The organism is Chryseosolibacter indicum, assembly GCF_018598585.1.
In the GTDB taxonomy this organism is placed as follows: domain Bacteria; phylum Bacteroidota; class Bacteroidia; order Cytophagales; family Cyclobacteriaceae; genus Chryseosolibacter; species Chryseosolibacter indicus.
In genome coordinates this window covers 1-48,228 of record NZ_JAHESD010000048.1, presented here as the reverse complement: position 1 = coordinate 48,228, position 48,228 = coordinate 1, and the positions used below count along the sequence as shown (strand labels likewise).

General features: G+C 40.6%; 38 protein-coding genes and 1 pseudogene. 32 read left to right on the top strand and 7 right to left on the bottom strand.

The window, feature by feature from the left end:
- Positions 1-85: 85 nt before the first annotated feature.
- The 6 genes and pseudogenes from KK060_RS17905 to KK060_RS17880 form a co-directional block, all read left to right on the top strand.
- Positions 86-682, top strand: a pseudogene (locus KK060_RS17905) (RagB/SusD family nutrient uptake outer membrane protein); the annotation flags it as partial.
- A 42-nt stretch (positions 683-724) separates the two neighbouring features.
- Complete coding sequence (locus KK060_RS17900; protein ID WP_254155148.1) at positions 725-1,540, top strand: DUF3823 domain-containing protein; 816 nt, start codon at positions 725-727, stop codon at positions 1,538-1,540.
- Positions 1,541-1,706: 166 nt separating this feature from the next.
- Positions 1,707-3,914, top strand: a complete 2,208-nt coding sequence (locus tag KK060_RS17895) for a hypothetical protein (protein WP_254155147.1) — start codon at positions 1,707-1,709, stop codon at positions 3,912-3,914.
- 31 nt (positions 3,915-3,945) lie between these two features.
- On the top strand, positions 3,946-6,021 hold the full coding sequence (locus KK060_RS17890; protein ID WP_254155146.1) for a beta-L-arabinofuranosidase domain-containing protein: 2,076 nt from the start codon (positions 3,946-3,948) through the stop codon (positions 6,019-6,021).
- A 137-nt stretch (positions 6,022-6,158) separates the two neighbouring features.
- The gene (locus KK060_RS17885; RefSeq protein ID WP_254155145.1) at positions 6,159-8,441 is read left to right on the top strand and encodes a GH92 family glycosyl hydrolase; all 2,283 of its coding nucleotides are present in this window, start codon (positions 6,159-6,161) and stop codon (positions 8,439-8,441) included.
- Positions 8,442-8,465: 24 nt separating this feature from the next.
- Positions 8,466-9,902: a glycoside hydrolase family 125 protein gene (locus tag KK060_RS17880; RefSeq protein WP_254155144.1), complete on the top strand. Its 1,437-nt coding sequence runs from the start codon at positions 8,466-8,468 to the stop codon at positions 9,900-9,902.
- 17 nt (positions 9,903-9,919) lie between these two features.
- Here KK060_RS17880 and KK060_RS17875 read toward each other — a convergent pair whose 3' ends face one another.
- Both KK060_RS17875 and KK060_RS17870 read right to left on the bottom strand, forming a co-directional pair.
- The gene (locus tag KK060_RS17875; protein ID WP_254155143.1) at positions 9,920-12,451 is read right to left on the bottom strand and encodes a Kelch repeat-containing protein; all 2,532 of its coding nucleotides are present in this window, start codon (positions 12,449-12,451) and stop codon (positions 9,920-9,922) included.
- Between the two features lie 317 nt (positions 12,452-12,768).
- Positions 12,769-13,329, bottom strand: a complete 561-nt coding sequence (locus KK060_RS17870) for a hypothetical protein (protein ID WP_254155142.1) — start codon at positions 13,327-13,329, stop codon at positions 12,769-12,771.
- Between the two features lie 339 nt (positions 13,330-13,668).
- On the opposite strand from KK060_RS17870, the gene KK060_RS17865 reads away from it, so the two are divergent.
- The 8 genes from KK060_RS17865 (at position 13,669) to KK060_RS17835 (ending at position 20,847) form a co-directional block, all read left to right on the top strand.
- On the top strand, positions 13,669-14,010 hold the full coding sequence (locus KK060_RS17865; RefSeq protein ID WP_254155141.1) for a hypothetical protein: 342 nt from the start codon (positions 13,669-13,671) through the stop codon (positions 14,008-14,010).
- 376 nt (positions 14,011-14,386) lie between these two features.
- Positions 14,387-14,515, top strand: a complete 129-nt coding sequence (locus KK060_RS25095) for a hypothetical protein (RefSeq protein ID WP_302180114.1) — start codon at positions 14,387-14,389, stop codon at positions 14,513-14,515.
- Positions 14,516-14,945: 430 nt separating this feature from the next.
- A complete protein-coding gene (locus KK060_RS17860; protein ID WP_254155140.1) occupies positions 14,946-15,578 on the top strand; it encodes a hypothetical protein in 633 nt (210 codons plus the stop codon).
- Positions 15,579-15,679: 101 nt separating this feature from the next.
- Positions 15,680-16,402, top strand: coding sequence for a hypothetical protein (locus KK060_RS17855; RefSeq protein ID WP_254155139.1), 723 nt, complete (start codon positions 15,680-15,682; stop codon positions 16,400-16,402).
- Between the two features lie 166 nt (positions 16,403-16,568).
- Positions 16,569-16,715: a hypothetical protein gene (locus KK060_RS17850; RefSeq protein ID WP_254155138.1), complete on the top strand. Its 147-nt coding sequence runs from the start codon at positions 16,569-16,571 to the stop codon at positions 16,713-16,715.
- A 369-nt stretch (positions 16,716-17,084) separates the two neighbouring features.
- Positions 17,085-19,382 (top strand): ABC transporter permease, encoded by a 2,298-nt coding sequence (locus KK060_RS17845; RefSeq protein WP_254155137.1) that lies wholly within the window; start codon positions 17,085-17,087, stop codon positions 19,380-19,382.
- A gap of 48 nt (positions 19,383-19,430) precedes the next feature.
- Positions 19,431-19,997 (top strand): Crp/Fnr family transcriptional regulator, encoded by a 567-nt coding sequence (locus KK060_RS17840; protein WP_254155136.1) that lies wholly within the window; start codon positions 19,431-19,433, stop codon positions 19,995-19,997.
- Positions 19,998-20,076: 79 nt separating this feature from the next.
- On the top strand, positions 20,077-20,847 hold the full coding sequence (locus tag KK060_RS17835) for an SDR family oxidoreductase (protein WP_254155135.1): 771 nt from the start codon (positions 20,077-20,079) through the stop codon (positions 20,845-20,847).
- Between the two features lie 168 nt (positions 20,848-21,015).
- Here the strand turns inward: KK060_RS17835 and KK060_RS17830 are convergent, their stop codons facing one another.
- The 3 genes from KK060_RS17830 to KK060_RS17820 all read right to left on the bottom strand — a co-directional run bounded on the left by KK060_RS17830 (position 21,016) and on the right by KK060_RS17820 (position 22,336).
- Entirely contained in the window at positions 21,016-21,420 is a 405-nt protein-coding gene (locus KK060_RS17830) for a hypothetical protein (protein WP_254155134.1), read from the bottom strand.
- A 145-nt stretch (positions 21,421-21,565) separates the two neighbouring features.
- On the bottom strand, positions 21,566-22,060 hold the full coding sequence (locus tag KK060_RS17825; RefSeq protein ID WP_254155133.1) for a DinB family protein: 495 nt from the start codon (positions 22,058-22,060) through the stop codon (positions 21,566-21,568).
- 27 nt (positions 22,061-22,087) lie between these two features.
- On the bottom strand, positions 22,088-22,336 hold the full coding sequence (locus KK060_RS17820; RefSeq protein WP_254155132.1) for a DUF1059 domain-containing protein: 249 nt from the start codon (positions 22,334-22,336) through the stop codon (positions 22,088-22,090).
- A gap of 257 nt (positions 22,337-22,593) precedes the next feature.
- On the opposite strand from KK060_RS17820, the gene KK060_RS17815 reads away from it, so the two are divergent.
- The 17 genes from KK060_RS17815 to KK060_RS17735 all read left to right on the top strand — a co-directional run bounded on the left by KK060_RS17815 (position 22,594) and on the right by KK060_RS17735 (position 44,431).
- The gene (locus KK060_RS17815) at positions 22,594-23,439 is read left to right on the top strand and encodes an energy transducer TonB (RefSeq protein WP_254155131.1); all 846 of its coding nucleotides are present in this window, start codon (positions 22,594-22,596) and stop codon (positions 23,437-23,439) included.
- 267 nt (positions 23,440-23,706) lie between these two features.
- On the top strand, positions 23,707-24,282 hold the full coding sequence (locus KK060_RS17810) for a Crp/Fnr family transcriptional regulator (protein ID WP_254155130.1): 576 nt from the start codon (positions 23,707-23,709) through the stop codon (positions 24,280-24,282).
- Between the two features lie 79 nt (positions 24,283-24,361).
- Positions 24,362-25,336, top strand: a complete 975-nt coding sequence (locus tag KK060_RS17805; protein ID WP_254155129.1) for a quinone oxidoreductase family protein — start codon at positions 24,362-24,364, stop codon at positions 25,334-25,336.
- Between the two features lie 248 nt (positions 25,337-25,584).
- Positions 25,585-26,445 (top strand): helix-turn-helix domain-containing protein, encoded by an 861-nt coding sequence (locus tag KK060_RS17800; protein ID WP_254155128.1) that lies wholly within the window; start codon positions 25,585-25,587, stop codon positions 26,443-26,445.
- 76 nt (positions 26,446-26,521) lie between these two features.
- Entirely contained in the window at positions 26,522-27,049 is a 528-nt protein-coding gene (locus tag KK060_RS17795) for a YbhB/YbcL family Raf kinase inhibitor-like protein (RefSeq protein WP_254155127.1), read from the top strand.
- A gap of 89 nt (positions 27,050-27,138) precedes the next feature.
- Positions 27,139-27,948 (top strand): SDR family NAD(P)-dependent oxidoreductase, encoded by an 810-nt coding sequence (locus KK060_RS17790; RefSeq protein ID WP_254155126.1) that lies wholly within the window; start codon positions 27,139-27,141, stop codon positions 27,946-27,948.
- Between the two features lie 374 nt (positions 27,949-28,322).
- A complete protein-coding gene (locus tag KK060_RS17785) occupies positions 28,323-31,238 on the top strand; it encodes a golvesin C-terminal-like domain-containing protein (RefSeq protein WP_254155125.1) in 2,916 nt (971 codons plus the stop codon).
- Between the two features lie 180 nt (positions 31,239-31,418).
- The gene (locus KK060_RS17780) at positions 31,419-32,018 is read left to right on the top strand and encodes an RNA polymerase sigma factor (RefSeq protein ID WP_254155124.1); all 600 of its coding nucleotides are present in this window, start codon (positions 31,419-31,421) and stop codon (positions 32,016-32,018) included.
- 120 nt (positions 32,019-32,138) lie between these two features.
- Positions 32,139-33,236, top strand: coding sequence for a FecR family protein (locus KK060_RS17775; protein WP_254155123.1), 1,098 nt, complete (start codon positions 32,139-32,141; stop codon positions 33,234-33,236).
- A gap of 187 nt (positions 33,237-33,423) precedes the next feature.
- Positions 33,424-36,747, top strand: a complete 3,324-nt coding sequence (locus KK060_RS17770) for a TonB-dependent receptor (RefSeq protein WP_254155122.1) — start codon at positions 33,424-33,426, stop codon at positions 36,745-36,747.
- A 13-nt stretch (positions 36,748-36,760) separates the two neighbouring features.
- Positions 36,761-38,230, top strand: a complete 1,470-nt coding sequence (locus KK060_RS17765; protein WP_254155121.1) for a RagB/SusD family nutrient uptake outer membrane protein — start codon at positions 36,761-36,763, stop codon at positions 38,228-38,230.
- A 90-nt stretch (positions 38,231-38,320) separates the two neighbouring features.
- On the top strand, positions 38,321-40,324 hold the full coding sequence (locus tag KK060_RS17760) for an FAD-dependent oxidoreductase (RefSeq protein ID WP_254155120.1): 2,004 nt from the start codon (positions 38,321-38,323) through the stop codon (positions 40,322-40,324).
- Between the two features lie 486 nt (positions 40,325-40,810).
- Complete coding sequence (locus KK060_RS17755) at positions 40,811-41,257, top strand: SRPBCC family protein (RefSeq protein ID WP_254155119.1); 447 nt, start codon at positions 40,811-40,813, stop codon at positions 41,255-41,257.
- Between the two features lie 310 nt (positions 41,258-41,567).
- The gene (locus KK060_RS17750; RefSeq protein ID WP_254155118.1) at positions 41,568-42,827 is read left to right on the top strand and encodes an MFS transporter; all 1,260 of its coding nucleotides are present in this window, start codon (positions 41,568-41,570) and stop codon (positions 42,825-42,827) included.
- A gap of 140 nt (positions 42,828-42,967) precedes the next feature.
- The gene (locus KK060_RS17745) at positions 42,968-43,441 is read left to right on the top strand and encodes a nuclear transport factor 2 family protein (RefSeq protein ID WP_254155117.1); all 474 of its coding nucleotides are present in this window, start codon (positions 42,968-42,970) and stop codon (positions 43,439-43,441) included.
- A gap of 55 nt (positions 43,442-43,496) precedes the next feature.
- Complete coding sequence (locus KK060_RS17740; RefSeq protein ID WP_254155116.1) at positions 43,497-43,787, top strand: YciI family protein; 291 nt, start codon at positions 43,497-43,499, stop codon at positions 43,785-43,787.
- Positions 43,788-43,879: 92 nt separating this feature from the next.
- Positions 43,880-44,431 (top strand): cysteine hydrolase family protein, encoded by a 552-nt coding sequence (locus tag KK060_RS17735; protein ID WP_254155115.1) that lies wholly within the window; start codon positions 43,880-43,882, stop codon positions 44,429-44,431.
- Positions 44,432-44,500: 69 nt separating this feature from the next.
- On the opposite strand, the gene KK060_RS17730 is transcribed toward KK060_RS17735, so the two are convergent.
- Together KK060_RS17730 and KK060_RS17725 are read right to left on the bottom strand one after the other, a co-directional pair.
- Positions 44,501-45,376: a nucleotidyltransferase domain-containing protein gene (locus KK060_RS17730; protein ID WP_254155114.1), complete on the bottom strand. Its 876-nt coding sequence runs from the start codon at positions 45,374-45,376 to the stop codon at positions 44,501-44,503.
- Positions 45,377-45,509: 133 nt separating this feature from the next.
- The gene (locus KK060_RS17725; RefSeq protein ID WP_254155113.1) at positions 45,510-47,876 is read right to left on the bottom strand and encodes an ABC transporter permease; all 2,367 of its coding nucleotides are present in this window, start codon (positions 47,874-47,876) and stop codon (positions 45,510-45,512) included.
- A gap of 172 nt (positions 47,877-48,048) precedes the next feature.
- On the opposite strand from KK060_RS17725, the gene KK060_RS17720 reads away from it, so the two are divergent.
- A complete protein-coding gene (locus KK060_RS17720; RefSeq protein WP_254155112.1) occupies positions 48,049-48,225 on the top strand; it encodes a hypothetical protein in 177 nt (58 codons plus the stop codon).
- Positions 48,226-48,228: the final 3 nt, after the last annotated feature.

Sequence of the window (48,228 nt, the reverse complement as noted above, 5' to 3'; positions counted from 1 at the left end):
GAAAAAGAGACAGACCTATAACGGCGGAAAAATGACCGCCGCGTGAGAGAATGGTCCGTTTTATGATAATCCAGAAAGTACGCTTACTGGATTGTATGGCCGAAAATGGCTCAATCCTAATCCGTCTTTTCAGGCAGGAGAAGGCAGGTCAGACCAGCCTTTTATTTTAATGCGTTACGCAGAGGTCTTACTGAATGCAGCAGAAGCTGCTGTAGAACTTGCCATGGCAGGAGAAACATCTCCTGATGGAATGGATCTGATGCAAGTTGCATCGGAAGCAGTAAATGCTATCCGCGAAAGGGCTGGAGCAACACTACTCGCAGGTAATCTTTCACCCGATGTAGAAGGTCGCAACACCATCAGGAAAGAACGCCGTAAGGAGCTTGCGTTGGAACATAAGACGAAGTGGGATTTACGCAGATGGAGAGTACAACACTATGATGGACGTGATGGCTTCTGGGGTGAAACGAGAAACAAAGATATGTTTAGTAGCAGTTCCCGTTATCGCTTTAGGGGGTTGTACCCGTTCTTTTCTACACAAGCAGGAAAGTATTTCTTCGATGCCCGTTTCCAATGGGTAAGCTTGAAGACTTTCGAATACAACGCAATAGATTATTACTTTGAAATCCCTACTGAAGAAGTTTCGAAGAGTGCTGTAATAGACCAGCAACCGAATAGATAATAAAGAATGACTGCTTATTAATTACTAAAGAATTTCAAAAAGATGAAGAAGTTATCATCATATATATTAATGTTAGCACTGTTTGCTTTCAGTTCTTGCAGTCTGTTCGAAATGGACAATTATGAGGAACCAAAAGAGACGCTGCAGGGCGAAGTTGTGGATGTAGAAACTGGTGAACCAGTGCTCACGGACCAGGGAAGTGAAGGCATCAGGGTACGTCTTATTGAAGACAGTTGGAAGGGTAATGTCACGCCCAATCCTGATTTCTTTTGTAGACCTGACGGAACGTTTCAGCATACCAAATTATTTAAGGGTAACTATAACATTCGTGTTGATGGACCTTTCATTCCAATCGTTCGTGAAGATGGCCGAGGAGTTCCGCTTGCAGATGAATCACAGAATGTCGATATCCATGGAGTAACAAAGGTGCGTTTTGAAGTGCAACCTTTCCTTAAGGTAGAGTGGGTTGACGAACCTCAGGTAATCAACGGTAAGGTTAGGGCCAAGGTACGCGTAACACGTGCCGTATCGGAAGATGTGTTTCGCGAGAAGATCGAACCGATGGGCAACTATGACAATAGCTTTCTTAACGTAACAGATATTCAATTGTTTGTTAGTTATTCTTCTACAGTAGGATACCGCGCACGTGACGAGCGTTGGTCAAGTCAGATTAACTACGACGGTTCTGCATTTAATGCTCTGTTAGGAGAGACTATCACCATCGAATCTAACGGAACAATTCCTCCTGGAAGAGCTGTCTTTGTAAGGGCGGCGGCACGTATCAATTACGATACGCCACGTGGCAGCGGAATTAGAAGATGGAATTACAATGAGCCATTGCAATTATTGATACCATAACATTGGGTTGGGTTAGTAGTCACCTCTTTATGGGGGTGGCTTTAACCCTACCATTATTTTGTGCTCTTGCTTTAAAGCAGATCGGATCTTCACTTTCTAACTTGATCTCTGCGTAACGGAGAGAATAATCTTCTTTCCTTTTTTTCATTTAATACAATTAATGTCAATGCAAAGAACAATCATACTTTATCTTCTGCTGGGGCTTACGCTGAATAGTTATTGTCAGTCGCAGCAAAAGGATAAAAAATCATTAAGCACTTCGCGAGAAAAAACAACTTTTCAAACTGCTAATCCATGGAAGCCGGTAACGGATACAAGGGCAGACGTAGCTATTGTTTACAGTGTAAAGGAGCATCATGAGAAGGGAAACCTCACTTTTGAGCAGCGTGTTCAAAGCTGGCGAGACAGGGGGTATACCACGCACTTTATGACGGGTATTGCATGGGGTGAATATCAGGATTATTTCACCGGCAAGTGGGATGGAAAGTGGCATCTTGATGAAGGCCAGGTAACGCAGAAGGGTGACACGATATGGCATGGTCGTATGGTGCCATACATTGTCCCTTCAAAGAATTTCATTGCCTACATGAAAGAGAAGGTTATCAAGCGGGTAATTGATACGGGAATTGATGCAATCTATTTGGAAGAACCTGAGTTCTGGGCGAGGTCCGGCTACAGTGAAGCATTCAAAAGAGAATGGAAAGAATATTACGGCTTTGATTGGAGACCTCAGCATGAATCACCAGAAAACACGTATTTGTCCAACAAGTTAAAGTATCACCTGTACTATCGTGCGCTCAATGAAGTCTTTACTTTCGCGAAGGAGTATGGTAAAAGCAAAGGAATGAACATTCGTTGTTATGTTCCTACGCATTCACTTGTCAATTATTCACAATGGATGATTGTCAGTCCGGAAGCAAGTCTAGCTTCATTACCTTGTGTTGATGGTTACATTGCACAGGTATGGACAGGTACTTCACGCGAACCGAACTATTTCAACGGACAAAGAAAGGAACGCGTGTTTGAGACGGCATTTCTTGAGTATGGCTCAATGGAGTCTATGACGGCACCTACTGGCAGGAAGATGTTCTTCCTAACAGATCCTATTGAAGACTGGCCTCGTGATTGGGCTGACTATAAGAAAAATTATCAAGCCACATTCACCGCACAACTTCTTTATCCCATGATTGCTGATTATGAAGTGATGCCATGGCCTGACCGAATTTATGAAGGACTTTACCGCACGAGTGCCAACAGCGACAAGAAGGAACGCATTCCACGTTTCTACTCGACTCAGATGCAGGTCATGATCAATACACTCAACAACATGCCTTTGTCTGAGAATAAAGTTAGCGGCTCTCAAGGCATTGGTGTATTAATGGCCAACTCATTAATGTTCCAGCGCTTTCCTACGCACAACGGTTATGAAGATCCGCAGTTGTCTAATTTTTACGGACAAGCACTTCCATTCCTGAAGCGTGGCGTTCCTGTTAAAACAGTTCATATTGAAAATGTATCATACAAGAAAACCTGGAATGATTTAAAGATTCTGGTAATGTCTTATTCCAATATGAAACCTTCGGATAAAGAATCACATGATCACATTGCTGAGTGGGTTAAGAATGGTGGCGTACTTGTGTATTGTGGCAGAGATGATGATGCATTTCAAAGCGTCCAGGAATGGTGGAACACAGGGGGCAATACGTTCAAAGCACCGTCAGAACACTTGTTTTCGAAGCTAGGATTGAAAGCACCTTTTAATGCCGGTGAATATACTTATGGTAAAGGAAAAGTCTACATCATACGCAACGATCCAAAAGAGTTTGTGCTGAAGGAGGGAAGTGATGTTGAGTTTGTAAACACGGTTAAGAAGTTGTATGATTCAAAATCTAACAGCACTACGTTAACGTTTAAAAATCATTTTGCACTTACGCGTGGTCCTTACGAAATCATTTCTGTTGTAGATGAAAATGAAGATCAAACTCCTTACATCATCAAAGGTAAGCTCATTGATTTGTTTGATCCTGAAATTCCTGTACTTAATGAAAGACAGGTAAAGCCAGGAGAGCAGGCCTTCTTATATAACATCGGTAATGTAAAGAATCCAAAAACACCACAGGTTCTGGCGACTGCTGCAAGAGTTTACGATGAAAAGGTAACAAAGAATGCATATTCATTTGTAGCAAAGAGTCCGTTGAACACAACTAATGTTATGCGAGTACTTCTCCCTAAAAAGCCTCAGCAATGTGATGCGTATGATCATAAGGGGAATAAGCTAAACGAAGCTGTTTGGAAATGGGATGAAGAAAGTAAGACTGGGCTGTTACGCTTCGAAAATAATCCGGAAGGAGTGAAGGTGGAATTGACTTGGTAGTGTAATCTTGCAGGGGAACAAAAAAACTGCTATGAGTAAACCGAATATAAAAGAGCTTACGCTTCTGGTGGTCATATATAGTCTTTTTATATCCTGTTCGTCAAATGAAAAACAGGAAAAGGACTCCTGGGGCCATCCGGAGATTGTGTGTGTTGATCGGCCTGTTATCAAAGCAAACAATAAATTCTATATCGGTAACAGAGCGCCTCTAACGCCTCTTAATTTTATAAAGTTACCTGTGGGTAGTATCAAACCAGAGGGTTGGATATTAAAATTCCTCGAGTTACAACGCGATGGACTTACAGGACACCTGCCCGAGATTAGTGCGTGGCTGGAAAAAGATAACAACGCCTGGCTCACCAATGGTGGTGATCATGGATGGGAGGAGGTACCCTACTGGCTTAAAGGCTATGCGAGCCTTGGATACTTACTACGTGACGAAAAATTAATTAGTGAAGCACAGACATGGTTTGAAGGAGTTTTCAGAAGTCAGCGGAAAGATGGCTATTTCGGACCGGAGAACTTGAGAAACGGAAATCACGAATTGTGGGGTCATATGATTATGTTGTTCTGCCTTCAATCATATTACGAGTATAGCAAGGATGAACGCGTAATTGATTTAATGACGAAGTTTTTCAAATGGGAAATGACTGTGCCTGATGAAAAATTCCTTGAAGACTACTGGGAGAACAGCAGGGGCGGCGACAACCTTTACAGTGTTTACTGGTTATATAATATCACCGGTGACGCTTTTCTTCTTGACCTCGCTCACAAAATACACCGGAATACTGCCAACTGGATGCAGGACTCGTCCTTACCCAATTGGCATAATGTTAACATCGCGCAATCCTATCGTGAACCTGCAACGTATTACGTTCAAACAGGTGACTCATTACATCTTGATGCTACCTATAACAACTTCAATTTGATTCGCCGCACTTTTGGTCAGGTGCCTGGTGGCATGTTTGGTGGAGATGAAAACAGCAGGATGGGTTACATTGATCCACGACAAGGAATTGAAACCTGCGGCATGGTAGAAGAGATGGCCTCCAATGAAATGCTACTTCGTATAACAGGAGATCCCTTCTGGGCTGATCAATGTGAGAACGTTGCATTCAATACCTATCCCGCGGCGTTTACTGCTGACTTCAAAGCTTTGCGTTATATCACAGCTCCTAATCATGTCGTCAGCGATAGCAAAAACCATAAGCCGGGCATTGACAATGGTGGTCCCTTCCTGATGATGAACCCATTCAGTAGCCGTTGTTGCCAGCACAATCACGCCCAGGGCTGGCCTTACTATGCAGAAAACTTATTTGTAGCTACGCCAGACAATGGCTTGGCTTCCGTACTTTTTAACAGTTGCGCTGTAACGGCCAAAGTCGGTGATGGCACCGAAGTTACTGTTAAGGAAGAAACGCATTATCCTTTTGAAGAACAGGTTCGCTATGAGATTAACACGCCTAAGGAGGTAAACTTTCCGCTCTATATACGTATTCCGCAATGGTGCAGGAAGGCTAACATTCAGATCAATGGCAAAGTCTCAAACGTTAAGCTTGAGCCAGGCAAATATGTAAGAATATCTCGTAACTGGAAAAACAGCGACAAGATCGTTTTGGATGTGCCAATGGAAGTTCAACTGAAAAAGTGGGAGGTCAACAAAAACAGTGTGAGTGTTAACTATGGGCCGCTTACCTTCTCTTTGAAAATAGCTGAAAACTATGTTAAAGTCGATAGCCGTGCTTCGGCTATTTGGGATTCAAAATGGCAGAAGGAGGCCGATGCCGAAAAGTGGCCATCGTTTGAAATTTATCCTGGCTCGCCCTGGAACTATGGACTTGTGTTAGATGATGATGATCGTAAGCAGATGTTTGAAGTTAACCGGAAAGCATGGCCAGAAGATAATTACCCTTTTGCAGCAGCGTCTGTGCCGTTGGAGATAAGAACCTTAGGCAAGAAGATACCGCAATGGAAGATTGACCAGTTTGGTCTCTGTGCTGTGCTACCACAAAGTCCGGTAGTTATTCGCGAACAAAAGGAAGAGATCACACTAATACCCATGGGGGCCGCAAGATTGAGGATATCCGCTTTCCCGGTAGTTAAATGAAGACAACCAATGAACAGATCAGGAAAATTGATAATCTTTTTTACAGAATTTACTTTTTACATCACTACGCTGTAGTGGTAAATGCTCATAAACAAGTATTAAAATCAAATTAATCGAATATAAAACAGAGAATGAAGATGATTAGGAAAATTGGATTATTAGTCGCGCTTTTCTTATGGTGTTTTATCCTGGAATTGGATGCACAGGTTTCTGATCCTGTCAGCTATGTAAGCACATTGGTCGGAACGAATTCCAAGTACGAACTTTCAACAGGAAACACTTATCCTGCTACTGCATTGCCCTGGGGAATGAATTTCTGGTCTCCTCAAACCGGGAGGATGGGCGATGGCTGGATGTATACCTACACGGCAGACAAGATCAGGGGATTTAAGCAAACGCATCAGCCAAGCCCATGGATGAACGACTACGGGCAATTCTCTCTTATGCCTATTACCGGAAGGGTTGTGTTTAATGAGAACGACAGGGCAAGCTGGTTTTCGCATAAAGCGGAAGTAGCCAAACCACATTACTATCGTGTTTATTTAGCTGACCATGATATAACAACGGAAATCGCACCAACTGAAAGGGCAGCGATGTTTAGGTTTACCTTTCCCGACAGTAAAAACTCCTACATCATTACCGATGCGTTTGACAGGGGATCTTTTATAAAAATTATTCCTGAAGAGAAAAAGATTGTTGGTTACACAACACGCAATAGCGGAGGCGTACCCAACAATTTCAAGAACTACTTTGTTATCGTTTTTGATAAGGCGTTTACTTTTCATGCCGTTGTTAAGGATGGTGTAGTATCAGAAGGACAAAAGGAATTCAATGGAAATCACGCCGGGGCCATCATCGGTTTCGCAACATCAAATAATGAAAAAGTACATGCGCGTGTAGCATCATCTTTTATCAGCGAAGAGCAGGCCCTTATCAATCTGAAAGAGTTGGGTAACGATGATTTCGATCAGGTAATGAACAAAGGCAAGCAGCGTTGGAATGAAGTGTTAGGAAAGATAAAAGTAGAGGATAACAATATCGACAACCTCAGAACATTCTACTCTTCATTTTATCGTTCAATCTTATTCCCTAGAAATTTTTCTGAAATAGATGGCAATGGTAAAGTAGTTCATTATAGTCCGTATAATGGCAAAGTACTTCCTGGCTACATGTTTACGGATACCGGATTCTGGGATACTTTCCGGAGCCTTTTCCCATTCCTGAATTTCTTATTCCCTGCTGAAAATACCAAGATGCAGGAAGGTCTTGTGAATGCTTATAAAGAAAGTGGTTTCCTGCCTGAATGGGCTAGTCCTGGCCATCGCGATATTATGGTAGGAAACAACTCAGCATCGGTTGTTGCTGATGCGTACCTGAAAGGTTTACGTGGATATGACATTGAAGCATTGTGGGAAGCACTTAAACATGGCGCTAACGCGGTGCACCCTACGGTTTCTGCATCGGGTAGAAGAGGTTATGAGTACTACAACAAGTATGGTTACATTCCAAATGATGTTGATGTTGATCAGAATGTAGCACGTTCATTGGAATATGCTTATGACGATTGGACTATCTACAGATTAGGAAAGGCACTTAACAAGCCGGAAAGTGAAATCGAAGTATATGCTAAGAGAGCATTGAATTACAAGAATCTTTATAACGCGAAGCGCAAGCTCATGGCAGGCCGTGCAACCAATGGTTCTTTCTCTGACGGGTTCAATCCTACTGATTGGGGTCGCGACTTTACCGAGGGTAACAGCTGGCACTACTCATGGTCTGTATTCCATGATCCTCAGGGATTGATTGACCTCATGGGTGGCAAAAAAGAATTTGTTAACATGCTTGATTCTGTATTCATCATTCCCGGATCAAGGGGAATGGAAAGCCGCTCTATGATTCACGAAATGCGTGAAATGCAGGTAATGGATATGGGCCAGTACGCACATGGCAATCAGCCTATCCAGCACATGGTTTACATGTATAACTATGCCGGTGAACCATGGAAGGCACAGTACTGGGCACGCGAGATCATGGATAAACTTTACGCTCCAACCCCTGATGGTTATTGTGGTGATGAAGACAACGGGCAAACTTCTGCATGGTACGTGTTCTCTGCTCTGGGATTCTATCCGCTATGTCCTAGTAGCAATGAATATATCATGGGGTCTCCTTTATTTAAGTCAGTAAAAATTCAACTGCAAAACGGAAAAGAGATCGAGATAAAAGCCGATAATAATTCGAAGGAAAATCGCTATGTTGCTGACGTAACGTTAAATGGAAAGAAGTATACTAAGAATTACTTCACCCACGAAGATCTGATGAAAGGCGCTAAAATTAATTTTAAGATGAGCCAGGCTCCCAATAAAAGCCGTGGAACAGATAAAAGCGACTTTCCTTATTCTTTCTCAAATGCAAAATAAAAAGCAGTACAAACACAGCAGCATATGACCAAGAGAAGAGACTTTATCAAGAAAGGAACAATTGCCATGGCCGGACTTTCTTTTGCAGGAACAAATGCTACCTGGGGAAGCATTTTACCGCAGGATAAGTTTGCCACTAAAAGGCCTCCTGTAGGGGAAAGAAATTTTACTGCTGAGGCAGTAGAAAAAACAATTACAGCAACCAAGGCGAAGATAAAAGATGCAAAGCTTGCCTGGATGTTCGAGAATTGTTTCCCTAATACACTTGATACTACCGTTGATGCCGGAACTAAAAATGGCAAGCCGGATACTTTTGTTATTACAGGCGATATACATGCCATGTGGTTGCGCGATTCAACAGCGCAGGTTTGGCCCTATCTTCCGCTGGCAACTAAAGATGAAAAGCTAAAAACACTATTAGCTGGCGTTATTCACAGGCAATCACAATGTGTATTACTTGATCCGTATGCCAATGCATTTAACAAAGAGCTCACCCCTGGTGAATGGATGAGCGACAAAACGGATATGAAGCCGGGCTTGCACGAGCGTAAGTGGGAGATCGACTCGCTTTGCTACACCGTTCGACTTGCTTATCACTATTGGAAAACAACTGGTGATGTATCTGTGTTTGATGCCGATTGGAAAAAGGCAGTTGCTGCCATTGTAGATACATTCAAGGCTCAGCAGCGCAAAAACGGTTTAGGGCCTTATAAGTTTGAGCGTGAAACTACACGCCAGTTAGATACACTTTCTAATGATGGGTGGGGTCAGCCACTGAAGCCTGTTGGTTTAATCAACTCTTCGTTCCGCCCTTCTGATGATGCTACAACATACGGATTCTTGATTCCTTCAAACTTGTTTGCTGTTACATCATTAAAGCAGTTGGCAGAGATCAGCAAGAGTGTTACAAAAGATGAAGCTTTTGCTAAATCATGTTTAGCATTGGCGGATGAGGTTGATGGCGCTGTTAAAAAATATGGCGTAGTAAATCATCCGAAATACGGAAAGGTATATGCCTTCGAAGTAGATGGTTTTGGCAACGCTACTTATATGGATGATGCCAACGTGCCAAGTCTATTGGGTTTGCCATACCTTGGCTGTGTTGAAAAGAACGACACCATCTACCAGAACACACGCAAGCTGATCTGGAGTACGGATAACCCGTATTTCTTCCAGGGCAAAGCAGCGGAGGGCATCGGTGGCCCGCATATCGGGTACGATATGATTTGGCCTATGAGTATTATTATGCGTGCCATGACCAGCACAGATGACAAAGAAATTGCGTGGTGTATTAAAACATTACGCAATACCGATGGCGAAACTGGTTTTATGCACGAGAGCTTTCATAAGGATGATCCTTCAAAGTTTACCCGCAAATGGTTTGCCTGGGCCAACACCTTATTTGGCGAGCTAATCCTGAAGCTGGTCAATGAAGGTAAAACACAGCTACTCGTTGGGTAGTCTGTTTTGTGAGTTACTTAACTTAAAGTTTTATAAGCATGGGGATAATCAGTCCCCATTGCTTTTTTATACTCAATAATAAAAGCCTGATACCTGATTCGCGCCTCATCATTCATTCTTAGTTTTTGCATGGCTTTTACCTGATAGGTAAGCGCTGCATCATTTAGCGGATCAATGTTAAATAAAGCATCTGCCAGGGCAAGGGTGGTTGGATAAAGCTCTTCTGTAAAACTTTTCTCCATCTCCAACAGTAACACAGGTTCCAGCTTCTTTTCTGTTTCTTCTTTTAAGGTATCGAATAATGGATGGTCGAAGAGTTGCAGGAATTTGCCACGTGATAATATCTCTACCAGCTCGTCCCTGTTCCTTTCCGTTTCGTGACTGAATATTAATTGCATGCATCGGGTGTAGTCGCAGTAGGAGGCTTCAGTTTGCTCTATCTTGAAACTACCTTTGTCATAAATTAACTCTATTCCATCAAGCTCGCTCAATACTTTGCGCAGGTGGTTAATTGTAACACCCCTTGAATTCTTTACTTTATCCGCAGGCCTGTCGGGCCATAAAATATTACTGAGCCGTTGCGAGCCAATGCCATCGTCTATCGTACTGTATTGCAGGATAAGACAAAACATCTGCTTGAGCTGTGCACTGAACATGTAGGTGATATCACGATTTTTTCTGTCGCGTACGGTAAAATCACCAAAAAGATAAATGGCGTTTGCCCGGGTTACAGGTTCTGGTTTAGTTGTTGTCTCAACTTTAATGTCTGCAAGTGGTTCTGTTTCCGGATGCACTTCTTCGGCATCAATTTGTTTTTTGGACTTTGATTTTTTATAGAGGAAATAGCCAACTGCAGATACAAGTAAAATAGAAATTGCTACTATTGCCAACGCATACTTATTTTTCTCACGTGAATAACTCGCTAGTTCTTTGGCTGTAAGCGGTGGGAAGGACAGCGAATATACTTTTAGGTCTGAAGAAATATCATCTTCAAACTCCTGCACTACCGCATACAAATTGTTAAGTGTGCTATCGTAATACAGATTGGCGTTGGTTGTAATCTTATCAGAATGAATAGGAATAGAATCGCCCAGCACCTGGTACGAACCATCTTTCAAAGAAAATTGGTATAATTTAAGAAGGGACTCAGAGAAGTGTTCGGGATAACACAGCGTATAAAAGGAAGAATCGTTGAGGATAACCATACCTCTAACAGGCACCATGTTGTCTTGCTTCCAGGGTATTTCCCAAAGCTTCGAAATGCGTTTTGTATTTAAATCTACCTTGTATAAGTCGTAATAATATTTTCTGCCTACGGTGTGCTCTCCAGATTCATTACCCATACCCCCGAAGATGTATATGGAATTGGTCTCTTTCAGATATCCCACAGAAGAGAAATAACGCGGCGAAAGGAAATCGCCAGAGAAACCTCTCAGGGTATCCCATTGCTTTTTTACTAAGTCATAAGTAAAGAAATCTTTGCTATAACGCATGCGTCCAAAACCACCAAATAAAGTGAACTGATTAGTGGATGGATCGAAATAAGAACCATGATGGTGCAACGGACTTCGCAGTTGATCGGCATTCTCGGCAGTCCATTGATACGTGTTCAGGTCAAGACTTGCTACGGTGGGCCCGTCATAATTTTCACGGTAAACTTCATAGGCATACAGCTTATCGCGTTGGGTGTCCATAAAATTCGTCCCCAACGTTAATTGAACCGGGCATTCCTCTTCAAATATTTTGATGTCTGTAGCCCCTGATCTGACGTTGTAAATGCGCAACGAGTCACGGTTGTAATAATAGATCTCTTTTCTTTCAGCGTTGTAGTTGGCTCCGGCTACTGATTGTGACCTGAATGTAATCTTGTGCCTCCAATGGTAAGCATCGTTTACAAGCCAATCTGGATTAGCAATTTTACCGAATACATCACCATTCACATCATGCACCACGCCACCCTTACTTTCATTTAAGGGGAAATAGTATTTCTCCTGGCCGCCGATCGCAAGGTCCTTTATCGCAAAGGAGGGCACATCAATAATATGCTCGCTTCTACCGAAAAGAACAACAGGCTTGTAGACATCCGAGAGCTCGTTGCCCGCGGCGCTGAATGTGCGGTTGTGTATGGTAAGGTATATAGAATCACTATTGAGATCGAATGAGATCTTCATCTTAAACCACTGCATGTTAAGCAGCGATTCACGATTCATCCGGGCATCAATCAGGTTATTCTTACCCTCTTCATTAAAACGGAAGGTAAGGTCATTTCCCTGGCCATCGTAAAACAGGTTATAAATTCTGTTGCTGTCTCTGTTTTTGATCCGGATAAGGTAACCAATCTCTGTTGTAGGATATAAAGCGCAGTTAAATTCGATATTAAAACTGCCGGCAAATTCAGCTACATGTTCGCCAAACACATCATAAGAAGTACGCTTGTCAATCGGCTGTTCGCTACCATGGAATTTCAGTCCCCCGGGTGTTGTGGCCTGCAGGGGTAAGAAAACGAAGAACAGAACGATATAAAAGCACAATTTTATGATCGAAAGCATAACTCAAAATTGTGAGACACAATGCATGTCTCCTAACATTCTATCTATAAGCGGTTTTTATTTACTGCTTTTCCGAGACAAATTATAAAAAAGCAACCATTAAATGTTGCATGTAAGCAGCAGCTTTTTTGATCATCCTCCCATTCTTTTTAAAAAGATACGGAGGAAGAGAGGTGAATTTCTAAACCAGGCTTATAAATGAATTGGGAAAAGTACAAAAAAAATTATACTCCGATATTTGTATTTATATCTGCATCGTCATTTACGTTATACTGTTACAACTATTTTGAAACCTAACTGGTGCTGGAATACAACGCTTATATATGCGTAGTTACTCTGCTGGATTTCCCAAACCGGTCATATGCAACCACGTCAATCGTTGATCCTTCAACCTGGTCGTTAACAGCTTTTGCAGAATACTTCCAGTTTAAGTGGTCCTTCTCCGCGCTTCCTGATTCAAGTACAGTACCATCAGCACGTATAATGGTTACCTCGATCTTATCGATCTTTAACAACATTTGTGGTTCAATGAAAATAGCATCATGTACTTTACCCCGATATTTTTTATAGTTCAGCCCTTTGATTTCGGGTTTAGTCATATAGTCTTTCACAGCAGCTGCCTGTGCCGACTTCAGGTTATTTAACCGCGCCATGATACTATACCTTTCAGTTTCTTCAGGATAATACAACGTGTGGGATGCGTAGTACGAGGCCTGCGCAAACTGGGTTCTGGCTCCGTTTTGCGCAAGGGTAGGTTTATCTTTGGTGACACCCTTGCGGGCAAAAAACGTACGATTGCCAATCTGTTTGAAAACAAGGTCATCTCCAAATTTTCCGCTAAACCCGGACGTAACCGGGTTGCCTATTATTTTACCCATAGCTCTTAGTTATTTATTTCATTGATATTTATTCTGTTACCATAAAGGTATTTGTGCCTTTTGACAGCTTGTGTCAAAAAGCGGGAGACCCGTAAGTTTTTTTCAACAGTGTGCCATCGGAGTGGATTCAGAGGGAGAACCATGGTGAAATAGGGGTATTTGAGGGTAAATTCAGTGTTTTTAGGAAAAAAAGGCCCTTTTTCCCTATGTTATCCCTACAAATACCGAATCACCACCGAATCACCATAGTGCCCGTTCTGATGCTACTCGGTAGGCAAAAGGAGGAGGAAAGCCTATTTTAGTAAGGACGGGTGATTTTTTTTGAGAAGTACAGCCATAATGAGTTTCGAAATTACTACAGGCGAAGGCAATGCCCATGTATTTCTTGCCGTTGATGCCTACCTCGACTTTGTTTTTCAGCTTGGCGTTGAGCGTGACAGAAAACCCGAGACTGTTTTGAAGAACGTGTACAATTTGCTGGAGAACCCCGACTTCACCAAACACTTGGGCAAGGGGTTTACCCTGGTACTTGAAGAGTTCCAGGAGCTGGCACCAAGAATAGAAGCCATTATCGGCGGTGAGCAAGGTAAAATTCTTTTTAACAAGGCATTGAATAATACAATAGCAAACCCTGTTCTTCTCGCCTTACGCGACACACTGCGGGGAAAAGAGAAAAGATGAGGGATTTGTTTTGTTGTAAAAAGCATCCGAATAAAAGTGAAGGGTTGTTGCTAGAAGAAATATAGCAGCAATATGTATATTGGGTTGTTTGTAGAGCAATTCACTACGGACAATGAAGACTTTGGAGAATAACTGGAAACAAAAATCCATTGAGAATTTATAAAATCAAATCCTATTTTATTCAATTGGGCTTGGACTTGCGAGACTAAGTTATTTGACTATAGCACATGAGTACAAACATGCGCCGGCTTTGCATCACCTAATAATTCTTCTGACATTCTCTGCGGGATTTTTGTGGCTAATTGTTGTCTTGATTCATAATCTTACTAAACATAGAATAGAGAGTTTAAGAGGAATAATTTTAACCAATCTTATCATGAGTTTGGGATTTACTGGTTTTATCATATACACCATTAACGGGACGACAGACAATGGTGAAGCTGAATACAAGGAGAGCAAAAATAAGAATAGAAGAATCAGGGGACACAACAATAATGTATCATAACGCATCACCAATATAAAGATAGCATTAGGGTGGGAAATAAATTTGGTCTGGTTGCATTCGTGACGTTCTTAGTATTATCTATAACAACCACTACAGCAGATATTTTGGATACGAATGAAAGTGGCAGCTTATTTACTGGGATATTGATGACGCCATCTATACCGGGTTACATCCTATATGTGTTGGTGACAGGGGATATACATGGTTGGCAACCTGGACCAATTGGACAAGTGGGAAGGATTATGGTAACAACGTTTGGATCATGGATATTTTGGACTCCCCTAGTTTATTTGATTTACAAGAAACTGCGAGGTTAAAAATCGTACGTTGTACCACTCTTTAGCCCTGTTAGTCCCTAGCCCTTGTTGGTGAAGAACACCAACAAAAGCGAGCGGTAAGATTTGGAAAGAGTATGTTTTAAGATTAAAAAATGGGACTTGACTTATTTCACGCAATTCCTTCAGCTAAAACAAGGGATACATTCGAGTATTTAACAATGGACGAGTTCAAAGATAATCCCAAATTTCTTGAGAAGCATTCACACTTATTAACAGAGGTAGATGAGACTGAATGGGATTTTGAAATTTTAGTGTTCCCCGATAAATTGACTAAGGACTTAATAACTGAAAGAACGCCAAGTTATAAAGAGAAGCTGACTTTAGTTGGCAACATTGATAATTTAAACTTAGAGTTAAGTGAAGTGGCAATGAAAAATTCAATTCGGAATAAGGAGCCATTAATTCTTAAGTCCATTGACTATCAATTAACTAAAGAAACAGCGAAAGAGATTTACTATTATACTGTGTCATTTGAAACAGGTTCAAAGAAAATACAAGTATTATACTGGGCAACAAAGGGCTATCAAAGAAAAGGAATGAATAGAAATTTTTATGATGACTTTGAAAACCGTAAGTTATATTTTGATAAAGCATCAGTTCTCAAAGCAAGTTCTTACCTTAAGCCCACTTCTGACGACGGTAGCCACAATCTAAAGACACATTTTAGGGGTAACTTTGTTGATAATTTTATCGAAGGGGAAAGTATGTTTTTTGGTAGTTGGTAGTGATTTGTACAATAACAAGGTCACCGCTAAAAGGATATAGCAGCAATATGTATGTTTGTTGTTGTAGGCAACTGCAATCGGAGATTCTAAAACAAAAAGAGATGGGATTATTTTCAACGACCTTGCATGTTTACAAGAAGGAACAAGCAGATATTTTAGAAAGCTTAAAAAGTTTACTTATTGGAAGAAATCTGAAGTTCTTTAACAGAATTAATGTGACCTCTGATACTTTTCAACAGGTATTGCAACTGGATGTTTATTCAAAATCGGGTGTGTTTTACTTAGTTTCAGAAAAGTTTCATAGGTGGACGACAATTATTGAACTGAATGTCAATGTTGATGAGCCATTCTATTTATATGAGTTGAGCAATGAACTAAGTGCCAAAGTGAAGACATATACTTTGTCATTCCATTTACATGATGACGATGTTTTATACTATAACTTAGATCATAACGGAAAATCCTTGGATGGGTACAATAGTAATGTTCAATACTTTTTAAATGACCCGCTGCCAAGAAAGGAAGTTATGGAACAACGGCATGATGTTCAAAGATTCTCAGGGATATTGCCAGAGCAAAAAAATATTAAAGAGCTATCAAACATATTAGATCGCGGCTATTGGCAGGCATTTGACAATAATGACCTCGATGAAGATGGTACTCCCAATGACGATAAATATGAAGTTATAGAAGAGGATAGACTTAAGGAGTTAGGTCAATATTTGGAGATTTATACCGCTGACAATTTCCCGTATGCAAACTGGTATAAGGATATTATTACATTGGACCTATCAAAATTCTATTTATTAAGGGCAGACAAGTAACGGCAACAATAAATCAGTTGGTCTACAAAAGCTTTATATGCTAATGTATAGGTGGAACGTTTAACGAGATGCACAACCTGAACAAGCTTGACTTTGAGATGAAGACAGACCAGACGTTCTTGTCCAACACATTGACCCATTCCAGGACAAATTTGTTTCGTTGGCTATGGCAAAACGTATTGCTTTTGCAATGGAATTTGTTTGGAAAACATTCAGGCTTAACCGACATTCACCGCTTTACAAAGGACTTGTAAATACATTGGGTTTGGAGTTTACCACCAACGACAATAAGGCAAGACAAGAACTCGGCTAAAAGACATTTATCGGTATTGAAGAAGGATTGGACCTGATGAGAAAGTAAAAACAAAACAGTTATTTGGCACTTGACGACGCATACCCCTTGCCTGGCCACTCAAACCAAGGCAAGGCAATGTATTATATTAGTATTTTGGAGTGAAGATTGATTTTTCTTGTTATCTTCTTTTTGAAAGTTTGTTGGTGAAGAACACTAACAAAAGCGAAGAGGGTAGGTGATAATAACAAGGCCACCGCTAAAAGAAATATATCCGCAATACGTATATTTAAGAAATGAAAATTGGGTGAAGATAAAAAGGCCAGCTATCTGTGTGAAGAACATCAACAAAAGCGAGATTCATCACCGATAATCTAAATAACAGGTTTTATGATAAAGCAAAATCTAAAACTCATTTTAAGGAACCTATGGATAAACAGAATTTATTCTTCAGCTATATTGCTAAGCCTGGTAACCGGGTTTGTGTGTACAAACATCCTTGTCTCATTTCTTGTTTTTGAAACGAATACAGATACATTTCATTCGAAACGAGATAGAATTTTTCAAGTATTCAGTAACGACCCGTTTGGTGGAAATGGAAGGATTACTTTTGTACCTCGTTATTTTTTTGAATACCTCACTACTAATTACCCTGAAGTCCAAAATGTATGTCAGCTATTTGATTTGAATGGTATTGTTGTAAAGAATGGGACTACGAAATTTGACGATTTCAATGTCTTATCGGTCGATAGTTCGTTCTTTACTTTATTCGATTTTCCCTTACACAGGGGAAGAAAGGATCATTCCCTGTCGAATAATGAAATTGTTCTGTCAAAAGAAAAGGCGTTAGCCTTGTTTGGAAATGTAAATGTTTTAGGTAGTATGCTTACTATCTCTACACCAGATACAACGCGGGAATTAATAGTTTCAGCTGTTGTAGACAGGCCTGTTGAGAACAGTCATTTGTACTTTGATGCACTCATACACCACTCAACACTTCCTCCTCAATCGAATGGCGGCGCCACTTACGCTTTGTTGACGAGGGCAGATGCGGGTGAGTCGTTACTGAAAAAAATAAACAGTGATGCGGAACGTCCTGGGCTTATTGGTCCAGGAAAAACGGAGTACTTTTTTATTCCTTTAGTTAAGTCCTACTTCAGTACCGATAACAAAACAAGCTATATTAAAACCAGGAATCCCATGTTTTTAACAGTGGGATATGTTGTTTGTGGGCTGGTGTTTTTTATAGCCAGCTTTAACTTTATAAATCTCTTCTTACTTTCCTGGCAAAACAGAAAGAAAGAAATTGGAATTAAGAAAACGTTAGGTGTCACCCGGAGAGATTTATTTAGTTTTTCAATTACTGAGGCAGGTGTTTATGTTTTTACCGGCTTCCTGCTTTCATTAATAATAACTTATTCTATAATTCCTGTTTTTAACAATGTCTTTGAAGCAAACCTTTCGCTGGCATATTTTTTAAATGTAAAAATCATCACATTAATAGGTGTTGTTTTGTTTTTTACAGGGATGTTAGTGGTGATGTTGTCGGTTTCCAAACAATGGAAAATGAAGCCGGTAAGTTTGATAGCTACCAACTCTTCCAAAGTCAAGTTCAATCGTCTTTTCTTCACCATACAATTCGTTATTGCAATTACACTTGCCGTTTGTTCGGTGACGATAGTAAAGCAAATGCACTACATAAAGAATGCTTCTCTTGGATTTAACCGGCAAATCATTCAGTTAGATGCACCTGGCGAAGAATTTACACCAGCGCTCTCCTTCCTTAAACAAAAAATAATTCAATTGCCGGATGTGAACAACGTTTCTGTATGTAACGGCAATCCTATTTTTGGGAATATGATCGTTCGTTATGACCTTGACAACGAACAATTCTATACGCCGTACTTGTTTGGCGGAGACGAAGACTATTTAAAAGCGTTAGACCTGAAATTAATAGCGGGTGAATTACCTTCCGAAAAGAATAATGGAAAGGTGGTTAACCAGAAATTAGTTAAGCAGTTTGATTTAGAAAATCCAATAGGTGATTATGTCCCTGGAACACAAGACAAAATTGTGGGAGTAGTAGAGGATTTTACATGTGGTTCATTTAAGCAAGACATTCCCCCTGCAATTATATCCTTTTATAAGGATGGACGTTCCATATTGATTGACTATAGAGGAAGCAATCTTTCAACGATACTCACTAAATTGCGAGAAGCATGGACTAGTGTATTTCCAGATTATTCCTTTCATCATAGAGTCATACAGGAAGAACTCATGAAGAAGTACAAGGAAGAAACGTTCTTCTATAAGATCATTATTACGTTCTCGATTATCAGCATGGTGTTGTCTTGCTTCGGGTTGTTCGCGCTATCCTGGGCGGTGGTTCAAAGTAGAACAAAAGAAATGGGCATCCGAAAAGTACTAGGTGCGACCCCGATAGATATATTGAACCTTTTAACCTTAACGTTCACAAAACGGATCATTCTTGCCTTTTTAATTGCCGCACCTGTTGGGTATTACCTCATGAATCAATGGCTCACCAGATTTACCAATAAAATTGAACTGGATATCTGGATTTTTTGTATATCAGCTGTTATGGTGACATTTACTGCTTTTGTAACTTTAAGCTTACAAATAGTTCGGGCTATAATGACTAATCCAATAGATGAAATTAGAAACGATTGACAGGGACAGGGCATTGTCATAGTAATGAGGATGCAATAATTTTATACCATGGAAGCATTAATAAATTATTTGTTACAGTTTGGTGATCTGAATGAACAACAAATAGAATTAATCAAGGAAAGGGTATCAGTAATTGCGCTGCGTAAAGATGAATATTTCTCTGAGGCAGGTAAAATACCGCGTCAGGTGGGCTTTATTGTAGAGGGTGTTATGCGTGGGTGCTATTACACCAATAAAGGTGAAGAAATAACCCGCTGTTTTATCAACGAGAACAGCATCGTAGTCGATTACTTTAATTTCGAGGCAAGCACCGCTGCCTCAGAATACATACAGGCTAGTACCCCTTGTAAACTTATTGTATTTTCTAAGCAGGACTGGGATGAGCTTTCACACACCATTGTGGGTTGGGATAATATTAAACACAAAATGGTGCAACAATGTCTTTACAGAAAATCGAGAACAGGTCCGGTAATCTCGCAGGATGCCACTACGCGTTATCTCCAATTTATGGAAAACTATCCATCGCTTACTAACCGTGTACCACTAGCTTACATTGCATCTTATCTCGGGGTTACCCAGCAGTCTTTAAGCAGGATAAGAAAGAGTATTCGCTGATTTACATTTTACCAAATGGTAAAAGATTTCATTTTTTATAGGCGAACCTTTGCTGCGTTAATTTTAAAGCAAAGTGAAAATGAAATCTATTTTGATTACGGGGGCAAACAAAAGCATTGGCTTTGAAACAGCACGTAACCTATTGCAAAAGGGTCATTATGTATACCTTGGTAGCCGTGACTTACGGTTGGGCCAGGAAGCTGTAAAAAAACTGAACGCAGAAGGTTTAACCAATGTAGAAGTGATTCAGCTTGACGTAACCAACGATAAATCAGTAAAACAGGCGCGTGCTGAAATTGGCAAGCGCACACAGGTGTTGGATGTGTTGATAAACAATGCCGGTATTAGTGGTGTAAAGTTTGACAACACAGGAAATTCCATTGCTCAAACCCGAAATGCAATGGAAGCGGGGATCGACATTTTTAAAGAAGTGTATGAGACAAATGTATACGGGGTGGTACGAGTTACGCAGACGTTTTTGGATTTGCTAAAAAATTCGTCCGAGCCAAGAATTGTAAATGTAAGTTCAAGTGTGGGCTCACTGGCCCTTCAAAGCGATCCCAACTGGCCCGCGTACCATTACGGAAAATATGCAGTGTACGGTTCTTCAAAATCGGCGATGAATATGTATACCATTCACCTTGCTTACGAGCTCAAAGAAACCGCGTTTAAAATTAATGCGGTAGACCCTGGCTATACAAAAACGGATTTTACCAATCAACAGGGAACAGGTACGGCAGACGAAGCTGCCGCAAGGGTAGTTAAGTACGCGTTGATTGATAACAATGGACCTACCGGGAAGTTTTTCAGTGAAGAATCAAATCCGGTAACAGGTGAAATTCCTTGGTAATAACGGCTTGGCCAAATTAAATTAATCAGTCTTTCAATAAGAAAGTAAAAGCTTCACCACGGCTGACGTTGCTTAAGCACGTCAGCCTTTTATTTTCGATATGTTGAGCGAAGTGCTTGCAAGACGATGACTGCAGGTCCGGGTAAAATAGGCAAGCTCAGGGTAGAATCACTGAAGGGAAAAAATAATGAGGCTGATAAAACTCATGATCAGGTAAGGAACAATACCTGCTGCGCCGGCATAGTCTCCTGCTATTCGTTGTCCCAGGTATAATTGCAAAAATACAACAGCGGATGCTATTACACTAATGAGCGCCACAGCTTCAATGCCAAATGGGATTGTACATAATCCTGCTATTGCCAGCAGGGCTGTAAGCACTTCCTGAACGATAATTAAATGAAACAATAAAACGGATGAGCCTGAAAGTATTCCTCCTTTAAGGTGATCGATAAAATATGCCTTGTTGCCTTTGTAATCCTTTATTTTGCTTAGTCCTGCTTCAGTAAATGTGAAGACTAAAAAAGTTAGTGAAATCAGCTTTAAGATCATCAGTAGGGTTGCATCCAATACCATGTTAAGTTGTAGTTTATTTTATTTTTTTATTTGTTCAGGTTATAAACTTATAATAAAAGTTGCAAACACTAATCATCCCAAACTATAAGGATTAATGTTTGCAAAGTCTATCAATAATGTGTGTAATCTCAAGTAATAATAAGCCTCACATATTTTCAATCCACCAAAGGTATGCGTCATAGTCTGTTACTGGTATCTCGTCTGTTATGCCTAGCGCGCGGCACATGGTAACAATTTGACCTCTGTGGTACGATCCGTGATTCACTAAATGAAGGATATATTCATAGCGACTTTGTGTGCTGTCAGAGGCCTGAACGATTTGGATCAATTGTTCTTGGTTCAGTACAGAAAGATCATTGATCAGTTGTTGTGAACTCATCATCAGCTCCGCTATAATTTTTTCGACAATATGCTCTTCTTCTGGATCGTTAAATTCCTTGATTTGCCCTTTTACGAGAATAGTATGCCAGTAGAGCTGCGCAAAGAAAATATGTTGAAGCGTACGGTCTATTGTTCCGAAGCTTGAGCCGGTCTTCGTATACAGTATCTTTCGATCCAACGTCATCAACCAGGAAGTAAGCCGTTCGTTTGCCCAAAGATTATAACGGAGTAAACGGGTTGTAATATTTTGCAGGTGCATAAGGTATAGAGCTATCCCTGAATTGTTTTATAAACTACCGTTGTTGTCAGGCAAGGCATTAAATGCTCTTCGTTTTTCGTCCATCCAGTTGTTCATCGCCTCAGGTGAAGTCATGCTGTTACGCATTTCATTCATTGCCTGGATGTGAGCAGCATCGCCTTGTTGCACCATTTCACGGGCATGCATGCTCACCATCTTGGCGATTTCTTCAAATGTATCTGCACTGAAGTTTTGATTACATGCTCCACCTAATTCTTTGCACGTCATTGTTTTCATATCTGTGTCTATTTGTTATTATAATTAGTTGCCTTTCTTAAGTCAAATTAAGGCTATAATTTTTCTAGCGTAAAGTAAACAGATATTTTTCTTGAACGTTAGGTAAGGGAAATGTTTTTGTGAGAATACTCTTTTTAAAGGAGGTTGTTTAGATCACGCCGGTAAAGCAGCCTTAGGGAAAAATTGTGTTGATATGTGTTTTCGTTACTATTAACCCCCGTGTCTGTTTAAAGTTCTATCTTTACTCCTTTAATCCCATGCGAATTACATTCCTTCTTCTTTTAGTGTTTTACATATCTGTGGTGCAGGGGCAGCATTGCGATCAGTACGCGTCTTTAACACAAGATAAATATGGTGAGAAACTGTATGCGTTTAAGGACTATGTTGACGTTTATGATGGTCCTAAAAAGTTTTCATTGTACGGGTTTATTTGGGAGACGTCAATTGTACTGGTAATTGATGTTGTTTCCGAATTCGCATGCATGGGAACAGATGAAAAAATAGTAGCGAAGTTTGTGGACGGCTCTAAGTTGGAGATGAAAAATCAGTTGCAAAACTGTAATCGCCAGGTAGTTGTTCATCTAAACATGGGAACCGCACAATTGGATGCTTTTCGGAGTAAAGAAATCAAATCATTAAGTGTTTTTTCAAGAAGAGTACTAAGTGCAAACGCGGATGTTAGGGGTGATGTTGCGCGTACCGTCAGGTTAAGCATTGACTGTTTATCGAACTTTCTAACGGAGTCACCATTACGCGACACAATTGAAAATGACTTTACAATTTCCTTGCCTGAGCGTAATGACTCAACAGACAGATCACTGCTCGCAGAGCAGCTTCCCGAGTTCTTTGGGGGATATGAAAATTTATTAGCTTATCTACGGAACAACATCAAAGTTCCAAAAGGTACGAAGGGCGAGGTGATAGTTTCTTTTATATTAAATAAAGAAGGGATACCCGAAAACCCCTATATTGTTAAGGGAATTTCTTCTGCGTTCGATTCGGAAGTTCTTCGCGTGATTAATTCAATGCCGCGTTGGAAACCCGGGGTACAAAATGGCAAAGCAGTCAGCGTGCCGTACATAATACCATTAAATTTTAAATAACGTGATCAATTTTCCGTTAGCTTAAGATGAGTTATTGCACAGTGCTATAACGACAATAGTAAGTTCATCTTACATTCAAACTGAAAAGCGTCAACGTCTGGCATGCATGGACAAACTCAGAACCACAAAACTCAGAATCCAGAACCTCGAACGCAGAAGGTCGAACCTTAAATATTAGCCATCAGCAAAAAATAATAACAAATAGTTAAATGGTTTTCTTCGAGTCGGCGTCTTTGTAACTAGATTTATAATGCAACACGATCAGCGATGTTTGAACAGTTCAGAAAGAATTTTCCAATTGAAGATAATAAGTGGCAGGAGTATGTAAGTCGTTTTAAAAAAATAGAAGTTCCGGCGCGTACCAAGCTTTTAAGTGAGGGCGAGATCTCCAAGAGAATGTATTTAATTGAAAAGGGCTGCATTCGCGTATGGTATAACAATAATGGAAAGGACATTACAACGCAGTTTTTCTTTGAAGGCAATATGGTGAGCTCCATCGTGAGTTTCAGAAAGAAAATACCCAGTCCTGTTACACTTGAAACCATCGAGCCATGTATTGTTTGGTGGATCCATAAAAGGGACTTTGACAAAATAATTGAAGAGATAAAGGCTATACCTCAATTAAGGGATATGCTTATCGATATAGTATTTGACCGCACTTTTAACTACATGACCCATTTTATATCTTTTATAAAGGATACGCCTTATCAACGTTATTTGAACTTAATAAATGAACGGCCACATATAGTACAACGTGTGCCGCAACATTATATAGCCTCCTATTTGGGTATTACTAAAGTTCATTTGAGTCGCATAAAAAGCAAGCTGGCTAAAAAGAAATAGCCGATCTTCATTTGATAACAAATGTTATCGCCTCCCGGAATGCTGTGAAAGTAATTTTACAAATAAAATTATTTTAAAGATGAAAGCATTAGTAATGACTCCGGGAGGTGTAGCACCGCAATACGTTAAGAATTTTCCTGAACCGATAGCTGGTAGCAGAGATGAAGTATTGATTTCAGTAAAGGCAGCATCAATCAAACATTTAGATAAGTCCCGCGCTACAGGTAAACACTATTCAACAAAAGACGACATGCAACATGCAAAAGTAATTGGTGTTGATGGTATCGGACTATTGGAAGACGGAACTCGCGTTTATGCATTGGGTGTTACTGGCATGATTGCCGAAAAAGCTATTGTCGAAAAAAGCAAATTAATAACAGTACCTGAAGGTCTTGACGATGCTACCGCGGCAGCGTTGCCAAATGCAGTTGCAGGCTCAGTGATGGCGCTGCGCATCAGCGCAGGGATGAAGAATGGGGAGACAGTTCTGATAAACGGAGCAACCGGGTTTACTGGGAAGATGGCCGTGCAAATTGCAAAGTATTACGGTGCGAGAAAGGTTATTGTAACCGGAAGAAATGAAAAATCATTACAATCCTTATTGTCATTAGGAGCAGATGCAATTGTTCCTATCAGACAAGATGACAAATCATTTGTTGAACAAATAAAAAAATTACATGCTGAAACACCTATCGATGTTATCCTGGATTACCTGTGGGGTCATACAGCAGAACTTATTCTGGGGTCTTTAAAGGGTAAGGGTGCTTTTACCCATAGAACGCGTTTTGTCTCTATTGGCTCTCTTGCTGGTAATGAAATTCAACTTTCATCAGAAATGTTACGAAGCCTTAACCTGCAACTATCAGGTTCGGGTTTGGGGAGCTGGACGAAAGATGAAATGCAGAAGTTAATTAAAGAGATTCTTCCTGAAATGTTTCAGCTTGCTGCTGATAATAAATTAAAAGTAAATACCGTGACTGTCAATTTGCAGGACATTGAGAAAGTATGGGATATGGAAGTATCAGATGGTAAAAGATTGGTAGTGATTATTTGATATGAAAAAGTAGGTGCAATGGTTGCCAACTATGGGGTAGTTAATGCTGGTTGCAGGGAAATGTCCTGTAATTGGATATCCGTTGCAACGCTACTTCAAAATCAACCTATATAATAAGGTCTGCGTTTCGCATCACGTTTTGAAAACGGTAATGTAAACTTCCTCTTAAATAAAGACCTTTGCTGACAATATCTCTTGAATTCTATCAGTAGATTTGCGGCGGGCTCTTGTTGAACTATGACATTACTATGAAGGACATTGTGACAGCACCACCGAATTTACTCGATACTTTTAGCATATTCTGTTATTATACTGAGCAGCAAGTCCAGAGGAATAGAATCTTTCTTCAACAAAATCTCATTACTTTATTAGAAAAAGGGGAGAAGGTAGTTCACTACGGAAACAAGGCTACTACTATTAAGGATTCACAGTTTGTGTTGCTTTCTTCAGGCAATTGTCTTTTTACAGAAAAGCTAACAGTTAATAGTCATTTCCAAAGTACAATGTTCTTTTTTGATAATTCGGCGCTTACACGATTCTTTTTAAAGTATGCATCAATTATTGAAATGGTTTCGTCAGGAATAATTGAAAGAAGCGAGCCTTTCGTTGTCTTTGAGAAAGACGAATTTGTATTAAACTTTATTACATCACTTAGGTTAATTCAGAATCAAACATCTTTTCTTGCAGATAAGAAAAAAGAGTTAAAATTTGAGGAGCTTATGCTTCACCTTCTTGAAAAATATCCTGAGGCGATTTTGTCATTTCAGGCGCGTAGACAGGCAGCGTATTCTGACCTGGAAATAAAAAAAGCAGTAGAACAAAACATAACAAATAACCTTTCATTGGAGGAATTAGCATTTATATGCCATACAAGTGTTTCTACCTTTAAGCGAAAGTTTTTAAAACTTTACAACGTACCGCCTGGGCAGTACTTTGTGAAACGAAAGATGGAAATAGCAACGCAATTATTACTGCAGAATGAAAATCCAAGTGAAGTATTTCATAAAGTAGGGTATGAAAACCACTCTAGCTTCTCACAAATCTTTAAACAAGTGTATGGAATTAGTCCTAAACAGTTCCAACAACAAAAGATGACCTCTTCCCGATAGGTTTTGACTTAATAGCGATAGCCGTATAGGGTCTCGCTTGCACACCTTTGTGTAAGATTTAAAAACACAAAGTAAAATGGAAAAAGGAAAAACATCGGGAGCAGTTGCAGCTGTAAGCACAGAGGCGGCGGCGACGTTCACCCTAAGAAGCAAGGATCTGGGAGGTCAGTTTACGAAAAAACATTTTGCTACTGATTGCGCCGGAGAAAATATCTCCCCGGAATTGCATTGGGAAAATGCGCCGAAAGAAACGAAGGCGTTTGCATTAACAATGTATGACATGGACGCACCAACAGGCAGTGGTTTATGGCATTGGGTCGTATATAACATTCCGGCCACGCTTACATTTCTTAGTACAGACTCAGGAAGTCTATTAAAAAATCAGCTGCCCAACGAAGCAGTTGGTGGATTAAATGATGCGGGTGTTAAGGGGTACTATGGGCCCTGTCCTCCGCCAGGGCAACTTCACCGGTACATCTTTACCGTACATGCACTTAGCGAAACGATACAAGCAACCGAAAACGCAAGCGCAGCGCTAACTGGCTTTTTGCTTAACATGAACACAATTGCAAAAGCTTCGTTAGTTGTATATGCTCAGCAGTAAGCAATCTTGAGCTAATATCTTCTCCGTAGCGTATAGCTACGGAGTATTTCTTTATTAAGAATATTGAGTTAAAAACATTTAAGATAAGAATGGAAAATTCTGTGTCAGGCAAAACTATTTTTATAACAGGAGCCACAGATGGTCTAGGAAAATTGGTGGCAATGCATCTCGCTGAGCAAGGCGCTCACTTACTTATTCACGGTAGGAATATGACAAAAGGAGAAGAAGTTCTTCGTGATTTGAAGCATAGAACAGGTAATCCCAATATCCATTATTACAATGCTGACTTTTCTTTATTAAGTGATGTAAACGCTTTAGGCATAAGGCTATTAAATGAGGATAAAAGGATTGATATACTCATAAACAATGCGGGAACGGCTTTATCAAAACGCGAAGTGAATACAGATGGCATTGAACTGACATTGGCTGTGAACTACTTTGCTCAGGTGCTATTGACGGAAAAATTACTCGCCATTATGAGCTTACAATCCAGCAAAATAATCAACGTAGCATCTGCTGCCCAACGGGCTTTGGATTTTTCAGATTTTATGATGGAAAAATATTATGAGAGCTTTTCCGCCTACAGTAAAAGCAAGGCGGCTTTGATCATGTACACTTTTGATCTTGCAGAGCGGTTGAAGGGGAAAGGTATCACAGTAAATGCGCTCCATCCAGCCACATTAATGAATACAAAAATGGTTATGGATCGTAGTTATGTAATGAGTACTGTTGAAGAGGGGGCATCTGCAGTGGAAGGCTTGCTAAAGATTAAGGAGACGGGGTGTTATTATAACAGTAAACGTCTGTCCAAGGCGATCCCTCAGGTGTATGATGTTCCTACCAGAAGGAAACTTTGGAAGTTAACTAACGACATCTTAACCCCGTATCTTTTTTGCTAAACTGATTATCATTATATCACGAATCGTGCAATCAATTACGCGCTTGATAAATAAAAAAAATATTTAAAGTGAGTTAAAAACTTCAAGACGTGCTTCTATTATGGTAACGATTGAAATGTATCAAGAAGCAGTAATTTATTTAGAATAATTGATACAAGTTCATCTTTCCAAACAACTAAACTTAAGCACATGAAGAATCTCAACACGTAAAAATCCAACCTTATTTAAATGAAGCATTCATCTGACTAGGTGCATATCATAGTCAAGGAATTGCTATGCCTTTTTTACCCACTGCATCTGAATGTTCATAAAAGATCACCGCTGCTTAAAAACCAGGGGATGATATCGTATTGTCAAACTTAAAATCATTTGTTATGCATACCAGACAACTATGCTCTTTTTACATTTTGTTTTTTCTGCTATTCATTACGCAGGCGTTCGCACAAGTATCCTGGCTTCACGTCAATGGCAACCAGATCGTGGATGAGGCAGGAAATGTGGTTACACTACGTGGCGTATCAGTACTTGCGCCTGAACACAACAACGAATGTACAACTTGTAATCGTAAACCCATTAGCGAAATGCTTACCTGGCAGGCAGATGCTTCTGCAGGGTGGAATTCAAGGGTAGTACGGTTACAGGTTACAACAGCGAAAGTAAGTGATCCTGCCAAGAGTTTTGCAGCCATCATAGATCCGTACGTTCAACAAGCAATCGCCAAAGGTCTTTATATCATTGTCGACCTTCATTTTGTTTCTAATTTTGATTACAATGGCAGTGGTGGAATTTCACAAGAGCAGGTGCTTGAGTTCTGGAATTATGTAGCACCTCGCTATGCCAATACGCCAAATGTAATTTTCGAAGTATTTAACGAACCTATCAGCCCGGATTGTTGGACATGCTGGAAGGAGTTCATCCAGCCTGTTATCCAAAATATCCGAGCAGTGGCTCCAAACCTTATCCTGGTTGGAAACCCTCAGTGGAGCACAAGGGTAAATCAGGCCGTGACTGATCCTATTGCAGGCAACGACCTGGTTTATGTTTATCATATTTATCCTAACCAGGGAGCTGCAAGTGAAAATAATCTCAATTCAAAATTTGGTACAGCTGCGCAGTCTATTCCTGTAATGATAACTGAATTTGGATGGAATCAACATGCAAATTATTCTGACGGGGTAACTAACGGAACCACTTCAGGATGGGGCGTTCCATTCCGACAATACATTGATGCACGACCTCATATTAGTTGGACGGGATATATTTTTGATAACTACTGGAAACCGCAGTATTTTGACTGGAATTGGAATCTTATGGGTGGTGAGAACCAGGGACAGTTCTTACAAGATTGGTTGAAGGATACCAGAGACAACAATCAACCTCAACCCTCAGGCGTTATTGCTCATGCCGTTACATCCCATCAAATTAATTTATCATGGTCTGGAGTTAATACTGCAAATAATTATACTGTAAGTCGCTCTTTTAATAGTGGTGGACCTTATGTTGTAATTGCTTCCGGAGTCACATCAACAACTTATTCTGACACAACGGCTATTCCAGCTACAACGTACTATTATACTATAACATCAAATGGTGCTGGTGGAACTGCTACTATAGGCAGTCCAGTAAGCGCAACAACAGAAGGGGTAGGTTTTACTCCCGACATACCTTTATTTCTGGTAGCTACAGGAGGCAATGCACAAGTATCTTTAAGTTGGGGTGCTTCAGTAGGAGCTTCCGGATACAATATCAAGCGGTCGTCTACCAAGGGAGGACCTTATACAGTTATAGCTTCAAACGTAACGAACACTACTTATACTGACAGCAATGTAACCAATGGAACTATATATTACTACGTGGTTTCGGCGGTAGGAGAAAAGGTAAGTCGTAATTCTGCTGAGACTTCTGATGTACCCTCTTCTATTGTACTCATTAATGATAATAATACTGCCGCGCTCACAGGATCATGGTCATCAAGCACGGGAAGTCCAGGCTATTATGGAGCAGATTATTTACAGGATGGGAATACCGGAGTTGCAGGTGGAAAGAAAGCGCGTTATTCACCAAACCTACCTCTATCAGGAAACTATCATGTCTCTATTCGCTGGACATCCGCACCAAACCGCGCTTCAAATGTTCCAATCCAGGTCAATCACGCCGGCGGTACGACCGATCTCTTTATAAACCAGCGTCACAATGGTAGCACGTGGGTAGAACTCGGTAGCTTTAATTTTAATGCCGGGACTACCGGTAATATCATAATCCTCAATGATAGAGCGAATGGCTACGTGGTAGCAGATGCAGTTAAGTTTGCTTTGCGGTCTGAAGAAACTGGAAACAATCCTCCCACAGCACACTTCTCTACGAATATAGAAAACACGGATATTAATGTTGATGCAATCGGGAGTTCAGACGCAGATGGTAATATAGTTGCTTATGCGTGGAACTTTGGAGATGGTGAGACAGGCTCAGGAATAAACGCAAGCCATACGTATTCTTCAATTGGAAGTTATATAGTTACCCTTACTGTAACAGATGATGATGGATCTACTGATGCCCATCAAGATACTGTATTTATTAATGGAACCAGTCAAGGCATAACAACTACCGTTAACGTGAATCAAAAGCAGAATGGCGGCACCATGCAGGTGCTTGGTAATTTCTATTTTGACTCAGGCACAAATGGTTTTGTGAGAATACGGACTGACTTCACCAATGGATACGTTGTAGCAGATGCGGTCAAGTTTTCTAAATCAGGTCAAAGTGATATTGTCCTTGATAACTCGTCAACAAGTGGTGTTGCTATAGAAGGTGCATGGACAACAAGCAGTGCCAGCCCGGGCTATCAAGGGACCAATTATTTGCATGATGGAAATACCGGGAAAGGTAGCAAAAGAGTTACCTATACGCCGAGCTTGCCTGTAAATGGAGAATGGACTGTGTCTGTTCGTTGGACATCAGATCCTAACAGAGCCACTAATGTACCAATTGATATTGTTCACTCTTCCGCACCAACTAGTTTAACATCTATAAGCGAACAGCAGCTTTCTAATCAGGGAGAACCTTTTGCCCTGTACCCTAATCCTGCTCGGACCCTTATTAAGGTAAACTTCCCGGATAATTACGATTCACATATTAATATAAAGATTATTGATCCCTTTGAAGTGGTTTTAGATAAGAAAGGAGTAAGTGCAAGTGATGAAATTAAAATAGATAACCTGAAACCGGGGCTTTACACGGTAATAATCAATACCACAAAAGAGACTTTTACCAAAAAACTTGTCATTGAATAAGTTAAATGCTGTGAAAATTACAAAAGCTAGTGATGCCTCACTGGCTTTTGTTTATTTATTAAATCAAAAGTTGAATGCATTTAAAGAAGAAAAGGCCTGGTTATATAATTGCTAAATTTTATCGTTAAACCGTTTGAAATTGTTTTTAAACCAAAAATTCTCGTAATTAACTTTAAGTTTATGCGAGAATCTTTAAGCCACGATTTTGAGGAGCAGAAGCATTGGGATGCCATGAGGGAGGGCAGTGTTGCATCTCTTGAATGGCTCTACAATAATTATGCAAAGCTCCTTTATAATTATGGAAGGAAAATAGGAACAGAAACACCTGAGCTGGAAGACGCTATACATGACCTCTTTGTAGACTTATGGAAATCCAGGGAAAATATTTCGTCAACAACATCTGTTCGGTTCTACCTGTATAGTTCTCTCAGAAGGCGCATTCTGCGCAACAGTCGTGGCAATGATTTATTCGAAAGCCGAATAGAGGGTATAGAGAATGCATTGACATCTGCCGATCCTTCGGCAGAACAAACGCTTATTGATATTGAAGCACGTAACACGCAAGTTTTAAGGTTAAAAAAGTTTTTGAATGATCTTTCACCGCGGCAGTATGAAGCGCTGGTACTCAAATTTTATGATGAGCTATCATACGAAGAAATTGCAGCTATCTTAAACGTAAACACTCAATCTGCACGGAATTTGGTGCAACGTGGCCTTGAACACCTGCGACACTATTTAAAACTTACTATTTCAATTCTCTTCTTCTTCTTTCTTATCTAAAGGAGGAGACCTTCATCTCATACAGAGATTCTATTTAAATTAAAAAAAATAAGTTCAACTGAGTTAAAAACGGAGAATGCTGCTTTTGTATTAAAGTGAGTGAGCGTCTCGCTAATAGTTATGGAAGAACATCGGGATCAGAAAGCTGCTGAACTGGCGCAAAATGTATTGTTTATAAAATGGGTAAAAGACCGTGATAGTAATATAGAGTTAAACGTCTATTGGCGTAACTGGCTCAGTAACAATCCTGATAAACAGGAGATTTTTGAGGAGGCACGTGCTATGGTTCTTGCAGTGCTCGAAGAGGAGCAATACGACCTGCCCACCGGGAAGCAAAAAGAGCTATGGAACCGAATCTATGAATCGACACAAGCTGAAGCAGAGGATAAGGTGAAATTTCTTTGGAAGCCGTGGCGCCGTTGGGCTGCAGTGGTCTTTATTCTATGCATTGCTTTATGGGGGGGATTGCGGCTCTCGAACAAGAAGCAGATACATCAGTCATCGAGCGCAGAGAGTCACAACCTGATCTCGCAGCACAATACAAGTAGTACGCCGAAGACTGTTTTATTAGTGGATGGTAGTTCTATTATTCTACAACCTGGAAGTAAATTAAAATATCCCAATCAGTTTGTTGCAGATAGAAGAGAAGTCTACCTGGAAGGAGAGGCGTTTTTTGAGGTCAGCCGTGATCCGTCTAAACCTTTTTTAGTTCATTCGAATGAGATAGTAACAAGGGTGTTAGGGACCAGTTTTATTGTCAGAAATTTTGAAAGCGAGCGCGAGATCCGCGTGCAGGTAAAGTCGGGTAAGGTTTCAGTATTCCGGAGCTCCGAAGAGGCACATGAGACATTAAATGATACATCAGACCCGGTTGTACATGGCGTTGTGCTTACACCTAATCAACAAGTTGTTTATGAAAGAAAAGCAATGAGATTAACAAAATCATTGGTAGAAAATCCCGCCGTACTCACACCGATAGCAAAGCAGGATTTTGAATTTCACGATGCACCAATTCACGAGGTGTTTAAATCAATTGAAGAAGCATACGGTGTAACGATAGTATATGACGAACAAGCCCTTGTTAATTGTTCTTTAAATGCTTCACTCAATGATATTACTCTATACGAAAAGCTTAAACTTATATGTAAGACCATTAATGCTACTTATCAAATCATGGACTCACAAATCATTGTGTATGGTAAAGGATGCACAGAGTGATTGAAAGAAAAACGCCCAGATAAAACCAATTAAACAACCTATGCCTATGCAGACATAATAGCCTTTTATAAAAAGAAACCGATGATGCTCGAACATCATCGGCCATAAAATCACCCGATATATCCTTGGCGGGATGCGGGTGTATTTGCCTCAATTCCTAAACATTAAGACAAACCTTTTCAAAAGTATGAAAAAAGAACTAAAGGTTCATGGACAACTATTGTTCATTATGAGAATTTCATTACTTCAAATCCTGTTTGCTGGTATTGTGTTCAGTGTAGCCCACGCAACTGAACTAGATGCACAGGTATTAGATAGAAAATTCAGTGTTAAGTCAGAGGAGATTTCCTTACGACTCGCCTTGCAAAAGATAGGACGTGCAACTGACACCAAGTTCATGTACGAATCTCAACTCATTCCGACATCCATCAAAGTAAATCTTGAAGTTAATAACGAAAGACTATCTGATGTCCTGCAGCGATTATTAGAACCTTACCATATTCAATTCGAAGCTGAAGGGCATCAGATTATTCTTACCCGTAAACAATCAGCTCAATCAGACGCTAGCTCATTTGACGATAGCATGGCCTTACTTTCAATTACCGGTACTGTAAGGGATGAATTAGGTCAGCCACTTCCCGGTGTAAACGTAATGGTAAAAGGTACAACGAATGGTATAACTACAGATGGTGACGGTAAATATGCTATTAATGTTTCCGATCAGAATGCAATTCTGGTGTTTTCATTTATAGGATATGTGACTCAGGAAGTATCAGTAGGAGCACAAACACAGATTGATATAGCGATGACTCCGGATGTCACCTCACTTGATGAAGTTGTTGTGGTCGGCTATGGAGAAGTAAAGAAGTCTGATCTTACCGGATCCGTCGCTTCGGTTAATAACAATGAGTTGAATGCATTTCCTGTAGTAAATGCAATGCAGGGTTTGTCTGGAAGGGCAGCGGGAGTACAAGTGATCCAGTCATCCGGCGCACCAGGTGCTGGATTAAGCATGAGAATACGCGGTGGTAATTCGATGCTCGGCAGCAACGAGCCCTTATATGTAATTGATGGCTTTGCAATTTCCGGAAGTCCTACGCATCTAAATCCCGCAGATATAGAATCTCTTGAAATACTAAAGGATGCTTCAGCCACAGCCATCTATGGATCACGTGGCGCTAATGGCGTTGTGTTGATCACAACAAAAGGAGGAAAGAAGGGTACAAGCCAGGTGGCATTCGATACTTACGTTGGCTTTCAGCAGGTAATTAAAAAGGTTGATATGCTAAATGCAACAGAATTTGCATTACTGGCGAATGAACGTGCCAAGAATGATGATATCGCGCCGTACTTTACAAATGAACAGATTGCTTCTTTTGGTGAAGGCACTGACTGGCAGGATGAAATCTTCCGTACTGCACCAATACAGAATCACGTGTTAACTTTCTCAGGAGGCACAGACAAATCGCTTTACTCTGTCTCGGGTAGCTTCTTCCAACAAGATGGGGTTATTATCGGGTCTGATTATACACGCGGTTCTTTACGGGCAAACTTCAGTCAAAATATAAGTGATAAGTTCAAAGTTGCTTACACAAGTATTCTAACTCGTTCGGTAGGCAACACTTTAAGTAACGATAATGCCTCTCGCGGCGATGGTGTTGTTTCTGCAGCACTCACAGCACCTCCAACGGTGCCTGCAAAAGATGTCAATGGTAAGTACTCCAACGTTACACCCTATCCTTTTAGCTCCAATGCTGCTGAAAATCCTGTTGCTCTTGCACTGGAAAGACTCAACCGATCTACAAGATCATCTGCTTTGATGAATCTTTCTTTAAGTTATGAATTTATTGAAGGGTTAACACTGCGCGTGTCGGGTGGAGCTGACTACGCAAATACAAGAAATGACTACTATTCACCCAGCATTTTCAAGCTTACTCCTTCCGGTAATGCTTATAACTCCTTTGAAGATAGGGTAACTTATCTGAACGAGAACATACTTACTTATACAAAAACCGTTTTTGATACACACGTACTCGGACTTACCGGAGGTTTTACGTATCAGTCGGAAGCGTATAAATTTAATTCTTCTGGAGCAAGCGGCTTTCCTAATGATCAGTTGCTGAATAATAACCTTCAATCGGGAACAGTTATATCGCCTCCCAATTCTTCTGTGAGCGAATGGACTTTAATGTCCTGGCTGGGACGTGCAAACTACTCGATTAATGATAAATATCTCATTACTGCCAGCATGCGAGCTGATGGCTCCTCCCGTTTCGGAGATGCTAATAAATGGGGGTACTTTCCATCTGCGGCAGTGGCATGGCGAATTTCAGAAGAGGATTTTATTAAAAACATCGGTGCTGTTTCTAATTTAAAATTACGGGCAAGTTGGGGACAAACCGGTAATACCGCCATTTCTCCGTATCAGACACTGAACACGTTGAACTCCGCACCTATCGTGCTGAATGATAATCTTTACACAGGATATGCACCAGGACAAACAAAACCTAACCAGGATTTACGTTGGGAAACCACAACTCAAACTGACATTGGAGTTGACGTTGGATTCTTCAATGAAAGAATTACATTAACTGCTGACTACTACATAAAAAATACGACAGACCTACTTGCTACAGTTCCTTTACCTACATCGTCCGGATATATCAATGAGACAAGGAATATTGGTGAGATAAGAAACTCAGGTATTGAATTAACACTGGGTGCAGATATTCTTAGAAGCGATTTTAAATGGAATGCTTCTGCTAACTTCTCGGCTAATCGAAATGAAGCAGTAAAACTGGCAGGAGGAAGCGACGTTTTTAGTTCTGCGAGTTTGTCCGTTCCCTTAAGTGTTAGTGTTAACATTGTAAGGGAAGGTAGCCCTGTAGGTGCTTTTTTTGGATACGTTGAAGATGGACTTGATGCTCAAGGAAATATCAAGTACAAAGATGTAACGCCTGATGGGGTGTTAAATAACCTTGATCGTACTATTATCGGCGATCCTAACCCGGATTTTATTTACGGATTCAATAATAATTTCTCTTTTAAGAATTTTACGCTCAATGTGTTTTTTCAAGGTGTACAGGGTAACGATATTTTCAATTTTAATCTTGCCAACCACGCCGATGGATTCAACTTTGGCGAGAACCAGGTCCGGGACATACTCAACCACTGGACACCCGAAAATCCTAACCCTAATGCGCCAAATCCTCGCATCAGTGTAAATACAAAATTCCGTGAGTCTGATCGATTTATTGAAGATGGTTCGTTCCTTCGTCTTAAAAATGTAAAGCTTGGCTATAACCTTCCAGTAACCAATCTTAAACTCAATTGGTTAAAGTCTGCACATATTTACGCAAGTGCTCAAAATCTCTTAACACTCACCGGTTATTCCTGGTACGACCCTGAAGTGAGCACAAGGATAACCCAGTCTTCTATTGCGTTGGGAATCGATCAGACCAGTTACCCTAATGCACGTACTTATACTTTTGGATTGAATTTAGTTTTCTAAATCTGAATTGTTTATGAAGAGAATATATTTTACACTGACAATAATTGCGTTCATTTTCGTAGCAATTTCCTGTAATGAGCTTGAAGAAGAACCAAAGGACAGGCTTGCTGAAGAAACATTCTTTAAGAATAGAGGAGATGTTCTGGCAGCGATTTATGCAGTCTACGATCCGATAAGAGAATTTGGAAACTACGGAACCGTCTACCTTCTTGAGCAGGAAGCAAATGCTGACTACGGGCACGGTCGCGGAAGCTATGCGTCAATAAGTGAATACCAGGGATTGGATGGTACGAATATCAGCCGTGTGGAAACAATATGGGCAGCATCTTACCGTGCTATTCTTCGTGCAAATATTGTTCTTGATAACATTGCCAAGGTTTCAATGGATGAAAATGAGAAGAAAGCAATTATTGCTGAAGCTCGTTTTCTCAGAGCCTTTATGTATTACTCGCTGGTAAGAAATTGGGGGGGTGTCCCAATTAAAAGATCAAAAGATGATTCTGAACATACTCCGAGAGCTTCTGTTGATGATGTTTACGCATTTATACTTGAAGATTTAGCCATCGCAGAAACTGATCTTCCTTCTTCACAAAGCGAAGCGGGAAGGCCAACGAAGTGGGCTGCTAAAATATTTTTAGCGGATGTTCATCTCACACGAGGAAATTGGACTGTAGCGAGAGATAAGGCTAAAGAAGTTATTGATTCAAAATTATATTCATTAGTGCCTGTAAGTACGGTTGCGGACTTTGAAAAGTTATTCGGACCAGATGTTATTACAAGCTCGGAAGAAATTTTCTCACTGAAGTACTCCCGATCAGGAAATCAAGGCTTCCAGTACCTGCTATATATTCATGCTGAGAATACAAGCTATTCACCTGGAGGATTCAGAACCGTATATGGCTTGGCAAATTCTCCATTGATTAAGAACTGGAGTGATAGCGATTTGAGAAAAGAGTTTAATCTGTATTCTGAGTACATTCACAAAACAACAGGTGCAGTAGTTAAGCTACCTACCAATGAGCCGTATCAATTTAGAAAATTTAAAGATCCAGCAGGGGTTAGTTCAGCTTCCAATGGCAACGACCTTCCTATTTTCCGCTACGCCGATGTTTTACTGGTATATGCAGAGGCAGCAAGTCTTGCAGGTGGCAATCCTACACCTGAAGCCTTTGAAGCTGTTAACAAAATTAGAAGAAGAGCTTATGGCAAAGATATCAATACGCCTGATCCTACGATTGATCTCGCGGGCCTCGGCATGGATGATTTTCGAAATGCAGTTCTTACAGAACGTGCTTATGAATTCATGACGGAGGGAAAGCGCTGGCTTGATTTGAAACGCCTGGGCATAGATAAGCTTAAGCAATTTGTTTTGGAAGGAACTGGTAAAACTGTAAGAGATGTACATCTGCTGTGGCCAATTCCTAAGGCTGAAATTGATAATAACGACGCTATAGACGTAACGGAACAAAATCCCGGGTATTGATTTTACATTGATGAAGAACGTCGTTGAGTATCTGTAGAATTAAAAGCTTTGGTCAAAGCGCGAACAATGTATAATTCCTAAACGAAAATCATGATTAAATACTATAAGTCAATTGCTGTTCTGATATTCTGTTTCGCCCTTGCAACAGATCTCATCGCGCAAAAAGTTTATGAGGTAGACGTTTGCGTATATGGTGGCACCTCAGCGGGTGTCATCGCAGCGTATACCGCTAAAATGCAAGGAAAAAAAGTCATACTCATAGAACCTGGAAAGCATCTTGGCGGTATGAGCTCAGGCGGTTTAGGTTATACTGACATTGGTAACAAATATGCCATCACCGGACTAGCAAGGGAATTTTACAGACGTATTGGAAGTCATTATGGCAAGTTTGAACAATGGATCTTTGAGCCCAAGGTAGCAGAAACAATATTTAACGATTATGTAAAACAAGCACGATTGGATGTGCTGTATAATCGACGACTGAAACAACTGAATAAAGAAGGAACACGGGTTTCTGAGATAGGGCTTGAACAATCAGATGATCCTGCTAAAGGCACTACAGATCTTATTAAGGCGAAGATGTTTATCGATTGTGGTTATGAAGGAGACCTTATGGCGCAGGCTGGCATTTCCTATGCTGTTGGCAGGGAGGATAACAAGGATTATAACGAGACCATCAACGGAGTACAACTGATGGAGGGGCATCAGTTTCCGGATGGTATTGATCCCTACGTTATCCCTGGTAAACCTGCGAGTGGTTTGGTGTGGGGTGTTAGTCCTGCTCCTTTGGCAACTAATGGTACAGGAGATAAAAAGGTGCAAGCTTATAACTTCCGAATCTGTTTGTCTACTGATCCTGCCAATCAGGTTCCCGTAGCAAGACCAGAGGGATATGATTCAACACATTATGAACTTCTTGTCAGGTTGTTTAAAGCTTTTCCTGAGAAGCAGAAGCTAAATGATTATCTCATTGTAAGCGAGATGCCCAACAACAAAACGGATATCAACAACAGGGGTGGTTTTTCTTCAGATATGATTGGAATGAATTACGAATATCCTGATGGCACCTATGAAAAACGTGCTGCCATAGTAAAGGAACATGAGCGCTACACGAAAGGATTACTGTATTTCCTCGGTCACGATCCTCGTGTTCCCCAAGCGCTTCGTAAGGATATGCTTAGGTATGGTTATCCTAAAGATGAGTACACTGATAATAATAATTGGTCTCCGCAATTGTATGTTCGTGAGGCAAGAAGAATGATTGGTGCTTATGTTATGTCGCAGGCAAATTGTGAGGCGAGGGAAGTTGTAAAGGATGGGGTAGGTATGGCGGCGTATACAATGGACTCACACAATTGTCAGCGAGTTGTTGTGAATGGCATGGTAAAGAACGAGGGTAACGTTGAGGTTGGTGGTTTCGGACCATATCCTATTTCGTATGGCTCAATTGTTCCACGCCAGGCAGAGTGCACCAATGTATTTGTGCCCGTATGTCTTTCGGCAACTCATATTGCCTACGGGTCTATCCGGATGGAGCCAGTATTTATGGTACTTGCCCAATCAGCAGCGACCGCTGCAGTAATGGCTATTGACACAAAGGTTGACATTCAAAAAATAGACATTCAAAAATTGCAAGATAAGCTAAAGAAAGATCCTCTTGTAAATGGAAAGGTGTTTGAAATCCTCGTGGACAACGACGATAAAGATGCAGTACAAATAAATGGTAGTTGGGCTCGTGAACTAAGAGGTGGTTATGGTCCATCATATCTTGTTGGCGATAATAGCGCGGGTAAGAACACAAACGTAAGGTTTAATCCAATGATCCCTGTAAAGGGTCAGTATGAGGTTTTTGTTTACGTGCCTAAAATCAAAGGCATATCGGATAGTATGTTAACAACCGTAAGTCTAGAAAAAGAGAAGATCACAAGAGTTATTAAAGAGTCAGAGGTAAGCGTACAGGGACAAACTTCGGGTGAATGGGTTTCTTTAGGCAAGTATTATTTCTCAGCAGGAAAAAAATGTTTTGTTGAAATATCATCGGCTGAATCAAATGGAAAAGTAGTGGCGGATGCGGTAATATGGGTGCCAAGGTAAGCACTTAATGATCCCGCGCAACACATCTCATCAATTAATAGGCAACAAGTTGAAATATTAAAGAGAAGTATAACTACTTCTCTTTAATATTTTTATAAGTTCTCTTCCGTTGTAATTCGAAACACTTTAGATGGTGTTGAAGCTAAGGAATGCATTATGACGTATTTTCGATTACTCCTACAACGACCACGTGAAAATGGTGGGTACATACTTTCACTTCTCAAAATCGTTTTGTCGGCGAGAGCAAGCGCACTAATTTGACTTCTTATTTAGGTGTTTGCTTTATTAAAATCGTCGCAAATTGCCTTCATCGTTGCCGCAATGGCACCTGCCTGGGTAAATGGATCTGTTTTAACTTTGCTTACGTAATACAACACATACCAGTGGTGTTTAAATTAATCTTAAAAAAAGTGGAGCAGTAACCACTAAAAAAAACGGGCGTTACCGAAAAGCCTGAGAGTAGGAAAGTAATAAAATAGATTTAATATGTCTAACAGTGTTTCACTTCACAGAATACTGAAAGCGTCTCCCGAAAAGGTATTTCGGGCATTTACGCAAGCTCCTGCAATAGCATCATGGTTGCCGCCCTATGGATTTCTTTGCACCGTCCAAGAAATGAATGCAACAACAGGGGGGACATTCCGTATGTCATTCACAAATTTCTCTACGGGTAATAGCCATTCATTCGGTGGCACTTACGTGGAAGTAAAACCAAATGAATTGTTGAAGTATACGGATAAATTTGATGATCCTAACCTGCCAGGTGAAATAACAACATCTATATGGTTTAGAAAAACCATTGCAGGTACGGAAATAAAAATATTGCAAGAAGGAATTCCAGCTGCTATTCCTGCAGAAATGTGTTATCTGGGATGGCAGGAATCGCTTGAAAAGCTTACGAAGTTGGTAGAACCTGAGATACCAGATGCTTAAACGTAATCTGCCGTTTAAGCCAATGTTGAGAGCTTCACTATTCCGTGGGGCTTTTTCCGTTATAACACAGCGTCAAAATACATGTAGCGTTTTGTTACTATCGCTGTGTGTTACAGGCATGTGTTTGAACTGTTTCTTTTATGGATGAAAAACTAAGTAGCGTGAAAGATTCCAGGCTTGAATTGAGAACGGATCACTACTGCTAATGAGGATATTTTTAGATCGTCTAAAACAACCCTCCGAATGTCGTTTTTACCCAGTCTTGGTTTCTCAGTCGTCGGGTATATTTGCGTGAATCAAAGCATTAATCATGAGAGCACCATCCAAGGAAGTTGAAGTAGGTTATGACCAGAAGAAAGCAGAAGGCATAGCGCTATCGAGGAAACAGATGAAAATGAGTGCTGCGGAATTCATTTCGTTCTCCGCTTCTGCCATGATGCTCACTGCTCTTGGCATAGACATCATGCTTCCCGCGTTTGCTGAGTTGCGTCAACATCTTAGCCTTCGACCTGATTCGACAGCTCCTTCACAAATCATTTCATTTTTCTTTATGGGCCAGATCGTGCAGATCGTGTTTGGAATATTGTCTGACAGGTATGGAAGGCTGGCCATTCTGCGTATCGGATTCCCGCTCTACATAGTGGGTGGTGTTGCAGCCACTTTTGCACCAAACCTGATGTTGATGCTTGCTGCACGATTTTTCGCCGGCATGGGTGCCTCTGCTGTCTTTATGACGACCATCGCAGGCGTTCGCGATCGCTTTGTTGGTAATCAGATGGCAAGAACGATGTCACTTATCTTTACCATATTCCTGTTCACACCTGTTCTTGCACCGTTCCTCGGCATGGCCATTCTTTCCGTTGCGTCGTGGCAGATGGTATTTCTCGCGCCACCTATATTTGCCGTATTGGTTTTTCTCTGGTCATTACGATTGGAAGAATCACTTCCGGCTGATAAACGTGTGTCGTTGGGCTGGACCAGTGTTAGCCTCTCCGTTTGGAAAGTTATCGGTAACAAAACCTTTCTTCGTTACACTACAGTTACTACATTACTATTTACCGCATTGAGCGCATATGTTGGCAGTTCGGAACATATTGTTGGGACTATTTACGGAAGACCTGAACTCTTCGCGTGGATCTTCGCAGGCATTGGATTGCTGATGTCTCTTTGCTCGCTGCTCAATTCGCGTCTTTCAACAAAGTATGGCGCAAAACTTTCTGTTAAAGGACTACTTATCGCATATTCAATTATAGGAACCTTCCTGTTATCCTGGACGCTCGCTTTTGGCGATCCACCCGGTATCGCAATATTTTTTGGTTGTGTTGCCTTGATGTTGGCGATTAATCTGGCGGTTGAGCCTAACAGTAGCGCACTGGCTCTTGAACCTATGGGCGCTGTGGCGGGAATGGCGTCCTCCATTTACGGAACCCTTTTCTTTTCCTTTGGAGCATCAATGGGATCAGTAATAAGTCTACTCCTCGTGGATGGCGTTTTTCCATTGGTTATTAGTTTCTTTAGCATTGGTATTGTCAGCCTAGTATTAGCATTGACGGATCGAACAAAGTATTAGTCACTGGTATACATTCAATAACACAGTATGTAATCGAACACAGGAGTGTTCCCTTTCGAACAACAGAAGGGTAAATATCTTCATTTCAACGTCGGAAATGCATTGGCATAGAAAGTGAAATGAGCTGTTAAAAACGTGTTATGAAAAAACTGTACAGCTTTGCGGCTATTTCAATTTTTGCATTGTTCATCTCTGCAACTGTCAGGTCCGGGCTTCCGGCAGAAGAAGAAACGATACCGATGTCGTTATATGACAGCATTGTATCGATGGATGCAACCTGGGAAGATGCCTACAACAACTGCAAACTCGATGTAATGGAAGAATTGATCAGCGAGGATCTTGAATTCTACCACGACCAGGGAGGGCTACTTACCTCAAAGAGTAAATTAAACGAAGCGCTCAAAAACAATATTTGTGGCAAAGTAAAAAGAGTACTGAAGCAAGGCAGTATCGAAGTATATGAGATTAAAGGATATGGGGCCGTTGAAATGGGCCTGCATGGATTTATGAACATCAATCAGAAGGGATTCCCAGACCACTATGCTAAATTTATTCACCTGTGGAAAAGAGAAAATAACAAATGGCGAATAACGAGGGTTATCAGCTTGCATTAGTTTTTTCGATCGACTACTTTACTTAAAAGTTTAAGTGTCGGAAATAATAGCCGTTATGTTCATTGTCAACCTGCATTATATCGTATCTCTTGAGCAGATCGATCATCACATGAATGCTCATATGAAGTTTCTCAAAAAGTACTACGACAAGAAGATCTTTATGATGTCAGGAAGGAAGGTGCCCAGAACAGTAGGCATTATTCTGGCGAAAGCCGGAAGCCTTGAGGAGGTTGAAGCCATTATGAACGAAGATCCCTTTATCTCACATAAATTGGCAAAATCCTCTGTCATCCAATTTAACACTTCTCAATATCAGCCAGAGTTTAAAACAGTGTTAATGAGTTAGATTGTAACAGTTGCTTCTCACCTTGTTCGACGATAGGAATCAAATTCATAAAATGTGGATTTTTTGTATTATTGGCTTTCCTATTCGTTGATATGAAAGTATTATTGGTTATAGACATGCAGAATGAATCCTACTTCCCGCAGAAACCCTTCGAGGCGGATGAAGTTGTATCGAGGATAAATAATATAGCGCAAGCCTTCCGGAAGAACGGAGACAGCGTGATTTTTATTCAGCACGATGGTACGTTGGAGAACTGTTACCTTCCTGGAAGCAAAGGTTGGGAGATTCTTTCTGATCTTCAGCCAAAGGAGGTAGATCATGTCATTTCGAAAACTGCTAATGACTCTTTCTACAAAACTGAGCTAAAAGACCTATTAGTAAAGTTAAATGTATTGGAGTTAGTTATTACCGGGTCTGCTACTGATTTTTGTGTAGATGCAACGATTAAGTCGGCATTGACTTATGATTTTAATGTAACTGTTATTTCAAACGCTCATACTACCCAAGATCGGCCTGCATTGAAGGCGAAACAAGTCATCGATCACTACAATTGGGTCTGGCGTGAACTCTCAGCAACCAAACATAAAGTTAACGTAGTCGACGAAGCAAACTACCTTCTCAAATTACGTCAATCTGTATCGTAAATGCACAGTTGTTATAACCTGCTTGTTAAGATCACTGGACGAACTTGTGTTTCAGCGGAGTAAGTGAATCTAATGAAGCGTAAACTTTGGGTTGTAGACACCATTAGTCAAGTAAACGGTTTCTAACCATATCGATGTAAGTTCTTTTGTTGCGGCTGTTAGTTCATGAGTAAGCAAACCCGGAGAGGCGAGCAGTTTTTGTACTCTTTGCTTAAAGTTTGACGGTTTCTTTTCAAATGTTTCAACTATACTTATCGCATGCTTATCTCCAATTTGATATTTCTTGTTAAGGGCAAACAAAGCCTGCACGATATAATTAAGCGCACGCGTTATATCGCCTACTACTGAATAAACATCTCCCAAGAGCGCCGAACTTGCTGATTGCTGTAACGTAAATTCCGCTAACCAAAGGCAATCGCCTACAATAGTTTGATACAGTTTTTCAGGGTATGTACGCACTTGTTCCTTTAAATGCGTCAATACATTTGAGTTATCAAAGAGTATCTGGCTGCATTCTATTTCAGCCAGGTAAATGGTCGACCGAAATCCAAAGGGAGGCTGCTGATCATAACTGTGATGCCATTTTCCCTCGCCGGCATCATCAATTACTTTCTGAACCTGGTTGGTATTGCGATAAATAAAATCAACCTTTCCCACTTTTGTTTCCATCCAGGCACCTCCATTAACCCACGGTCCCCAATCATAAAATCCGGTAACGACCGGGTTTTCATTAAACGATATATCTTTCACAAAACTTCTGATATCTTCAATTTCAAATGGATTGTCTTCACGATAGTATAAACCCAAATCCAGATCTGACTTCTCGTGTGCACGACCTGCAGCGTACGAACCTCCAAGCACAACTGCTTGAATTCCTTTAATGCCCTTCAGCCTGGTAGTAATTTCCTTTAGGGCAGTTTGTTTTTCTTTTGATAATGTATACATACTTCATGTGATCACACGCTGCGATATACATCTAATTTTTCATAAGTCACAAATTTATATAGCGGTGGTTCTTGCTTCCGCTTCCGAAAGAATTTGATGGTGATTTCTTCGTGGTCTGTATTAAGTGCCACCGTTATTCATACCTTAGGGTATCTACTGGATTTTTAACAGCTACTTTCCGAACCTGAGAGGCTATAGCCAAAACACCTACCACAAAGAATATTACAACACTGATTACGATATCCCAAATACCGATGCTTACACGGTAATATTGAATTGCTGAAAGAAAGTCGTCGAAGAGCCAAGAGCTTATCGGAATTCCCAGTGCTATCGCGTAGAACATTAATTTTAAAAAGTCTTTTGATAGTAACCATGCTATGCCCGAATCGCTGGCACCGAATACCTTGCGAATGCCGGCTTCCTTCGTGCGCCATTCGGTTGTATAAATTACCATCCCCAGAAGTCCGAGCACGGAAATTGAAATGGCCAGTACACCTAAATATCCAATCATTTCCAAGAGCTTGCGATAAAAGAAGTAAAATTCCTCCATCTCATCATCAAAAAATTTCGCTTCAAGTTTTCTGCTATCGTGAAGTGTACTCCAGGTCTTCTCCATGGAAGTCATCGTATTTTTAATGTCGTTCGTGGTTAATTTCACATTTGCATAACGAAATTGACTTGTATCCGTTCTAAAGAAGAAACTTCGGATAGGTGTATGCAATGGTGCATAGTGAAAGTTTTTCAGTACACCAATCACTTCCAGGTAGTTTCCATCCACCAGGAAGGTCTTCCCGATTGCATCAATAGCATGATCAATATTCCAGGCATGAACAAATTCTTCATTAACAATTATATGTCGTTCTTGAGTGAAATCGCCAGGAGGGAAATTGCGTCCTGCAACCAACAAAAGATCCATGTTTTCAATATAATTCGAATCGACAAACAACTGCACGACTGCCAATGAATCCTTACCTGATTGTTCACGCACATACGTTTCTGTAAATGACATTCCCAATATTCCCGATGACTTTGAAATAGTTTGCACTTCAGCAAGCCTTGAAAATTCAGCATCAAATTTTGCAGGATCAAGCCCCTGCAGTTCAACATCCAGAATGTTATCAGTATTAAAGCCGTAATTGTAATTAAGGTTGTATTGGTATTGTTTTGAAAATATGAACATCAGGACGATGAAGCAAAAAGATAGTCCGAATTGAAATACAACAAGCACCTTCCGTATCCGCATTCGAGAAAATTTGTTGTTGACAGAAAGGCCCTTCAGTGACTGAATAGGATTCAAACCTGCAAAATGTAATGCAGGTAAAACACCAGTGATCATACCAGTAGCAATTGCAAATACCAGAAATACGGCAACCATTTCCCACGTCAAGCTCAGGTCCAGCCAGTTGCCGGGCATCATATCCTCAAACTCCGGTCGGATGAGAAAAAAGATGATCAAGGCACCGAAAAGGGATATAACAGTCATGGTCACGGTTTCTGCGATAAATTGCGCGAAGATTTGCAGCTTTGCGCCACCCATTGTCTTCCTCAATCCAACTTCTTTAGAGCGTTTTAATGCCCGGGCAATGAAAATGTTGCTGTAATTAAAGCATGCAGGTGCAAGGATCAATAAAGAGATCGTTCCGAAAATGAAGATTAATAAATAGTCTGTATCAGGCCCGAGAGAATTTTCCAGATCAGGGCCGGGTGTAATATCTGCTAATGCCTGCAATTTTAGTGATATCCTTGAATCTCTTGCCTTCTCGTTAAGGATATTCGTAATACGATCTAAAGATTCCTGAAGTTTCTCGCGTCTGGTTTGGTCAGACGCCAGAATATATATGTACTGATCTCTAAAAGATTTCCATACTCCTGCGATATATCTTTGAGTAATGGTGTCAGGTAATGTACTCATAGACACCAGCACTTCAAAACTGAAGTGCGAAAGCGACTCGTCTTTTACAATTCCTGTAACCTCAAACAATCCTGCGCCTTCGATCTCGATCATGCTTCCGATAAGTTCTCGCGATTTTCCTAACTTGGTAGCTACTGATTCTTTCAGTAAAATGCTGTTTGGCTTTAACAAGGCAGTTCGGGGGTTACCTTGAATAAGTTTAAAATCAAAGACTGAGAAGAAATTGTCGTCAGCATAATAGCCTTGCACCGGTATATTTACTTTACTTGATACAACTACGCTGCTGAACGCAGCATTAATACAAACAACCTCTTCTATTTCCGGTACTTCATTTTCTAAAACTTTGGTGAGAATAAAAGGCGCCGATGCCAGATCCGTTCGCTTTACGCCCTTCTCTACCGTTGAAATGATTCTGTAGATTTTGTCGCCCTTTGAGTGGAAGTCATCAAAAGAACTAACAAAGGAATAGAATGAAATAAAAAGAAGACTGACAGACATGCCGAGAGCCAGACCTAATACGTTCAGTAGAGAAAAATATTTGTGACGTACAAAATTCCGGATTGCAGTCTTAAAATAGCTAATTAGCATAAGCGAAGGATTTATGGGAAGACGCCGCCCGACATAGAATGTTACAAAATGTCGTTAAGCGTTTTTGATGCAAAGCGGTGAAATGTTTTGACAAGCATTTTAAATGCTACTTGGGTAAGAAGTATCGGCCGGGGCACAATTTTTCTAGGATTACAGTAAAACGATTACAACTATGAGACAGAAAGGTGATCATCCAGAAAAAAAGGACGCTCAGGAAATCAAAGCGCATCAGGGGCAGCACCATAAGGGCGGTCCGAACGGAAGTAGCAAGACAGCAAAAAAGCATGAAAAGGATGAGTCGGGTGGCGCTGACCATAATACGACGAAGAAGCAGGGCAACAGTATATAGAGC

What these genes read in the sequence shown, in the direction of transcription:
- KK060_RS17900 (WP_254155148.1), top strand. Translation starts at nt 725, where the DNA reads ATGAAGAAGTTATCATCATATATATTAATGTTAGCACTGTTTGCTTTC.
- KK060_RS17895 (WP_254155147.1), top strand. Translation starts at nt 1,707, where the DNA reads ATGCAAAGAACAATCATACTTTATCTTCTGCTGGGGCTTACGCTGAAT.
- KK060_RS17890 (WP_254155146.1), top strand. Translation starts at nt 3,946, where the DNA reads ATGAGTAAACCGAATATAAAAGAGCTTACGCTTCTGGTGGTCATATAT.
- KK060_RS17885 (WP_254155145.1), top strand. Translation starts at nt 6,159, where the DNA reads ATGATTAGGAAAATTGGATTATTAGTCGCGCTTTTCTTATGGTGTTTT.
- KK060_RS17880 (WP_254155144.1), top strand. Translation starts at nt 8,466, where the DNA reads ATGACCAAGAGAAGAGACTTTATCAAGAAAGGAACAATTGCCATGGCC.
- KK060_RS17875 (WP_254155143.1), bottom strand. Translation starts at nt 12,451, where the DNA reads ATGCTTTCGATCATAAAATTGTGCTTTTATATCGTTCTGTTCTTCGTT.
- KK060_RS17870 (WP_254155142.1), bottom strand. Translation starts at nt 13,329, where the DNA reads ATGGGTAAAATAATAGGCAACCCGGTTACGTCCGGGTTTAGCGGAAAA.
- KK060_RS17865 (WP_254155141.1), top strand. Translation starts at nt 13,669, where the DNA reads ATGAGTTTCGAAATTACTACAGGCGAAGGCAATGCCCATGTATTTCTT.
- KK060_RS25095 (WP_302180114.1), top strand. Translation starts at nt 14,387, where the DNA reads ATGAGTTTGGGATTTACTGGTTTTATCATATACACCATTAACGGGACG.
- KK060_RS17860 (WP_254155140.1), top strand. Translation starts at nt 14,946, where the DNA reads ATGGGACTTGACTTATTTCACGCAATTCCTTCAGCTAAAACAAGGGAT.
- KK060_RS17855 (WP_254155139.1), top strand. Translation starts at nt 15,680, where the DNA reads ATGGGATTATTTTCAACGACCTTGCATGTTTACAAGAAGGAACAAGCA.
- KK060_RS17850 (WP_254155138.1), top strand. Translation starts at nt 16,569, where the DNA reads ATGGCAAAACGTATTGCTTTTGCAATGGAATTTGTTTGGAAAACATTC.
- KK060_RS17845 (WP_254155137.1), top strand. Translation starts at nt 17,085, where the DNA reads ATGATAAAGCAAAATCTAAAACTCATTTTAAGGAACCTATGGATAAAC.
- KK060_RS17840 (WP_254155136.1), top strand. Translation starts at nt 19,431, where the DNA reads ATGGAAGCATTAATAAATTATTTGTTACAGTTTGGTGATCTGAATGAA.
- KK060_RS17835 (WP_254155135.1), top strand. Translation starts at nt 20,077, where the DNA reads ATGAAATCTATTTTGATTACGGGGGCAAACAAAAGCATTGGCTTTGAA.
- KK060_RS17830 (WP_254155134.1), bottom strand. Translation starts at nt 21,420, where the DNA reads ATGGTATTGGATGCAACCCTACTGATGATCTTAAAGCTGATTTCACTA.
- KK060_RS17825 (WP_254155133.1), bottom strand. Translation starts at nt 22,060, where the DNA reads ATGCACCTGCAAAATATTACAACCCGTTTACTCCGTTATAATCTTTGG.
- KK060_RS17820 (WP_254155132.1), bottom strand. Translation starts at nt 22,336, where the DNA reads ATGAAAACAATGACGTGCAAAGAATTAGGTGGAGCATGTAATCAAAAC.
- KK060_RS17815 (WP_254155131.1), top strand. Translation starts at nt 22,594, where the DNA reads ATGCGAATTACATTCCTTCTTCTTTTAGTGTTTTACATATCTGTGGTG.
- KK060_RS17810 (WP_254155130.1), top strand. Translation starts at nt 23,707, where the DNA reads ATGTTTGAACAGTTCAGAAAGAATTTTCCAATTGAAGATAATAAGTGG.
- KK060_RS17805 (WP_254155129.1), top strand. Translation starts at nt 24,362, where the DNA reads ATGAAAGCATTAGTAATGACTCCGGGAGGTGTAGCACCGCAATACGTT.
- KK060_RS17800 (WP_254155128.1), top strand. Translation starts at nt 25,585, where the DNA reads ATGAAGGACATTGTGACAGCACCACCGAATTTACTCGATACTTTTAGC.
- KK060_RS17795 (WP_254155127.1), top strand. Translation starts at nt 26,522, where the DNA reads ATGGAAAAAGGAAAAACATCGGGAGCAGTTGCAGCTGTAAGCACAGAG.
- KK060_RS17790 (WP_254155126.1), top strand. Translation starts at nt 27,139, where the DNA reads ATGGAAAATTCTGTGTCAGGCAAAACTATTTTTATAACAGGAGCCACA.
- KK060_RS17785 (WP_254155125.1), top strand. Translation starts at nt 28,323, where the DNA reads ATGCATACCAGACAACTATGCTCTTTTTACATTTTGTTTTTTCTGCTA.
- KK060_RS17780 (WP_254155124.1), top strand. Translation starts at nt 31,419, where the DNA reads ATGCGAGAATCTTTAAGCCACGATTTTGAGGAGCAGAAGCATTGGGAT.
- KK060_RS17775 (WP_254155123.1), top strand. Translation starts at nt 32,139, where the DNA reads ATGGAAGAACATCGGGATCAGAAAGCTGCTGAACTGGCGCAAAATGTA.
- KK060_RS17770 (WP_254155122.1), top strand. Translation starts at nt 33,424, where the DNA reads ATGAAAAAAGAACTAAAGGTTCATGGACAACTATTGTTCATTATGAGA.
- KK060_RS17765 (WP_254155121.1), top strand. Translation starts at nt 36,761, where the DNA reads ATGAAGAGAATATATTTTACACTGACAATAATTGCGTTCATTTTCGTA.
- KK060_RS17760 (WP_254155120.1), top strand. Translation starts at nt 38,321, where the DNA reads ATGATTAAATACTATAAGTCAATTGCTGTTCTGATATTCTGTTTCGCC.
- KK060_RS17755 (WP_254155119.1), top strand. Translation starts at nt 40,811, where the DNA reads ATGTCTAACAGTGTTTCACTTCACAGAATACTGAAAGCGTCTCCCGAA.
- KK060_RS17750 (WP_254155118.1), top strand. Translation starts at nt 41,568, where the DNA reads ATGAGAGCACCATCCAAGGAAGTTGAAGTAGGTTATGACCAGAAGAAA.
- KK060_RS17745 (WP_254155117.1), top strand. Translation starts at nt 42,968, where the DNA reads ATGAAAAAACTGTACAGCTTTGCGGCTATTTCAATTTTTGCATTGTTC.
- KK060_RS17740 (WP_254155116.1), top strand. Translation starts at nt 43,497, where the DNA reads ATGTTCATTGTCAACCTGCATTATATCGTATCTCTTGAGCAGATCGAT.
- KK060_RS17735 (WP_254155115.1), top strand. Translation starts at nt 43,880, where the DNA reads ATGAAAGTATTATTGGTTATAGACATGCAGAATGAATCCTACTTCCCG.
- KK060_RS17730 (WP_254155114.1), bottom strand. Translation starts at nt 45,376, where the DNA reads ATGTATACATTATCAAAAGAAAAACAAACTGCCCTAAAGGAAATTACT.
- KK060_RS17725 (WP_254155113.1), bottom strand. Translation starts at nt 47,876, where the DNA reads ATGCTAATTAGCTATTTTAAGACTGCAATCCGGAATTTTGTACGTCAC.
- KK060_RS17720 (WP_254155112.1), top strand. Translation starts at nt 48,049, where the DNA reads ATGAGACAGAAAGGTGATCATCCAGAAAAAAAGGACGCTCAGGAAATC.